This is a genomic window from Amycolatopsis sp. NPDC004747 (assembly GCF_053601335.1).
In genome coordinates, this window is the sequence record NZ_JBSGBQ010000015.1 from 1 (window position 1) to 40656 (window position 40656).

Genomic DNA, 40656 nt, shown 5'->3' on the forward strand with positions numbered 1-40656 from the left:
CGCGCCGCCGATGAGTTCTTGGAGCTTGTGGGCGTAGACGGGGTCGGGCCTCTCGGGCTTGGCCTCGAACTGCAGCAGCTTCGTGTGACGGAACACGACATTCCCTCCGTCGTCCGGATGGCGGTCGGAGGGGGCTTTCCCGGCAAGCGGACGGTTAACCGCGGCGATCCCGAAGCATCCGCCGGGACACGGCGAGGATCGACAACGCGACCGTCGCTGTGGTAGTTGAACGCGGAACGTTCGAACGCGAGTGGAGCGAATACGTGAGCGATCACCAGGAGCGGGTACCGACCTGCCGGCGGTACCAGTGCGACGAGCCGGCCCTCTGGCGGAGGATGTGCGCGGCTCACTGGGCTCGCTGGCAGAACGGGACCGACCCGCTCGACCAGCCCGGCGACGACGGCCAGGCCCCCGAGGCCAGGGTGTGGCAGCCGCCGTTGCGGGAGACCAGCGTGTCGCGGCGGAAGCCGCCCGGCCGGCCGCTGTAGGACGGCCGGGCGGCCCGGGGCGGGCTCAGAGCGAGCCGACGACCTCGGCCACGGTCACGCCGATCGGCGTGCTGGGGCGGCCGATGAGGGTGCGCAGGTCGTCGGTGGTCTCGGCGAGCAAGCCGGCCTTGATGTCGGCGTCGACCGCCACGAGGAAGCCGGCCAGCGGCTCCGGGAGCCCGGCGCCGGTCAGGGCCTTGACGTGCTCGTCGGCCGGGAGGTCGACGTAGGTGACTTCGCGGCCGGCGGCCTTGCCGATCTCGGCGGCGAGCTCCGCGTTCGACCAGGTGACGTCGCCGGCGAGCTCGTAGATCTTGCCTTCGTGGCCTTCGCCGGTCAGCACCGCGACCGCGGCGGCGGCGTAGTCGGCCCGCGTGGCGCTGGCGACGCGGCCGTCACCGGCGCTGCCCACGAAGCTGCCGGTCCGGGCGGCCTGCTTGATCGTGTCGGCGTAGTTCTCGTTGTACCAGTTGTTGCGCAGGATGGTGGCGGTCAGGCCGGAAGCCTCGATCAGCTCCTCGGTCGCCTTGTGCTCCGGGGCCACGGCGAGCTTCGACGTCGTCGCCTTCGAGGCACTGGTGTAGACGAGGTGCCGGACACCGGCCTGCTTCGCCGCTTCGATGACCGCCTGGTGCTGCGCGACGCGCCGGCCGACCTCGCTGCCGGAGACCAGCAGCACCTTGTCGGCGCCCTTGAACGCGGTGGCCAGGCTGCCGGGGTCGGTGTAGTCCGCGTGGCGGACGTCGACGCCGCGTTCGGCCAGGGCGGCCGCCTTCTCCGGGGTGCGGACCGCGGCGACGACCTGGTCGGCGGGCAGCTTCTCGAGCAGGCCTTCGACGACGAGCTTGCCGAGGTGGCCGGTGGCGCCGGTGACGACGATCATGAGGACTCCTTGAAGGTTCAAGTACCTGACGTCCGCGAGCATGTACTAACTTTTAGAAAGTACCAACTCATTGTTAGTGCCGTCACATCCATTGTGCAAACTCTTGGGTAGTATCGAGGTGTGGACGGACAACGAGACGAGGGCGTGACCGACGCCGAGCACGAGGCGCTGATCGCCGACGTGTTCAGTGCGGCGTGCGCTTCCCGGGCCGTGCTCGAGCACGTCACCGGCCGGTGGGGCGTGCTCGCCCTCGTGGCGCTCAACGACGGCGTGTTCCGGTTCAACGCGCTGCGCCGCCGGGTGCAGGGGGTCAGCGAAAAGATGCTCGCCCAGACGCTGCAGGCGCTCGAGCGCGACGGCTTCGTGCACCGTGAGGCGCGTCCGACGATCCCGCCGCACGTGGAGTACAGCCTGACGCCGTCCGGGCGCGAGGTCGCGCAGCGGCTGCTGGGGTTGATCGAGGTCCTCGAGGCCGGCGTGCCCGAGGTGCTGGCCGCGCGGGCCCGGTACGACGCGGCGAAGGCGGCAAGCGCCTGACGTCGGTCCGTCCTTTTGGCGGAACCCCTTGCGCGGCAAGGCGATCTCGAAAGCGTCGAAACCCCGGCCGGGGTGAACCGGCCGTTGCGCCCGGGTTTCCCGGGAGTTATGTTAGCGCTCACAATCACTCCGCTTGTGCCGTTCCCGCGTGTCGGTGATCGAGGAGGAGGTTGGCACCGTCGCCGGCCCGCGCCCCTGTCGATTCGACGATTTCCGTACCCCAGCGGGAGATCACCCATGGCACGACAGCCGAGATACGCCCGTTCACGCGCCATCGCGCCGGCCCTGTTCGTCGCCGGCACGCTCGTCACCGGCCTCCTCACCGGCGCCGGCACGTCCCAGGCGGCCGCCCAAGGGCCGTGCGACATCTACGCGGCCGGCGGCACGCCGTGCGTGGCCGCGCATTCCACGACCCGCGCCCTCTACGGCGCCTACACCGGTCCGCTGTACCAGGTCCGGCGCGCGTCCGACAGCGCCACGCGCGACATCGCCCCCTTGGCCGCGGGCGGCGTGGCCAACGCCGCGGCGCAGGATTCGTTCTGCGCGGGGACGACCTGCCTGATCACGGTCATCTACGACCAGTCCGGCCGGAACAACCGGCTCACCCAGGCCCCGCCGGGCGGGTTCCAGGGCCCGGCCGCGGGTGGGTACGACAACCTCGCCAACGCCACCTCGGCGCCGATCACCGTCGGCGGCCACAAGGCGTATGGCGTCTACGTGGCCCCCGGAACCGGTTACCGCAACAACAACACCAACGGCGTCGCGACCGGCGACCAGCCCGAAGGCATGTACGCGATCTTCGACGGCACGCACTACAACGGCGGCTGCTGCTTCGACTACGGCAACGCCGAGCGCAACAGCCGCGACAACGGCAACGGCACGATGGAGGCCATCTACTTCGGCAACATCAAGGTCTGGGGCTACGGCTCCGGCAACGGGCCGTGGATCATGGCCGACCTGGAGAACGGCCTGTTCTCCGGGGTCAACCAGCACTACAACGCCAACGACCCGAGCATCAGCCACCGCTTCCTGACCGCCATCGTCAAGGGCGGGCCCAACCGGTGGGCCATCCGCGGCGGCAACGCCCAGTCCGGTGGCGTGTCGACCTTCTACGACGGGGTGCGCCCGAACGTCGCGGGCTACAACCCGATGAAGAAGGAAGGGGCCATCATCCTGGGCATCGGCGGCGACAACAGCATCGGCGCCCGCGGCACCTTCTACGAAGGCGTGATGACGTCCGGTTATCCGTCGGACGCCACGGAGAACGCGGTGCAGGCCAACATCACCGCGGCCGGTTACGCCACCGGTTCCGCGGGGACCGGCCTCACGCCGGGTTCGGCCGTGTCGCTGCGCGCCACCACCGCCTGCTGCACCGACCGCTACGTCCACCACACCGGCTCCACTGTGGACACCGCGGTGATCGGCTCGGGCAGCTCGGCCACGGAGAAGGGCAACGCCTCCTGGACCGTCCGGACCGGGCTCGGCAGCGGGTCCTGCGTGTCCTTCGAGTCGAAGAACGTGCCCGGGCAGTACCTGCGGCACTACAACTACCAGCTGTACCTGCAGGCCAACGACGGCAGCTCGCTGTTCGCCCAGGACGCGACCTTCTGCCCGGAGGCAGGCCGCAGCGGCCAGGGTGCCTCGCTCAGATCGCTCAACTACGCCGACCGGTACGTCCGCCACTACGGCAACATCGTCTACATCGCCGCCAACGGCGGTCCGAACACCTTCGACAACGCCAACGCCTACAGCGACGACATCAGCTGGCTCGTCAGCCCGTCTTGGGCGTCCTGAGCCGAACGGCTGTCACGCGCCCGGCCCGGGCGCGTGACAGCGTCTTCTCCCGTCCCGGCCCCTCGACGAAAGGACGTCTCGGATGCGTTTCCGCCGAACCGCGGTGGTCCTGGCCGTGGCCGCGTCGCTGCTCACCCCCGCGGCGGCGGATGCCTCGCCGCCGGGTCCGGTGACCCTGACGGAGTCCGCTCTGCAGGGCGTGCACGGCACCGCCCCCGACGTCACCGTCCGCAACGTGCTCACCGTGACCGCCGGCGGGACGGCGCTGCGGGTGCGGCTGGGCAACCCGTTCGGCAGCACCGCGATGACCGTGCGCTCGGTGTGGGTCGGGCGGCAGCCGTCGACGGATTCGCCCGCGCTGGTGCCGGGGTCCAACCACCGGGCCACCTTCGGCTTCCGGCACGCGGTGACGATCCCGCCCGGCGCGAGCGTGTGGACCGACCCGCTGCCGCTGCCGGTCCGGCGCGGCGACCACGTCGCGGTGAGCGTCTACGCGCCGGGCGCGCCGATCAACGACCACACCTTCCCGCCGCCGCAGACCTTCACCCCGGGGTCGTTCACCTCGGCCGGGCCAGGAGACGCCAGCGCCGACGAATCGGGCCGCGCGTACGGGCCGTTCGCGCCCGGCGTCCTGTGGTGGGCCGACGCGATCAGCGCCGCCTCGACGGCCCGCGGCACGATCGTCGCCCTCGGCGACTCGATCACCGACGGCTACAACGCCTTCGGCGGCGGCCTGCGCTGGACCGACGTGCTCGCCGAGCGCATCGGGACGCTCCCGCCGGCCCGCCGCCTGTCGGTGGCGAACGCGGGCATCAGCGGCAACACCGTCAGCGTCCAGCCGAACCCGTACGACCCGACCGGCCAGTGCTGCGGCCCGCCGGCGCCGGTCCGGCTCGACCGGGACGTGCTCTCGCTGCCCGGCGTGCGCTACGTCCTGCTCCTGGAGGGCACGAACGACCTCGGCGGGGGCGACAACGCGCCACCGGCCCCGGCGGCGCAGGTCGTCGACGCCATGCGCGGCATCGCCGGGCGGGTGCACGCGGCCGGCCGCCGGATCGTCGGCGCGACGGTCCTGCCGATGTGCAACGCGGCCGGGAGCCCCAAGGAACAGGCCCGGCTCGCGGTGAACGCGTGGATCCGCACGTCGGGGGTGTTCGACGCGGTGCTCGACTTCGACGCCGTGCTGCGCGACCCGGCGGACCCGACGGTGATCCGCGCGGACCGGCGCACCGACTGCTACCACCCCAACGCGGCGGGCGACCGGCTCCTCGGCGATTCGATCGACCTGAAGGTGTTCACCCGCTGAACCCCTGGAGCCCCTGGAACCCCGGGATGCCCGCTACGTGTCGCCCGATGCCGCGGGGCGGCGGCCGGACGCGGGCTTCGGGTCCGGTCTGCCGGACCAGGCGGGACCGGGTTCCGGGGCCGGGCGCTGCTCCCGGGCCCGGGCCCGGCGGCGGCCGAGGACGGTGACGATCAGGTGGTCGATGGGGGACATCGCGGCCTCCCGGCGAGTTCGGCGGGCCCCCTCGGGTTTTTAGCTTCCCGCGTCGCGCAAGCCCGAAACCCGGGGGGCCGGTCAGCGCCTCCGGGCGCCCGTGCTCGACCGCAGCGAGATCGGCGGCTCCAGCAGCGCGTGCCGCGGTTGCGCCTCCGCGTCCGCGATCTGTGCCAGCAGCAGGTCCACCGCCAGCCGCCCGAGTTCCACCGCGGGCACGTCCGCCGCGGTGAGCGGGGGGTGGAAGTCCTCCGCCAGGCGTTCGGCGATCACGCCCGTCAGCGAAAAGTCGCGGGGCACTTCGAGGCCGGCCCGGTGCAACGCGCGCTGGACGCCCGGCAGGGCCGCTTCGTTGATCGTCACCGCCGCCGTCACCGAAGGCCACTGCGTCCGGATCTGCTCGAAGCAGGCCAGGCCCGCCGCCGCTTCGTCCGCGCAGCACACCGTCCGCGCCGTGAGGCCCCGCGCCGCCGTCGCGTCCAGGAACCCCGTTGCCGACCGCAGGGCCGGCCCGTAGCCCGCCGCGACGAGCTCGGCCGAACGGTTGATCAGCACCACTTCCTCGTGGCCGAGGTCCGCCAGGTGGTGCACGCAGCGCGTGATCAGGGCGCCGTAGTCGACGTCCACCCACCAGGACGCCCCGGGGTGCTCGACGTGGCCGATCGTCACGAACGGCAGGCTCGCCTGGCTCAGCCGCTCGACCCGCGGGTCTTCGAGGAGGATCTCCATCAGGATCACGCCGTCGACGCGCCGTCCGGTCACGATGCGCTCGAACGACCGGTCGTGGTCGCCGCCGCTGGGGGAGAGCAGCACGTCGAGGTCGTGGGCGGCGGCCGCGTCGACGACGCTGCCGACGAACCCCAGCTGGACGTCGGTCAGCCGGCGGCTGGCCGGGGGCACGACCAGGCCCAGGGTGCGCGTGCGGCCTTCGGCGAGGGCGCGGGCGCTGGCGTTGGGCCGGTAGCCGAGTTCGGCGATGACGTCGTTGATGCGCTGCACGGTCGCCGCCGACACCGGCCGCTTGCCGCTGAGCGCGTACGACACGGTGCTGCGCGACACGCCGGCCCGCCGCGCGATCTCCCCGATGTTCATGCCACTCCCGACCGTTGTCCAGAACCGGTTCGATCGTAGTACACGCAGTATTGCGCAGGAGCGCTTGCGGGGTTTACGGTGGCGCGGCCTCGGTCATCGAACCGGTTCGATGCCGCGGAGACCGCCTCCAGGTCGTCGCAGGTGCCGACAGGAAGGACCTCCCATGAAGCGTCACCCCCTCATCCGGCTGCTGTCGGCGGCCGTCGCCGCGACGACGCTGGCCGCCTGCTCGTCCGGAGCCGCTCCCACCGGGGCCGGCGGCACCTTCACCGTCTGGGACCCGTACCCGCAGTTCGACGCGAGCTCCGCGTGGGCGAAGGTCGTCGACAAGTGCGGCGCCGACGCCGGGGTGAAGATCGCGCGCCAGGCGTTCGACACGACCGACCTCACCAACAAGGTGCTGCTCGCCGCCCAGCAGAACACCGCGCCGAACGTCCTCGTCGTCGACAACCCGGTCGTCTCCACGCTGGCCGAGGGCGGGGTGCTGAAGTCCAATGCGGACACCGGCCTCGACGCCACGCAGGCCGCCCCGAACCTGCTCGCCGCCGCCGACGTCAAGGGCCAGGTCTACGGCGTCCCGATCGGGGCGAACACGCTCGCCCTCTACTACAACAAGGCCGTGCTGACCGCGGCCGGCGTCGACCCGGCGTCGGTGAAGGACTGGGCGAGTCTCGACGCCGCGCTGGCCAAGGTGCACGCCGCGGGCAAGAAGGGCATCACGTTCTCCGCCATCGGCACCGAAGAGGGCAGTTTCCAGTTCCTGCCGTGGTTCTGGGGCTCGGGCGCGAACCTGACCGACCTGGCCTCCGCCGACGCCGTCTCCGCGCTCGCGCAGTGGAAGTCCTGGCTCGACAAGGGATACGCCCCGAACTCGGTGGTCGGCAACACGCAGACCACCAGCTGGCAGGAGTTCGCGACGGGGGAGTACGCCTTCGCCGAGAACGGCACCTGGCAGCTGCAGAACGCGAAGAAGGCCGGCTTCGACTACGGCGTCCTCCCGATCCCGGCCCGCGCCGGCGGGGCGGCCCCGGCACCGACCGGCGGCGAGTTCGTCACCGTGCCGGTCCAGAGCAGCCCTGAGGCCGAGAAGACCGCGGGCAAGATCGCGTCCTGCCTGACCAGCCCGGCCAACGTGCTCGACTCCGACACCGCGCTGACCTACGTCTCCGCCGTGCCCGCGGTGCAGGAGAAGCAGGTCGCCGCCCAGCCGGAGCTGAAGGTGTGGGTCGACGCGGTCAAGGTCGCGAAGGGCCGCACCGGCGACCACCTCGGCACCCGGTACCCGCGGATCTCCGAACCGCTCTGGGGTGCCGTGCAGGTCGCGCTCACCGGCGCCAAGACGCCCGAGGTCGCCCTCGCGGCCGCGCAGGCGACCGCCGCGTCGGCGAAGTAGGCGGCTCGTGCAGGACATCCGGGAACCGGTCGCCGTCCGTCCGGCCGCGCGAGCGCCCGGGCGGACGGGACGCCGCCGGCCGCAGCTGCTCGCCTGGGCGTTCCTCGCCCCGCTGGTGGCCTACCTCGTGCTGTGCTACGGCTATCCGCTGGTCACGAACATCGACCTCAGCCTGCGCAACTACACGGTCCGCACCTTCGTGCACGGCGGGGCGCCGCTGGTGTGGTTCGACAACTACGCGGGCGTGTTCACCGATCCGACCTTCCGCACGGCGCTGCTCAACACGCTCGTCTTCACCGCCGCGTCGCTGCTCTTCCAGTACGGCATCGGCCTCGCGATGGCGGTGTTCTTCGCCCGCCACTTCCGCCTGGGGCCGACCCTGCGCGCGCTGTTCCTCGTGCCGTGGCTGCTGCCGCTGATCGTCTCGGGGTCGACCTGGGCGTGGCTGCTCAACAGCGAGTCCGGAGTGGTCAACGCCGTGCTGGGCTGGTTCGGCGCCGGCCGGATCGACTGGCTGACGTCGCCGTCGTGGTCGCTGGTTTCGGTGATCATCGCCAACATCTGGATCGGCGTGCCGTTCAACCTCGTCGTGCTGCACAGCGGCCTGCAGAACATCCCGGCCGAGGTGTACGAGGCGGCGTCGCTCGACGGCGCCGGCGCGTGGCAGCGGTTCCGGCACGTCACCTTCCCGCTGCTGCGGGGAGTTTCGGCGATCACCCTGCTGCTCGGGCTGGTCTACACGCTGAAGGTGTTCGACGTCATCTGGATCATGACCAGGGGCGGCCCCGGCGGGTCGTCAACCACCCTGGCCACCTGGTCCTACCAGCTCGGGTTCGGCAGCATGCTGCCGCGGTTCGGGCCGAGCGCGGCGGTGGGCAACGTGCTCATCCTGCTGGCGCTGGTCGCGGGACTGCTCTACATCCGCGCGCAGCGCAGGCAGGAGGCCGCGTGATCCGCCGCTGGCGCACCGCGGTGGGGCTGGTGCTCACCGCCGTGATGCTGTTCCCGGTCTACTGGATGGTCAACGTGTCGCTGACCCCGGCCGGGCGGATGCGCAAGTCGCCGCCCGACTGGTTCCCGGCCGCGCCGACGTTCGAAGGCTACGAGCGGGTCCTGCGCGAGCAGCTCCCGTACTTCGCCACCAGCCTGTTCGTCGCGCTGGGCACCGTGGCGCTGACCCTGGCGCTGGCCGCGCCTTCGGCGTACGCGCTGGCCAAGCTCCGCCCGCGCGGGCACCGGGCGCTGGGTTTCGTGCTGCTGGTCGCCCAGATGATCCCCGGCATCATCATGGCGCTGGGGTTCTACGGGGTCTACGTCTCGCTCGGCATCACCAACACCGCCTGGGGGCTGGTCCTCGCCGATTCGACGATCGCGGTGCCGTTCGCCGTGCTCATCCTGACCTCGTTCATGGCTTCGGTGCCGGACGAGCTCGTCCAGGCGGCCACGATCGACGGCGCGGGCGCGGTACGCGCCTTCTGGTCGGTGGTGCTGCCCGCGAGCCGCAACGGGGTGGTGACCGCCGGGCTGTTCTCGTTCCTCTGGGCCTGGTCGGACTTCGTCTTCGCGGCGACGCTCGACGGCGGCGGCTCGATGCGGCCGCTGACCCTGGGTATCTACCGCTACATCGGCAACAACAACCAGGAGTGGAACTCCATCATGGCGACGGCGGTGGTGGCCTCCGTGCCCGCCGCCGTGCTCCTCGTGCTGGCGCAGCGGTTCGTCGCCGCCGGCGTCACCGCGGGCGCCGTCAAGGACTGAGCCCCTCTCGGAAAGGACGGCTTCTGTGCCCACGGGCGAATTTTCGCTGCGGGAAATCCCCTTCAGCCACCCGGGATCGTGGTTCGACGTCTCCCCGGTGGTGGCCCAGGCCACCTACGCCGACGACCTGCACCTGGTGTCCCACCGCCACGGCATGCACGCCGTACTGGCCCTCGTCCCGGAAAGCGGCGGGAACCGGGTGGCAGTCCCGGCCACCGCCACCCCGGCCGCGCTCACCTGGGGCGGCGACGACCGGCGGATCACGGCGGCCTTCGCGGCACCCGACGTGCTCCGGGTCGCCGGGCACGGACTGGCGCTGCGGATCCGGGCGGCGGAGCCCACGCTGACCCCGTTCACCGGTACCTACTTCTTCGCCGATCCGGTCGACGGCTCGGCCGTCTTCACCTCCTACGAAACCGGCTGCCGCTACCGGGTCACCGTCCTTTCCGGACACCTGGAGCACGAGGGTGCCGAAGCGCTCGGGACGGCCGAGCGGGCTGTCGTCGTGGACGGCGGTGCCTGGGAGGTGGCGATCGAGGAGCTCGCCGGCGTCCGCGAGCCGTACTCGGCGGCCACCGCGTTCGGCGACGTGGTCGCCGCCGCCGGGACCGCGTTCGCTTCGTTCGCCGATTCCGTGGCGCCGTGGCGCAGCGAACGCACCCCGGCGGCGGAGCTCGCCTGCTACGTGCTGTGGTCGGCCATCGTGGCGCCCGCCGGGTTCCTCGGCCGTCCGGCGGTGCTGATGTCGAAGCACTGGATGGACAAGGTGTGGAGCTGGGACCACTGCTTCAACGCGCTCGCGCTGGCCGGGGGCCGCCCCGAGCTGGCCTGGCACCAGTTCCAGGTCGTCTTCGACCACCAGGACGACCGGGGCGCACTGCCCGACTCGATCACCCACGCCGAGGTGCTGCGCAACTTCGTCAAACCGCCCATCCACGGCTGGGCGCTGAGCCGCCTGCGCGCCGCCCTGCCCGGTGGCCTGCCCGAACCCGGGCCCGCCTACCGGCAGCTGGCGGCGTGGACGACGTTCTGGCTCGAGCACCGCCGCGTGCCCGGCGCGCCGTTCGCCCACTACGAGCACGGCAACGACAGCGGCTGGGACAACGCGACGCCGTTCGCCCGGCGGCGGCTCGTGCAGACGCCCGACCTCGCCGCGTTCCTGGTGCTGCAGCTGAAGGAACTGGCCGTGCTGGCCGACGGGCAGGGTGATCCCGGCGCGGCCGCGCGGTGGGCAGCCGAAGCGGAGCGCATGCTGGCGGACCTGCTGGGCGAGCTGTGGGACGGCACGAAGTTCGTCAGCCGCTCGGCCGCGACCGGCGAGGTGCAGTCCGGGGCGAGCCTGCTGGAGCTGATGCCGATCGTGCTCGGCGAACACCTGCCACCGGAGGTCCGGGAGAAGCTCGTGGCCGGGCTGGAGGCGCACCTCACCGCCATCGGGCTGGCGACCGAGCGGCCTTCGTCGCCGTACTACGAGGCGGACGGCTACTGGCGCGGCCCGGTGTGGGCGCCGGTCACGGTGCTGATCGAAGACGGCCTCCGGCGCGCGGGCGCGACGGAGCTCGCCGACCGCGTCAGCGCCCGGTTCCGCGCGGTGTGCGAGAAGTCCGGGTTCGCCGAGAACTTCGACGCGCTGACCGGCGACGGCCTGCGCGACCGCGCCTACACGTGGACGGCCGCGGCCTACCTCGTGCTCGCCGCCGGCTCCGAAGCACGCTCGGAGCCTTAGCGGCGCTGCCCGTCAGGCGCGGTCGTGCAGCGTGACGTGGTAGCCGTCGGGGTCGGCGAAGGTGAACGTCCGCCCGAAGGGGCCGTCGATCGGGGCGGCGACGATGGTGTGCCCGTCGGCGGCCAGCGCGTCGTGGATGGCCTGGACATCGGTGGCGTGGAGCCAGATCGCGGCACCGATGCCGGGCCGGTCGGCGGAGTCGAGGTCGGTGCCGGCGACGAGGTCGCGCAGGGCGAAGGCGATCGGCTTCGTCTCGAAGACGACGGCGTGCGGCGGACCGGCCGGCGAGCGGACGAGGCCGAGGTACTGCTCGTAGAAGGCCTGCGAGGCGGCGAGGTCGCGTGCTTGGAGCGAGATGAAGTCGGGTCCGGTGACGGGCATGGCGGGTTGTGCTCCTTCGGTTGTGTCAGGTTCCTGACATGAGCACCGTATGTCAGGAACCTGACAAGAGTCAAGCCGGCGCCGGCCTGCGCGAGTTCCACCTGTCGAACCGCATCGACAATCCGCGGCTCACCGCGATTTCCTGGCGGGCGTGCGAAAACACATCCCGTTTCGATTGAATCGAAGAATTCGTGATCATCGAAATCATCGAAGTATTGCGCCCGGCGTGCCGATCGATGCTGGTCGAATGCGGGTGAATCACACACAGTATCTTGACCGGTACGCAAGCGGCCTGCGATAGTCGTCCCACTCCCGTTCACGCCAAACCGGCGCTGAACAATCCGTCGAAACGATTCGACGCCGAGTCAACCGGGAAAGGACGAACCATGCACAACGTTGTGCGTTCCCTGCTCGTCTCCTTGACCGCGGCCGCCGTGGTGGCGACCACCGCGGGGGTGGCCGAAGCGGCCGCGTGGTCGTCGTCGGACAAATGGGCAACCTGGTCCAACGGCGGCTACACGGTCCGCAACGACGTCTGGGGCAGCGGTGCCGGCCCCCAGACGATCTGGGCGAATTCGTACGGGAACTGGGGAGTGTGGGCGGACCACCCGAACACCGGCGGGATCAAGTCGTACCCGCACTCGGCGAAGAACGTCGGCCGAACGATCGGCTCGCTGCGGCAGGTGTCGAGCAGTTTCAGCGTGAGCCGCCCCGGCGGCGGAGCCTACGAAACCGCCTACGACATCTGGGCGAACAACAACGCGTACGAAATCATGTTGTGGATGAACAAGCAGGGCGCGGTCGGCCCCCTCGGCACCAAGCAGGCAACGGTGAGCGCCGGCGGCCACACCTGGGACGTCTACAAGGGATCGAACGGCTCGAACGCGGTGTTCTCGTTCCTCCGCACGTCGAACACGGACGCGGGCACGGTGGACATCCTCGCGGTGATGAACTGGATCAGGTCCAAGGGCTGGTTCGGCGACGTGACCCTGGGCGAAGTCCAGTTCGGCTTCGAAATCACCTCGTCGTCGGGCGGAATGAACTTCACGTCGAACAGCTATTCCGTAACGGCATCCTGACCCAGCCGCCCCGCCCCTCGTTCCAGTCGCAGTCGACGGGCGAGGGGCGGGGAACCCATTCAAACCCGCAACGAATCGACAACAAGATCGAGCATCCGCCCGATGCGTTCGGAATCACGCTCATCGGCGGTGGCCAAGAACGCCCCCAGCACCAGCAACGTCACATCCTCGGGATCAACCCTGCGCAACGTCCCCGCCTCGACGCCGGCCTCGAGAATCTCCCCGATGGCACCGGCAATCCGCCGCCGGGTGACCGGCGTGGCAATACGCCCCGACGCCACGCTGGCCCGGAAAACATCCCCCATCCCCAGCTTGGTCGCCACAAAAGCGGCATACCGATCCATCCAGGCCCGGAGAGCTCGCTCCGGCCCGAGCTCGGAGAGCAAACCCGGCGCACTCCCCGTGACGTCATCGAGTTCCGCGGCATAAACGGCCTCGACCAGCGCCTCGCGGGTGGGGAAGTGCCGGTAGAGCGTCCCGATCCCGACCCCCGCCTCCCGGGCGACAGCTTCCAGCGCGACCCCGCCGCCGGCGGCGAACGCGGCCCGGGCGGCGGCGACGAGCTTGTCCCGGTTCCGGCGCGCGTCGGAGCGTACCGCGCGGGCAGGTTCAGGCGAGGGCGAAGGCGAAGACAAAACGGAGGCACCTCCGGTTGTGCTACGGTCGGCTTAGCGGAGGTTCCTCCGCTTAGTCATCATCGCACGAGAACGGGGACACCCATGCCTTCCACCCCTCGCGGCGCGCTCGCCGGCCGGATCGTGACCCGGGTCGGCTACGGAGCCATGCAGCTCGAGCGCCTGCACGACGACCGCCCCGCCGCCGTCGCCCTCCTGCGCCGGGCGGCCGAGCTCGGCGTCGACCACGTCGACACGGCCGAGTTCTACGGCAACGGCTTCGTCAACGACGTCGTCCGCGAGGCCGTCGGAGCCGACGTCCTGGTCGCCACCAAGGTCGGCGCCGACCCGGCCCCCGGCGACCCGATCCCGCTCCGCCTGGCCCAGCGCCCGGAGCAGCTGCGCGCGAGCGTCGAGGACAACCTGCGTTCGCTCGGGCTGGACCGGATCCCGCTGGTCAACCTGCGCCGCGCCGACCGGCGCCCCGGCCTGGTGGCCGAGGGCGACCAGCTCGTCGACCTCGACGACCAGCTCGCCGTGCTGACGGCCCTGCGCGACGCGGGCAAGATCGGCGCGATCGGGCTCAGCGCGGTCACCCTCGACGTCCTGCGCCGGGCGCTGCCGGCGGGGATCGCCTGCGTGCAGAACGCCTACAGCCTCGTCGGCCGCGACGACGAGGAGATGCTCGAGCTGTGCATCGCGGAGGACATCGCCTGGGTCCCGTTCTTCCCGCTGGGCGGCGCGTTCCCCGGCGTGCCGAAGGTCACCGACGAGCCGGCGGTCCAGGCGGCGGCCCGGGCCACCGGGCACACGCCGGCGCAGATCGGCCTGGCGTGGCTGCTGCACCGCGCCCCGAACATCCACCTCATCCCGGGCACGGCGAGCGCGACGCACCTGGAAGCCAACCTCGCTGCGGCGGACATCACCCTCGACGGCGAGACCCTGGCGGAGCTGGCCGCGATCCCGGTCCGGTCGATGGAAGCCGAGCTGCGCTGAGGGCTGGTTTCGGCAGGGGCCGCGTGGTCCCGCGGGGGCGGGCAAGTCCGGCGGTGTGCGCGCGGCTGGTGGTGGCGTGGGCTTGGGCGCGAGCCGGGCGATTCCGGCGGGAATCGGCACCCTTCGTGCGGCCGTCTCCCGAGGGTGCTCAATCCTGCGCCGGGTCGCCGGTCAACGCCGCGGCGGTTGTGGTGAGGTGGCGGGTCAGCGCCTCGGCCGCCGCGTCGGCGTCGCGGGCCAATGCCGTCCGCTCCAGCAGGGCGTGCTCCGCGAGGTGGTTCCGGCCCGGGGTGCGCTGGGCCGACCAGCGGCGGGCCAGCTCGCTCGCCGTCCACAGGCGGTCGAACGTCTCCAGCAGCACCGGGTTGCCGCAGCCCTCCAGCAGCGTGCGGTGGAAGATCCGGTGGGCTTCGGCCCACTCGCCGCTGTAGTGGCGGCCCTCGCCGGGCGGGGTGCGGGCCAGGCGGTGGTGCGTGGCCCGCACCCGGGCCTCCCACTCGAGGTCGCCGCGCTCCAGGGACAGGCGCAGCACCAGCGGTTCGACCGTCCGGCGGGCCTCGGCGACCTCCTGCCAGCGGCGGTCGGAAAACGCCGGGACCGCGAAGCCGCGGTTGGGCAGGCGGTCGGCGAGACCGTCGCCGACCAGTCGCACCAGTGCCTCGCGCACCACGGCGAGGCTCACTCCCTGCTCCTTGGCCAGGTCCTGCGGTTTGAGGGCCTGGCCGGGCGCGTACCGCCCGCGCATGATCGCGTCCCGCAGGCGCTCGTAGGCCTGCTCGGACAGCATGGGCCGGCCGGGTGCAGCAGTCACCCCCTCAGCATAGACGATCCGGCAGATAATCGATTATCAGTGCTATGGTCGATGACGGATGCTCCCCAGCCCGGAAGAAAGTGACCCGATGAACGACCCCTTCGCCCGCTTGCCCGAGGTGCCCTCCTTCACCGTCACCAGCACCACGATCGCCGACGGCGCCACCCTGCCGCCCGAGCACCGTTCGGGAACGGACCGCTCGCCGCAGCTGTCCTGGAGCGGGGCCCCGGCGGGCACGAAGAGCTACGCCGTCACCGTCTACGACCCCGATGCCCCGACCGGCTCCGGCTTCTGGCACTGGGCCGTCGCCGACATCCCGGCCACCGTCACCGAACTGCCCGAAGGCGCGGGCGACGCCGGCGGCGCCGGCCTCCCGGAAGGCGCGTTCCAGCTGCCGGGCGACACCCGCGAAGCCCGCTTCGTCGGCGCGGCCCCGCCGGCCGGGCACGGCCCGCACCGCTACTTCTTCGTGGTGCACGCCCTCGACACCGCGTCGATCGGCGTCCCCGCCGACGCCACCCCGGCCGTGCTCGGCTTCACGATGGCCGGTCACGTCCTCGGCCGCGCGGTGCTGAGCGCGACGGCGGAAACCCCGGGCGAGGACACCGAACGCCTCGAGGTTTCCCGGGTCGTCCCGGCACCCGCCGACGCCGTCTTCGCGGTCTTGACCGACCCGGAGGGACACGTGGACATCGACGCGTCGGGCATGCTCATGGCCGCCGAGGGCCGTCCGGTCGAGCGGGCGGGCGACCGGTTCGTGGTGCACATGGACCGGGAAGCCCTCGGTGACGTGCCCCTCGGCCGGTACGACGTCGAGGTCGTCATCACCAAGTTCGTCCCGGGCGAGGAGATCGCCTGGACCGTCGAGGGCCGGACCGGGACGCACGTCCGCCACATCTACGGCTACCGGCTGGAGCCGGCCGAGGGCGGCACCCGCGTCACGTCCTACTACGACTGGTCGGAGATCGGCGAGGAGTGGAAGCGGCGCCTCACCTTCCCGGTCGTTCCCGAGTCCGCCCTCAAGGCCACCCTCGGCATCCTGGAACGCACCGTCCGCCGTCGCCTGGCCAAAAGCTAGCCGGTCGCCTGGATCCGGCCAGCCGGCGTACCGTGGCCGCATGTACACGGTTGCGGTGCTGGCTCTGGACGACGTGATCGCCTTCGACCTGGCCACGCCGATCGAAGTGCTCGGCCGGGTCCGGCTGCCGGACGGCCGCGGGGGCTACCGGGTGGTCGTCGCCGGCCCGGAGCCGGTGGTCGGGGCCGGCCAGGTGCGGCTCGCCGTCGAGACCGGGCTCGACGAGGTCGAACGCGCCGATCTCGTAGTCGTCCCCGGGCGGAACGACCCGCACCGGCCGGCCCCGGACGGCGTGGCCGACTTCCTGCGGGCCGCGGTGGCGCGGGGAACGCGGGTCGCGTCGATCTGCGTCGGGGCCTTCACCCTGGCCGAGGCCGGCCTGCTCGACGGGCAGCGGGCCACCACGCACTGGCTCGCCACCGACGAGCTGGCCCGCCGGTACCCGGCCGTGCAGGTCGACCCGGACGCCCTCTACGTCGACAACGGCCAGATCCTGACGTCGGCGGGCGCGTCGGCCGGCTTGGACATGTGCCTGCACCTGGTGGAGCGCGACTACGGCGCGGCGGTCGCCGCCGACGCCGCGCGGCTCGCCGTCGCACCGCTGCAGCGCACCGGCGGGCAGGGCCAGTACATCCTGCGCAACCGCCCGACCTACCAGACCGCGACGCTGGAGAAGGCCCTCGGGTGGATCGAGGAGAACGCCCACCGCCCGCTCACGCTGGCCGACATCGCCGACGCGGCGGGCATGAGCACCCGGACGCTGACCCGGCACTTCCACGCCGAGACCGGGCAGAGCCCGATCCAGTGGCTGGCCGGGGTGCGGATCCGGCACGCCCAGGAGCTGCTGGAGCTGACCGACCACACCGTCGACCGGATCGCCGGGCAGGTGGGGTTCCCGTCGCCGAGCAACTTCCGGGTCCAGTTCGCCCAGACCGTGCGGGTCAGCCCGAGCGCGTACCGGAAGACGTTCCGGTCGCGGTAGGGCCGGCCGGCATCGGCGTCGCCGAAGTACCCGCCGGGCGCGGCTCGTTCCCTTCTCCCCGGCGGCGTCCGGGGCGTCAGCCCGGCTCGTGGTTGAGCGCGCCCGAGCGGAAGGGCGCCACCGCGGCCTCGGTGAACCCGAGCGCCCGCACGGCGCCGAGCAGCCGCGGGTCGTCGCGGACTTCGGCGGCCACCGCGGTGTCGAGCTCGATCCGGGCGGTGCCGCCGAGGTCGCGGACCCGCAGGTCGCGAGCGGGCAGGCCGCGCTCGGCCAGGGCCGCGCGCACCGCCGATTCCGCCTGTTCCACCCGCGCCAGGGTGGCCGTGGTGATCGGGATGCCGTACCGGACGCGGCTGGCCAGGCAGGGTGCCGCCGGCTTGTCGGCCCAGGTCAGCCCCCAGCCGCGGGCGATGGCCCGGACGTCCTCTTTGGACAGCCCGAGGGTGCGCAGCGGGGTGTGCACGCCTAGTTCGTCGCCCGCGCGGATGCCCGGCCGGAACGGGTCGACGGCGTCGTCGGCGTTCGTGCCGGTGGCCAGCGCCGCGAACCCGTGGGCGGCGGCCACTTCCGCGATCGTGGCCAGCACGGTGCTCTTGCAGAAGTAGCACCGCCGGCGCCCGTTGGCCGCGTACCCGGGCTCGGCCAGCTCGGCGGTCGGCGGGGTGAGGTGCCGGACCCCGAGGTCCGCGGCGATCCGCCGCGCGTCGGCCAGTTCGACCGCGGCCAGGCTCGCGGAGTTCGCCGTCACCGCGAGCACGTCCGCCGGACCGAGCGCGCGGACCGCGGCCGCGAGCACCAGCGCCGAATCGGCGCCGCCGGAGAACGCGACCGCGAGCCGCCCGAGACCCGCGAGGTGGGTGACCAGCCGGGTGTCGTCCATCAGCGGCCCGCCGCGATCGTCGCGACGACCCGCGCCGGCAGCCCGAGTTCCCGCGCGGCCGCCACGACGTCGTCGTGCTCGGGTTTCGCCCCGTGCGGCCCGCGCTTGCGCCGCACCGGCATCCCGAGGACGTCGACCGTTTCGGTCTCCCGGGCCAGCGCGGTGCGGCGCACCGGGTACTCGCGGAAGCCGAGGCTGCCGGTTTCGGCGAGGACCAGGTCCCCGAGCCGGGCGGCGTGCGCCGGCTCGGCGAGCACGTGCAGGACGTGGGCCGGGCGGCCCTTCTTCATCGTCACCGGGCTGATCCACGCGTCGAGCGCGCCGGCGGCGAGGAGTTCGCCGACGACGTGCCCGAGCACTTCGCCGGTGACGTCGTCGAGGTTCGTTTCCAGCACCACGAGCGTGCGGTGGCCGGCGTCGACCGGCTCGCCGAGGTGGACGACGGCGACGTTCGGCCGGTCCGGCAGCGACCGGGTGCCCGCGCCGTAACCGGTGGCGAGCAGGCGGAATTCCGGCGGCGGCGCGAACCGGGCGCCGGCGGCCTTCAGCACCGCGGCCGCGGTGGGGGTGACCGTCTCGCCGGTGAGGTCGCTCCCGGCCGTGTGCGCGCCCCGCAGCAGTGCCGCGGTCGCCGGGGCGGGGCAGGGGAGGAGGCCGTGCGCGGTGCGGACCGTGCCGGTGCCGAGCGGCAGCGCGCCGCAGTACACAGTGGACACTTCGAGGGCGTCCAGCGCGGCGAAGACCCCGACGACGTCGACGAGCGTGTCGTGGCCGCCGAGCTCGTGGAGGTGGACGCGTTCGGGTGCTTCCCCGTGCAGCCTGCCCTCCGCTTCGGCGATCGCGCGGAGGGCGGCGACGGACCGTTCGGCGACCGGCGCGGCTCGGCCCGCCCGGCCATGGCGATCAGCTCGGCCGCGGGACGGCTGGTCGCTTCGTCGGTGACGTCCACGAGCGCCCGGGCCGCCATCAGCCCGTGGGTGAGCAGGGACTGCACCCGCAGCTCCCACCCGGTCAGCCCGGTGCGGGCGACGGCCGAGCGGATCCGGTCCAGTGGCGCGCCGGCGTCGACCAGGGCGGCCAGCAGCATGTCCCCGGCCAAGCCGGTGAACGGTGAGATGACGCAGAGGGTCATCGCGGCCTCCGCAGCACTTGGGCGAGCCGGAACGCGGCCATCGCCGCGCCGAACCCGGAGTCGATGTTGACCACCGTGATGCCCGCCGCGCAGGAGGCGTGCATCGCCAGCAACGCCGTGACGCCTTCGAGGCCCGCGCCGTAGCCGGTCGAGGTCGGGACGGCGATCACCGGGCAGGCGACCAGCCCGCCCACGGCCGAAGCGAGCGCGCCCTCCATGCCCGCGACGACGATGACGACGTCGGCCTCGCGCAGCCGGTCCGCTTCGGCGAGCAGGCGGTGGATGCCCGCGACCCCGACGTCGGTGACCGCCCGCACGGCAAGCCCGATGGCCGCGGCGACCTCCGCGGCTTCCCCGGCGACCGGGCCGTCGGACGTCCCGGCCGCGGCCACGGCGACCGTGAAGGCGGTCGCCGGTGCCGGGCGCCAGACCAGCAGCCGCGCGCCGGGGGAGTAGCGGCCGCCGGGCACGTCGGCCAGCACCGCACGGGCGGGCTCGGCGTCGACGCGGGTGACCAGCACCGGACCGGTGTTGTGCGCGAGCAGCGTCCGCACGATCGCCGCGATCTGCGAAGGCGTTTTCCCTGGCCCGTAAACGACTTCCGGGAGTCCCTGCCGATCTTCGCGGTCCAGGTCGACACGGGCGAAGCCGAGATCGGCGGTGTTCATGCCGCCTCCGCGGGAAAAAGTACGTCGGCGGTGCTCATGCCGCCTCCGCGGGAAAGAGTACGTCGGCGGTGTTCATGCCGGCACATAGGGAATCGTCAGCGGACCTTCCGGGAGCACGCAGGCTCGCGCGCCGGGTCCGGCCCGGCCGAGGGCTTCGGCGACGGTGGCCGCGATGTCGGTGGTCCGGCTCAGGTGGGCCGTCGCGAGGTCGGCCTCGCTCAGGAACCCGGTGTGCACGACGACCCGGCACTCGTCCTGGATCTTCGCCTGGATCTGGACCTGCCACTGGTCGGGCACGGTGACCGTGCGGGCCGAGATTTCGGCGAGCAGCGCCGCCGGGGAACCGGCCGAAGCGAGGACCTCGCGGTAGGAGCCGTGGTCGGGGAAGCCGTCTCGGCATTCCGCGGCGCAGACGATCGTCCCACCCGGCTTGGTGATCCGGTGCGCCGCCGACATCCCTTTGACGGCCTGGTACAGGTTCTGGTCGAGGGGATACCCGGAGTTGGTGGTCACGACGACGTCGAAGGGCGCAGGCACCGGCCGCATGGCGACGTCGCGGGCGGCGCGGGTCGCGGCCGCGTGCATGGCGAGCAGGTCGCCGCCGAAGGCACCGATGACCGCCTTGTCGCGGTTGAGGATGACGTCGAGGGCGAAGGTGACGCCGGTGGCCGCGGCGATCGCGCGGACGTCGTCGTGCACCGGATTGCCTTCGGTGATGCCCCAGGTGGCGTTGCGGTGCCCGATCCGGCGGGCGTCGTGCAGCACCAGCACGGTCTCCAGCGCCGCCAGCCCGGGCGCGACGAGCTTGGGCCCGCCCGAAAAACCCGCGAAGAAGTGCGGTTCGACGAACCCGGTGGTGATCCGGACGTCGGCGTGCACCCACTCGCTGTTCAGCCACACCGGGACGTCGTCGCCGTGGCGGCCCAGCCAGGTCAGGCTCGCGCGGTCGCGGGCGTCGTGGTTGACGATCCGGACCGTGCCGGCCACCTCGTCGCCGAACATCGCGCGCAGCTCGGCTTCGGTGTTGCCGCGGTGGGTGCCGGTGGCGACCAGGATGACGACGTCCTCCAGGCGGACGACCCCGTCGAGTTCGGCGAGGATCGCCGGGATCATCAGTTCCCGAGGCTGCGGCCGGGTTCCGTCGCACGCCGAGATCGCGACGGTCTGCCCGGGCCGCACCCGCTCGCGCAGCGGCGGCCCGGCGACCGGTTCCCGCAACGCCCGGCGCAGCAGCACTTCCGCGGGCTCGGTGACCGGGTGGTGCACCGGGGTCACCACGGTGGTGACGTCCGGGTCGATGGCGAGGTCGAGGCCGGTCTCGCCGTACGCGAGCCGGACCGTGGCGGCCGTCATGGCGCCAGCCCGTAGACGCGGGACGCGGTGCCGCCGCGGACGGCGTCGCGTTCGGCGGGTGTCAGGTCGTCCAGGAGGCTGTCGGCCGCGCCCATGACTTCCGCGTACGTCCCGGCGAGCAGGCACACCGGCCAGTCCGACCCGAGCATCAGCCGGTCCGGGCCGAAGGCGGCGAGCGCGGTTTCCGCGTACGGCCGCAGATCCTCGGCCCGCCAAGGCCGGCCGGCTTCCGTCACCAGGCCGGACAGCTTCGCGACGACGTTGGGTTCCCGGGCGAGGGTGGCCAGGCCGGTCGCCCATGGCTCGAGCTCCCCGCTCGCGATCGGCGGTTTCGCGAGGTGGTCCAGGACGAAGGTGAGGTCCGGCAGCGCCCGGACCGCCGCGGTGGCGGCCGGGAGCTGGTGGGGGACCACGAGCAGGTCGTACACCAGCCCCGCGTCGCGCACCGCCGCGAGCCCGGCGAGGACGTCTTCGCGTTCCAGCCAGCGCGGGTCGGGCTCGGCCTGGACGAGGTGCCGGATGCCGGTCAGCAGCTCGCCGCCCGGGGCCGACCGCAGCCGCTGGAGGTCCCGTGCGGGCGAGCCGGTCAGGTCGACCCAGCCGACCACGCCGGCGATGAGCGGCTCCTTGGCGGCGGTGGCGAGGAACTCGACCGACTCGTCGAAGTCCGGCAGGACCTGGACGAGCACCGTCGCGTCGATCCCCTCGGCGGCCGCGCGCAGGTCCGCCGGGGTGAAGTCGCGGCGGATGGCCGCGGTGTCGTCGCCGTCCAGCCACGCGTGGCGGCGGACGGAGGTCTGCCACAGGTGGTGGTGCGCGTCAACGCGCCGGCCGGTCACGCCCGGCCGATCCGGTGGTGCTGGCGGCCGAGGCCGTCGATCTCCACGGTCACTTCGTCCCCTTCGGACAGATAGGGGAAGTCGTTGGCGCCGAAGGCGACCCCGGCCGGCGTGCCGGTGTTCACGACGTCGCCCGGCTCGAGCACCATGAACTGGCTGAGGTACCAGACGACGTGCCGGACGTCGAAGAGCATGTTCTTCGTGGTGCCGTCCTGGCGCGCCTGTCCGTTGACGGCCAGGCGCAGGCCGAGGTCCTGCGGGTCGCCGGCCTCGTCCGGGGTGACCAGCCACGGGCCGAGCGGGTTGAACGTCTCGCAGGACTTGCCCTTGGTCCACTGGCCGCCGCGTTCGTGCTGGAAGTCGCGCTCGCTGACGTCGTTCGACACGGCGTACCCGGCGATGACCGCGTCGGCGTCCTCCGGCGTCGCGAGGTACCGCGCCCGCCCGCCGAGCACCACCGCGAGTTCGACCTCGTAGTCGGTCTTGGTGCTGGTGCGCGGGATGAGCACGGTGTCGTCCGGACCGACGACCGTGTTGGTGGCCTTGAGGAACACGACCGGCTCGGCGGGCGGCCGCGCGCCGGTTTCCGCGGCGTGGTCGGAGTAGTTCAGCCCGATGCAGACCAGCAGGCCGGGCCGCGCCACCGGCGCTCCGACGCGCAGGCCCGCGGTCTCCAGCACCGGCAGCGTGCCTTCGCGCAGCGCCGTCCGGGCCCGCGCGACGCCGTCGGCGGCGAAGAAGGCGCCGTCGACGTCCGGGGTGAGCGAACGCAGGTCCCGCGCCGCACCGGTTTCGTCGAGGACGACGGGGATCTCGTGGCCGGGGTCGCCGAGGCGTTGGAAGCGCATGGCCGGGGACGGTAGCAGACATATGATGTCTTGTTCAAAGCTCTGACCAGTCATCATACGTAAAACCGCGGAAAGTAGTCGACAGTCACGTTGAGTCCAAGTTATTGCCGTGTTACGGATCGACTCTGGACATTCCGCGTGCCGACGCGTAGCCATACATATGTTGTCTGCCCCGAAGGAGAGGTGGCCCCGTTGGCCGAAGTGATCAGCGCCATCGACGCCGTGGACGTGCGCTTCCCGACGTCGCTGAGCCTGGACGGGTCGGACGCGATGAACCCGGAACCGGACTACTCGGCGGCGTACGTCACCATTCGCACGAGTGACGGCGAGGAGGGCTACGGGCTCGCCTTCACCGTGGGCCGCGGCAACGACGTCGAGGTCGCCGCGGTCCGGGCGCTCGTCCCCCTGGTCGCCGGGATGCCGGTCGACGAGGCACTCGCCGACCTCGGCGCGTTCTCCCGGCGGCTGACCGGGGACAGCCAGCTGCGGTGGCTGGGCCCGGACAAGGGCGCGATCCACATGGCCGCGGCCGCGATCGTCAACGCCGCCTGGGACCTGCGGGCCCGCCGCGAAGGCAAGCCGGTCTGGCGGCTGCTGGCCGAAATGCCGCCCGAGGAACTGGTCGACCTCGTCGACTTCCGGTACCTGCAGGACGCGTTGACCCGCGACGAAGCCCTCGACATCCTCCGCCGCGCCGAACCGGGCCGCGCGGCCCGTCAGGCCGAGCTCCTGGAGTCCGGTTTTCCCGCCTACACCACCACTCCCGGCTGGCTCGGGTACTCGCCGGAGAAGCTGGCGACGCTCTCGGCGGAGGCGGTCGCCGACGGCTTCACCCAGATCAAGCTCAAGGTCGGCGCCGACCTCGACGAGGACATCCGCCGGCTGCGGCTCGCGCGGGACGTCGTCGGGCCGGACGTGCGGATCGCCATCGACGCCAACCAGGCCTGGGGCGTCGGGCAGGCCATCGAATGGCTGCGCCCGCTGGCCGAGTTCGACCCGTACTGGATCGAGGAGCCGACGTCGCCGGACGACGTGCTCGGCCACGCGGCGATCCGCCGCGCGGTGGCGCCGATCAAGGTGGCCACCGGCGAGCACACGCACAACGCGGTGATGTTCAAGCAGCTGCTGCAGGCGCAGGCGATCGACGTGCTGCAGCTCGACGCCAGCCGGGTCGCCGGGGTCACCGAGAACATCGCGATCCTGTTGCTGGCCGCGAAGTTCGGCGTCCCGGTGTGCCCGCACGCGGGCGGGGTCGGGCTGTGCGAGATGGTGCAGCACCTGTCGATGTTCGACTTCGTCGCGGTGAGCGGCACCCAGACCGACCGCGTCATCGAGTACGTGGACCACCTGCACGAGCACTTCGTCGACCCGGTGCGGATCGAGCGGGGCCGCTACCTGGCCCCGGTCGAACCGGGCCTCGGGGCGCGGCTGCACGCGGAATCCGTGGCCCAGTACCGGTTCCCGGACGGCCCGGTCTGGCAGCGGGACGCGGTGGTGGTCGCGTGAGCGGGGAATTCGACGGCGTCCGGGCGATCGTGACGGGTGGGGCGTCCGGCATCGGGCTCGCCACCGCGCTGCGGCTGTCCGCGCGGGGTGCGCGCGTGGTCTGCCTCGACCTGAACGACAAGGTCGAGGACCCGTTGACCGGCGTGTGGGCCGACGTCTCGGACGACGGCTCGGTGCGGGCCGCGGTCGCCGCCGCCGTCGAGCACCTCGGCGGACTGGACGTCCTGGTCAACAACGCGGGCATCGGGGCACAGGGAACGGTCGAGGACAACGAAGACGCGGAGTGGCACCGCGTGTTCGACGTCAACGTCGTCGGCATGGTGCGGGTGACCCGCGCCGCCCTGCCGCACCTGCGCGAGTCGGCCTCGGCGGCGATCGTGAACACCTGCTCGATCGCGGCCACCGCCGGGCTGCCGCAGCGGGCGCTCTACAGCGCCACGAAGGGCGCGGTCCTCGCGCTCACCCGTGCGATGGCCGCCGACCACCTGGCCGACGGGATCCGCGTCTGCTGCGTGAACCCCGGCACCGCGCACACGCCGTGGATCGACCGGCTGCTCTCGAAAGCCGACGATCCCGAGGCCGAGCTGGCCGCGCTCGCCGCGCGCCAGCCCACCGGCCGGCTCGTCACCGCCGACGAGGTCGCCGCGGCGATCTGCTACCTGGCCGGCCCGAACTCCGGTGCCACCACCGGCACCGATCTCGCCGTGGACGGCGGGATGTCCGGCCTCCGTCTCCGCCCGAAACCTGTCAACGAGGAGAGGTCATGAAGTTCCAGCACCTGCGCGCCGCGACTGTCGTCACCGCCGGCGTCCTGACCGCGGCCGCACTGGCCGGCTGCAGCGGCGGCGGCGCCACCGGCGCTTCGGGCGGCAAGACCGTCGTCGGCGTCGACTACCCGCGCTCGGACACCGACTTCTGGAACGCCTACATCAAGTACGTGCCGCAGTTCGCCGGCCAGTTCGGCCTCGACCTCAAGACCACCAACTCGCAGAACGACGTCGCCAACCTGACGGCCAACGTGCAGACGATGATCAGCCAGGGCGTCAAGGGCGTGGTGATGGCGCCGCAGGACACCGCGGCGATCATCCCGACCCTGCAGCAGCTGGCGACCAAGAAGATCCCGGTCGTCTCCGTCGACACGCGCCCCGACCAGGGCAACGTCTACATGGTCGTCCGCGCGGACAACCGCGCCTACGGCGAGAAGGCCTGCCAGTTCCTCGGCAGCAAGCTCGGCGGCAAGGGCAAGGTCGTGATGCTGCAGGGCGATCTCGCCTCGATCAACGGCCGCGACCGCACCGAAGCCTTCAACGACTGCATGAAGAAGAACTTCCCGGACGTCACGGTGTTCGGCGAGGCCACCAACTGGGACGCCAACACCGCCGCCCAGAAGCTGCAGACCCGGCTGACCGCGAACCCGGACATCAAGGGCGTCTACATGCAGTCCAGCTTCGCCCTGTCCGGCACGCTGCAGCTGCTGAAGCAGCGCGGCCTGCAGGTGCCGGCGAGCGACCCGAAGCACGTGTTCATCGTGTCGAACGACGGCATCCCCGAGGAGCTCGCCAAGATCCGGTCGGGCGAGATGGACGCGACCGTGTCCCAGCCCGCGGACCTGTTCGCCAAGTGGGCCCTGCAGTACGTCAAGGACGCCATCGCCGGCAAGACGGCCGCGCCGGGCAAGACCGACCACGACAGCACCATCATCCAGGTCCGCGACGGCCTGATGGAGGACCAGCTGGCCGCGCCGCTGGTCACCGCGGACGGCGCCACGTTCGGGCCGGTGAGCAGCGTCAAGGTCGACGACCAGTCCCTCTGGGGCAACAGCAAGAGCTGACCGCTTCAGAGAGGAAGCGAACGATGAGCACCGTGCCGGTCGTCGAGGCACACGGCGTGGTCAAGCGCTACGGGGCCACGGTGGCGCTGGACCACGCCGACCTGACCGTCCTACCCGGACAGACGCACGCCCTGGTCGGCCGCAACGGGGCAGGCAAGTCGACACTGGTGTCCGTCCTCACCGGGCTGACCGAGCCGGACGCCGGAACCGTGCGGCTGGCCGGGGAGCCGGTTCCGGCACTGGCCGACCGGGACGCCTGGCGCTCCCGGGTGGCCTGCGTGTACCAGCGGTCGACGATCATCCCCGACCTGTCGGTGGCGGAGAACCTGTTCCTCAACCGGCAGGAGACCCGCGGCGGGTTCGTCCGCTGGCCCGCGCTGCGCCGCTCGGCCACCGAGCTGCTCGAACGCTGGTCGGTGGCCGTCGACGTGCACCGACCGGCCCGGGAGTTGAGCGTCGAGCAGCGGCAGTTCGTCGAAATCGCCCGTGCGCTGTCGTTCGGCGCCCGGTTCGTCATCCTCGACGAGCCGACCGCGCAGCTCGACGGGGCCGCCATCACCCGGCTGTTCGGGCACATCGCCGAGCTGCAGCGCCAGGGCGTCACCTTCCTGTTCATCAGCCACCACCTGCAGGAGGTGTACGAAATCTGCGACACGGTGACGGTGTACCGGGACGCCCGGCACGTCCTCACCGCCCCGGTCGCCGAGCTGCCGAAGGCCGACCTCGTCGCGGCGATGACCGGGGAGAACGCCGTCGTCACGCAGGAACGGGTGTCCTCGGTCCGCCGCGACGCCGAACCCGTGCTCCGGGTGGACGACCTGACCCTCGCCCCGTTCTTCGAGGACGTGTCCTTCGCCATCGCGCCCGGCGAGGTCGTCGGGCTGGCCGGATCCGGCAGCAGCGGCAAGACCGAGCTCGCCGAGGCCCTCGTCGGGCTGCGCAAGCCCACGTCCGGCACGGTCGTCGTCGGCGACCGGCGGCCCCGGCCGGGCGACGTCCCGTCGGCACTGGCCGCGGGCGTCGGGTTCGTCCCGGAAGACCGGCACCACCAGGGTTTCGTGCCGGAGATGTCCATTGCGGACAACTCCACGATGAGCGTGATGGACCGGCTCGGGCCCGGCATCTTCGTCCGGTCCGGCCTGCGCGACCGGCTCGCCGGGAAGCTGATCACGCGGCTGGCGGTGAAGACCCCCGGCCCCGAGCTGCCGGTGTCCGCGCTGTCCGGCGGCAACCAGCAGAAGGTCGTGATGGCCAGGGCCCTGGCCGGCGACCCCCGCCTGCTCGTGCTGATCACCCCGACCGCCGGGGTCGACGTGCGGTCGAAGGAGTTCCTCCTGGGCAAGGTCGCGGAGGCCGCCGCGGCGGGCACCGCGGTGCTGATCGCCTCGGACGAGCTCGATGACCTGCGCCTGTGCGACCGGCTGCTGGTCGTGGTCCACGGCAGGCTCACCACCGAAGTGCCCGCAGGCTGGCAGGACCGCGAGGTCGTGGCCGCCATGGAAGGAGTCGACCTCGATGCCTGAAAGCCCCGCCGCGGTGGGCGCCCCGCCGCGGCCCGGAACCGCCACCGCGCCCCGGCGCATCGCACTGGCCCGCCTGCGCGACTTCGCGCTGGTGCCGGGGATCATCGCGATCGCCGTCGTCGGCCAGCTGGTGAACCCGGTGTTCCTCCAGTACGACAACGTGATCAACATCCTGCAGACGATGTCCGAGATCGCGCTGCTGGTGCTCGCCCAGACGATGGTGCTGGTGGTCGGCAAGATGGACCTCTCGCTGGAGTCGACGTTCGGGCTCGCCCCCGGCGTGGCGGCCTGGCTGACGATCACCGGCGGCCATTCCCTCGGGCTGCTGCCGTCCTGGACCGGCGTCCCGGTCGTCCTTCTCGTCGGGGTCGTCGTCGGGGCGCTCAACGCCCTGCTGATCGTCCGGTTCGGGCTGAGCGGGTTCGTCGTCACCCTCGGCATGCTCATCGTGCTGCGCGGCCTGCTGACCGGCATCTCCGGCGGCCAGACGTTCTTCGGCATGTCCGATTCGATGCTCTACCTCGGCACCACGCTGTGGGCCGGCGTCCCGGCGTCGATCTGGATCTGCGTGCTGCTGTTCGCCGGCGGGATCGTCCTGCTCGGCTACACGCGGTTCGGCCGCAGCCTCTACGCGATCGGCGGCAACGAGGACGCGGCGAAGGCGGCGGGCATCCGGACCGACCGGATCGTGTGGATCGTGCTGATCGGCGCCAGTGTGCTGGCCGCCCTCGGCGGGCTGCTGCTTTCGGGACGGCTCGCCTCGGTGGCCGCGGCGCAGGGCAACGGCTACATCTTCACGGTGTTCGCCGCCGCCGTGATCGGCGGGGTCAGCCTCAACGGCGGGCGTGGCACGCTCTTCGGCGCGTTCACCGGGATCCTGCTGCTCTACATGATCCAGAACGTGCTGACCCTGGCCGGTGTGCCCGCGCAGTGGATCGGCGCGCTCAACGGCGCGATCATCCTCATCGCGCTGGTGATGTCCCGCATCACCAGCGGCAAGCGGCAGACCTGATGGCGGACCTCGGGGTGGGCACCGCGGGCCTGGGCAACGTCTTCGGGGAGGTCGACGACGAGGCCGCCGCGGAGGTCGTCGCCGCGGCGGCCGCCGCCGGGGTCCGGTACTTCGACACCGCGCCCTACTACGGTTTCGGGCTCGCCGAGCGCCGGCTCGGCCGGGCGCTGGCCGGGTTGCCCGCGGGCTCGTTCACGGTGTCGACGAAGGTCGGCCGGACGCTCACCGGCGGAGGCTGCTTCTTCGACTTCTCCGCGGACGCCGTCCGCCGGGGGATCGAAGGCAGCCTCGACCGGCTGGGGCTCGACCGCGTCGACGTCGCCTTCCTGCACGACCCCGACGACCACGAAGAGCAAGCCGCTTCCGAGGCGTGGCCGGAACTGCGCCGGCTGCGCGACGAGGGCGTGGTCTCCGCGATCGGCGTCGGGATGAACCAGTGGGAGATGCCCGCCCGGTTCGTCGAACGGCTCGACGTCGACGTGGTCCTGCTCGCCGGCCGCTACACGCTGCTCGACCGCAGCGGCGAGCGCCTGCTCGACCTCTGCGGCGAGCGCGGGGTGGACGTGGTGCTGGGCGGGGTGTTCAACTCCGGCCTGCTCATCGATCCCCGGCCCGGCGCCTGGTTCGACTACGCCCCGGCGGCGGCGGACCTGGTGACCCGCGCCCAGCGCATGCGGGAGACCGCCACCGCGGCGGGGTACGACCTGGCCGCGTGCGCGCTCGCCTTCGCCGCCGCGCATCCCGCCGTCACCTCCGTCCTGGTCGGCGTCACGAGCGCCGCCCAGGTACGGGAGAACCTCGATGCCTTCCACCGCGAGGTGCCGCACGACCTGCTGCACCAGTTGATTTCCTGCTAGGTCCCCTCACCCAGGAGCGTGCAACGATGCCCCCTGCCCAGAACCCGTTCTCCCGACGGCAGTTCGGTGCCCTCGCCGCCGCCGGGCTCGCCGCGGCGGCCGTGCCGCCGGCGCTGGCCGGTCCGGCGGCGGCCGCCGCGCAGTCCTACGAACCGACCTGGCCGTCGGTCGACCGGCACCCGCCCGCGCCGGAGTGGTTCCAGGACGCCAAGTTCGGCATCTACTGGCACTGGGGTGCCTTCACCACCCCGGAGTTCGGCAGCGAGTGGTACGGCCGGAACATGTACATCCCGGACAGCGGGGAGAACAAGCACCACAAGGCCACCTACGGCGACCCGGCGGTGTGGGGCTACGACCGGTTCATCGACGGCGGCACCGACCTCGCAGGAAACCCCGTGCAGTTCGCGCCGAAGCTCGTCTCCCGCGGCGGGCAGTTCGACCCGGAGGAGTGGGCGCGGGTGGTCAAGGCGTCGGGGGCGAAGTTCGCCGGCCCGGTCGCCGAACACCACGACGGCTTTTCGATGTGGGACAGCAAGGTCAACGAGTGGAACTCGGTGGCTCGCGGGCCGCGGCTCAACCTGCTGAAGCTGTTCTCCGACGCCATCCGCGGGCAGGGCCTGAAGCTGCTGGTCGCGATGCACCACGCGTTCAACTACAACGGCTTCTACGACTTCGCCCCGCCGCAGAGCACCCCGAGCCTGCGGAAGCTGTACGGCCAGCTGCCGCGCGCCGAAGAAGACCAGCTGTGGCTGGCGAAGCTCAAGGAAGTCATCGACCGCGCGAAGCCCGACGTCCTCTGGCAGGACTTCTCGCTGAACTCGCCCGGTTACTGCATCAACAGCGGCCCGTGCGCGGTGGGGGAGCAGCAGCGGCTGGAATTCCTGGCCTACTACTACAACCAGGCCGAAAAGTGGGGCAAGGACGTCGTCTCGACGTTCAAGCACTTCGACCACGGGTTCACCACCAACGGCGAAGTCGCGGACTACGAGCGCGGCGGCCCGGCCGACATCGTCACGCCGTACTGGCTCACCGACGACGCGATTTCCAGCAGCAGCTGGAGCTACACCCAGGGCATCGGCTACTACTCCAGTACGCAGATGCTCCACGCGCTGATCGACCGGGTCAGCAAGGGCGGCAACATGCTGCTCAACATCTCCCCGACGCTGGAGGGCACCATCCCGGCCGAGCAGCGCGCGGTGCTCGCCGACTTCGGCACCTACCTCGGGCGCGTCGGCGAGTCGATCTACGCGACGCGCGTCTGGGACGTCTACGGCGAGGGCCCGACCAAGATGGGCGGCGGCTCGTTCGTCTCGCCGAAGGTCGGCACGGCCAAGGACTTCCGGTTCACCCGCGACAAGGCGGGCCGCGTGCTCTACGCGACCGTGCTGGCCTGGCCCGGGGCGACCGCGGACCTCACCACGTTGTCCGCCAAGCGGATCGACCTCAGCAGCCTCAAGCGCGTCGAACTGCTCGGGGCCCCCGGTGCGCTGAAGTGCACCCAGGACGCCGGCGCCCTGCACGTCACCCTGCCGGCCAAGCCGTACGACTCGCCCGCGTACGTGCTGAAGCTGACCTTCGCGGGCAAGATCCCGGTGGTGGGGCCCGCGTCCGGCGCGAAGGTGTTCGCCGAGCGCGGCTTCCGCGGCGCGAGCGCGGCACTGGGGATCGGCGGCTACACCGCGGCACAGCTGAAGGCCGCCCTGCCGAAGCCCGTTGCCGCGATCTGGCCCGCGGACGGCTACCAGGCCCTCGGCTACCCGGCCGACGACTTCACCGGGACGCCGAGCCGGTTCCTCGTGGCCGCTCCGGACGTGCGGGCGTCCGCCGTCGTTTCGCTGCGGGTGACCTTCGACCCCGGCCGGTGGTTCCGCATCGTCAACGTCACCAGCGGGCTGGCCGTCGACGGCGGGGGAGCGGTCCCGGCGGGCAGCAAGCTGAAGATCTGGACCCCGGACGACAGCACGAACCTCCAGTTCGGCGTCGAGGACACCGGCGACGGGTTCGTCAAGCTGACCAACCGCACCAACGGCCTGGTGATCGACGGGGCCGGGGCCACGACCGCGGGCGGCAACCCGGTGCAGTCGGCCGACACCGGCGCGGCGACCCAGCAGTGGTCGGTCACCGACACCGGCGGCGGGGTCTGCACGATCGCGAACCGGGCGAGCGGGCTGGTGCTCGACGGCGGCGGGAACGTGCCGTCGGGTTCGCCGCTCAAGGTGTGGAACGACGACGGCAGTCCCAACCTGCGGTGGCTGTTCGCGGTGGGCTGACCGCGATCACGCGCCTGGCCGGCCGTCGAGGTCCTTCAGGTCGGCCAGGTGCGCCCGCAGCCAGCGTTCGGAGGTGTCGACGTGCATCAGCGCGGCGGCGGTGGCCACCGCCGGGTCGCGGTCGGCCAGCGCGTCGTAGATCGCCTTGTGCTGCGACAGCGTCACGTGCGTCGCACCCCGCTCGACGGTGCCCCGCCAGACTCGCGCCCGCAGGGTCCGTGACGAGATCCCGTCCAGCAGCGCGGTGAGGGTTTCGTTGCCGGCGGCGCTGACGACCGCGCGGTGGAAGGCCGCGTCGAGCACGGTGAGGCGCTCGACGTCCTCGATCGCCTCGTGCATGGCGTCGAGCAGCTCACCCACGGCCCGCAGCTGCGCGTCGGTGATCCGCGTGGCGGCCAGGCCGGTCGCGGCGGGCTCGAGGAGCCGGCGCACTTCGGTGAGTTCGAGGATGCTCCCGTCCTGCATGAGCGCCACCGCGTTGCCGAGGCCCTCCAGGAGCAGGCTCGGCGCGAGGCTGGTGACGTACGTGCCGTCGCCGCGGCGGACTTCGAGCACCCTGGCCAGCGCGAGCGCCTTCACGGCTTCGCGCGTGGGGCTGCGGGAGATCCCGAGCTCGGTGGCCAGCTCGTGTTCGGGGGGCAGCTTGGCGCCCGCCGGGAACCGGCCGGACCGGACGAACTCCCGGATCCGGTCGATCGCTTCGTCGGTCAACGATCTCGCCATGACGCTCCTCGCGCAGCTTGCCTCACTCGCCATCCTAGCATTCGTATGATGTATATCCGCGAGGGAGGCCTTGTTGTTGCGTGAGAGTCGCTGATTCACCTGTTTCGATGAGCTGAACGTATCGAGACATGTGATGTCTCGATGTGCTTGCCGAAACTCCTTACTTACTTGTAAGTTAGCTCCCATGACTCTCACCGCCGACGAGGCCGAGGCGTTCAGCGCCCAGTGGGCGAAAGTGTGGAACGGCCACGACGCCGACGCGGTCGCCGCGATGTGCGCGGACGACCTCGTCTACGACGAACCCGCGCTGGCGCGGACCGAACACGGGCCCGACGCCATCCGGCAGTTCGTCGGCCGCATGGCTCGCGCTTATCCGGACTACTCGTTCACGCGCATCGGGCTGTACGCCGAGGTGACCCGCCCCGCCGTGCTCGTCGCGTGGCGCTTCACCGGCACGTTCGCCAAAACCGGCCACCGCGTGGAGTTCCACGGCGACGACCGGCTGGAACTGGGCGAGGACGGCCTGATCCACGCGTACCGCTGCCTGTACGACAACAGGTTCGTGCTGAGCCAGCTCGGCTGTGGCGGCGAGTGACGCGGGCCCGGCCCGGCTCCCGGCGGCGGCCCGCCGTGCCGGGATCCTCGAAGCGGCCGGCGCCGAGTTCGCCGCGAACGGGCTGGCGGGTGCCCGGCTGGAGGCCATCGCCGCCCGGGCCGGCATCTCGCACCCGCGGATCGTGCAGGTGTTCGGCTCCAAGCGGAAGCTGTTCCTCGAGGTGGTGCACGCCGCCTACGACCGCATCGAGGCCGCGTTCGAGGACGCCGAGCCGAAGCTGGCCGCCCTTGGCGCCGCGTACGTCCGGTTGCTGCAGGGTGACCCGACCGTCGGCCTGGTCGTCCTGCACGGCTACGCGGCGGCTGCGGACGAGCCGGTCCGCGAGGCGGTCCGGCGGCGGCACCTCGCGCTGATGGAAACGATCGCCCGGTTGACGGGGGCCGACGCGTTCCGGGTGCGGACGTTCTTCGCGACGGGTCTCGTCCAGACGGTGTCGGTGGCGCTCGAGCTGCCGGGGCAACGTGCCGACACGGCGTGGAGCGCGTGGATCCTCGAACTCGCCGAATCGGCCGGGGATTCCTGAAATTCGACGGAATTCGACAGGTTGGGCCGGCGGCTTCGCGATCACTTTCGGTCAGCCGGTTGACACATCGGGGTGCGTGGTTCCAGCATCAATGTTGCCGAGCACGCGGTCAAAAGATCACCGGCCGCGGCTCGTCCCCGGACCCACTCTCGCCCAAGGATGTGCGAACGTGACCAAGAACCCTTACCCCGGCCATCGTCGCGCCGGTCCCCTCTAGCTCGCGGTGAACGCGCAGACCGTCCATGCCCGATCGGCGGTCCAGCTTTCCTTCCCCGGAAATGTTAGCGTTAACACCGGTCTTTCGCGCCTTTCCCGGCGGAACGTGCCCGGTGTTCGCCGTCCCCACGGAGGTGACCATGACCGTGCTCGACCTTTCCGATCCGCGGCCGACCCTGGCCGACGTGGCCCGGGCCGCCGGCGTCTCGTCGGCGACGGCGTCGCGGGTGCTCAACGGATTCCCGCAGGTGCGCGACCAGACCCGGCGCCAGGTCGAACAGGCCGTGCGCGCCCTCGGCTACGTCCGGCAGCGCGCGGCCCGCGCGGGCGAGGGGCAGCGGACGGGCACCGTCGCCGTCGTCCTGTGCGAAGACGGCCTGCGGCTGTTCTCCGACCCGTTCTTCGGCCGCATCATGGGCGGCATCGACCGCACGTTCACCGCGGCGGGCATGCAGGTCGTGCTGCTGATGATGCAGGCGGCGGCCCAGGACACCACCCTCCGGTACCTGGGCGGCGGCCACGTCGACGGGGCCCTGTTCGTGAGCACGCACGCGCGGTGCGCCGCGGCGTTGTCCCGGGCGGACTTCCCGGTCGTCAGCGCGGGTCGTCCGATGGTCCCCGACCCCACCCGGTACACCTACGTGGACGTGGACAACCGCGGGGGCGCCGAGGCGGCCGTGCGGCACCTCCAGGCGGCCGGGCGACGGCGGATCGTGACGGTCGCCGGCCCGAAGGACATGGCACCGGGCCGGGACCGGCTCGCCGGGTACGTCGCCGCGATCTCCGGGACCGGCGTCGTCGACCCGGGTTCGGTGGCGTACGGCGACTTCGGCCAGGCCTCGGGCGAGCACGCGATGCTGCGGCTGCTCGACCGGCGGCCGGACCTGGACGCGGTGTTCGTGGCCTCCGACGTGATGGCGGTGGGCGTGCTGCGCGCCCTGCGCCGCGCCGGGCGCCGGGTGCCCGGCGACGTCGCGGTCGTCGGGTTCGACAACTCGCCGATCTCCCGGACCACCGTCCCGCGGCTGACGACGGTCAGCCAGCCGGTCGAGGCGCTGGGCGCCCGGGCGGCCGGTGAGCTGCTCGCGGTGCTCGACGGGACGGCCGGGCAGCCGCGCCGCGTGGTGCTGGGGACGACGCTGGTGGTGCGGGAATCCGCCTGAGCGGCCACCACTTCGACGACCTGGCCGCGGCGGCCGGCTGTCCGGCCGCCGCCGGCCACGGTCCGGCAGTGTGAGAACCGGGTGAAGCTTTCGGCGGTTCCCCGGGGTTCGGGCTTGAATACATCGAATCGTCCGGCCGTCGGTTGACACGACGGCCGGCGCAAACGGATGCTCGGCGTAGCGGCCGAAAGGCCGAACCCCGTCACGGACAAGGGAGAGCCGAGCCATGACCACCCTGCCGGCCTCCCGTCGCGCTGCGCCCTGATGGAACCGGAACTCGTCGAAATCACCGCCACCGTGCCGCACGCACCCGCGGCGGTGTGGACGATCGTGGGCCACCCCCAGCTGTACCCGCGGTTCGTCCGGGGAATCACCTCCTGTGAGCCGGTTTCCGAGGTCGCCGGCCGGGGTGCCCGCTACCGGTACCGCGCCGGCGGCGAGGGCGAGGCGGAAATCTTCGTCCACCGCCGCAACGAGCAGCTGGCCTGGACCGGACGGCGGCACCGGATGTCGGTCGTGCTGCGTCCGGTGCCCGAAGGCTGCGCGATCACCATCCTGCTCACACTGCTCGACGGCCGTTCGCCGGCGGTCCCGCGGATCCGCAAGCGGATCGCGGACGCCGTCGCCGCGATCAGCGACCACCTCGGCGGGGTCCCCGCGGACGATCCGCCGCCACCGCGCCCGCCGAAGCGCGAACTCGCGCGGATCCTGGTCAAGGCCGGGGTCCTCACCCCGGCCCACCCCACCGGGACCCTGCGGCAGCTGAGGGCGGTGGGCCGCTGGGGGTCGACACTGGCCGGCGGCTACGAGGCGGTGGCGCGCCGCGCGCCGGAGTCCCTTGCGCTGTGCGACGAACGGTCCGAGCGGACCTTCGGCGAGGTCGACGACCGCACCACCCGGCTGGCCGGGGTGCTGAAGCGCTACGACATCACCGAAGGGTCGCGCGTGCTCCTGATGTGCCGCAACCACAACGCGATGGTCGAGGCGATGATCGCGTGCAGCAAGCTGGGTGCGGACGTGGCCCTGATGAACACCGGGCTGGCCTTGGGGCAGGCCGCCGGGTTCGCGCTGCGGCAGGGCTCCCGGCTCGTGCTCGCCGACGCCGAGTTCGCCGGCCTGCGCGGGCGGCTGCCGCCGGAGATCCCGCAGCTGTGGACCTGGCCACCGGGCGGCGGGTGGCACGGGCCGACCATCGAAGAACTGATCGAAGCCCAGCCGCCCGACCGGATCGCCCCGCCCGGCAAGCCCGGCCGGCTCGTCGTGCTCACCTCGGGGACGTCCGGGCCGCCGAAGGGCGCGCGCCGCCCGACGCCGAACAACGTGGCGGACGCCGCCGCGGTCCTGTCGGAGATCCCGCTGCGGGCCGGCGAACCGATCCTGGTGGCCGCGCCGCTGTTCCACACCTGGGGCCTGGCCGCGCTCCAGCTCGGCATGGCGCTGCGGGCCGGTCTGGTGCTGCCCCGGCGCTTCGACCCGGAAGCGACGTTGTCGATGATCGAGCGGCAGCGGTGCACGGCGTTGTTCGCGGTGCCGACGATGCTGCGGCGGCTGCTGGACCTGCCGGAGAAGACACGGGCCCGCTACGACCTGTCTTCGCTGCGCGTGGTCGCCAGTTCCGGCGCGGGCCTGCCGGGCCGGCTGGGCGAGGAGTTCATGGACGCGTTCGGCGACATCCTCTACAACCTCTACGGCTCGACGGAGGTGTCGTGGGCGGCGATCGCCGGGCCCCACGACCTCCGCGCGGCCCGGGGCACGGCGGGCCGCCCGCCGATCGGCACCGCGATCCGCGTCCTGGACCGCGCGGGCACCCCGGTGCCGCCTGGGGCGACCGGCCGCCTCTACGTCGGCAACCGGCTGCTGTTCGACGGGTACACCGACGGCGAGCAGCTGGACGTCCGCGACGGCTTGATGGACACCGGCGACCGCGGGTACGTCGACGCGAACGGCCTGTTGTTCGTGCAGGGCCGCGAGGACGAGATGATCGTGTCGGGCGGGGAAAACGTGGCGCCGGCCCCGGTGGAGGAGGTGCTGCTGACCCTGCCGGAGGTCCGCGAGGCGGCGGTGGTCGGCGTCAGCGACGCCAAGTACGGCCAGCGCCTGGCGGCCTACCTCGTGCTGGTCCCGGGCGCCCGGCTCGACGAGGACACGGTGCGGTCCCACGTGCGGGAGCGGCTGGCGCGGTTCGCGGTGCCGCGGGACGTCGTGTTCGTCGAGGACCTGCCGCGCAACGCCACGGGAAAGGTCGTGAAGCGGGCGCTGCGCCGCAGCTACCGCTGGTGACCGGCCCGCGGTGAACCTGGATGTCCAGAAAGGACATTGCGGTTGGTCAGGCCGGGCAGCTGATGTCGTGCGGTGGCGCGGCGAGTGTCAGCAGGTAGCGGTCTCCGGCCGACCGGGTGCAGGTGTTCCTCTCGTACACGCCGTGGCCGGAGCCCTCGTAGGTCAGCAGCGTCGTGTTCTCCGGCGCCTGCCGGTGGACCGCGAGCGCCCAGGCGTACGGGGTCGCCGGGTCGAAGAGGGAGTTCAGCACCAGGATCCGCGGCGCCCGCGGGATGCTCAGCCGGTGCGGCGGGTTCGCCGGCAGGCCCGGCACGCCCAGGCACGCCATCGCTTCGCCGTGGCCCAGGGTGCTGCCGCGCATGAGCGGCCCGCGGCGCAGCTCTTCGGCGTGCAGCGCCGAGTACTGCGCGAAACTGCGGATCCGCAGGTCGAAGTCCTGGCAGACGACGGCCAGGCGGATCGAGTCGTAGTTGTAGGAGAACTGGGCGGTCACCGGCGGGTTCCCGGCCGCGGTGTCGGCGATCACCTGGCCGATGTCGGCCCAGTCCGGGTGGTACAGGTCCTTGAGCACCCGGTCGCGCAGCTCGCTTTGCGCCTGCGGGATCGCTTCGGTCACCGCGAGGGCCTTCCGCCAGGCGGCGAAGACGTCCTGGCCGTGCAGGGCACAGGTCGCCGTGCGGTCACACCAGGCGGCGAACTGGCGGAACGCCCCGTCCGCGGCGGCGGCCCGGTCGCCGAGGAAGCGTTCGACGCCGGCGCTGTGGTCGATCACGCTGTCGAGCACCATCGCCCGCACCCGGTCCCCGTGCAGTTCGGCGTACTGCTGCCCGAGCAGCGTGCCGTAGGAGATGCCGAGGAAGCTGATCCGGGCCTCGCCGAGGGCCCGGCGGACGGCGTCCATGTCCCGGGCGTTGACCTCGGTGTTCGCGTGGTCGAAGACGGGCAGGTTGGCGGCGCGGCAGCCGGAGACCGCTTTCTCGCTGTAGGCCCGCAGCGCGGCGAACTCGGCGGGGCCGGCGGGCTCGTCACCCGGCGGACGGCCCGCGTCCGGGCATTCGACGAACTCGCTGCGGCCGGTGCCGCGCAGGTCGAAGCCCACGATGTCGAACCGGGCCCGGACCTCCGGGCTGAAGAAGGTGGGGGTCACGGCCAGTTCCGCGCTCGACGAGCCGGGGCCGCCGAAATCGGCCAGCAGCACCCCGAGCCGGTGCGCGGAATCCGTGGCGCGGTGCCGGCCCACCGCAAGCGAGATCGACGGCCCGCCGGGGGAGATCCAGTCCACCGGCACCCGCAGAGTGCCGCACTCACCATCCGGCGGCGTGGGACTGTCCGGGTCCTGGGGGCACGCGCTCCAGGCGATCGGGGCGGGCGCCCACCCGCCCTTCGCCACGGCGGGGGTGGCGCCGGTCAGCAGGAGTGCGCTCGCCAGAACCGTTCCCCACATCCGAGGCTCCTCCCCGCGACATCCCGGACCCCTGTCGACGGTAGGGGGTGCGGTGTGCGGGCCACAAGGGCGGATCGCTGGGTGGGAGCGCTCCCGGGTTGCGGCTGGGGGTGGTCACGGGGTGGGGTGATGGTGGCCGATGATCACGCTGGTCGCTGGTCCCTGGCCGCGCCCCGGCGGGCCGTCGGTGGCCGACCATCGGCCGCTGACCGTCCACATGCGTCGAGCAGGTGGCGCGGCCGGTCCTCAGCGCCGGCGAGCCGCGAGCCGGTCGAGATGGCGGCTCGTCGTTGCGGAACAGCCCCGCCGGCCGGGCGGGTTGTCCGCTTCGGCATACGGGCGTCCGGGTATTTCTGTTCGACGGCGAGTCCGCGATCGGTTTCGTTCCGGTAGGGCACGGCTGAGCGCCCCCTCGGTGACCTCGGGGGCGTACAGCGATTCGGCTGAGAAAGAGGCTTGCGTCTTTCCCGCGCCTTCGACCGCGCGGGGTGCTGCGCGCGGCAAAACCTGCCGTAATCGGGAGTCAGGCAGCGACTTTCCTGCGCGGAGCGCGCTTTCGAGGGGACGGCGCGGACGATTCCGTGTCTTCGCCGTGCGCCCGCTCGTAGGCGGCGACGACTTCGGAGGAGAGGCGGCCCCGCTCGGAGACTTCGAAGCCGTTCTCGTTCGCCCAGGCCCGGATGCGCTGGTTGCGCTCCCGGTCGGAGGCGGTGGTCGACTGGCCGGTGGCCACCCGTACCTTGCGCCCGCCGACGCGGCGGCCGGCGCCGATGTACCGGGCCAGTTCGTGGCGAAGGGCGGTTGCGTTCTGGTCCGAAAGGTCGATTTCGAAGGTGACGCCGTCGAGACTGAACTGGACGGTCTGGGCGGCGGTGCTGCCGTCGATGTCGTCGAGGATCTCGACGGAGACTTTCTGGGCCACTTGGGTGCTCCTCCGGTGGATGTGCGCTCGAGAACGCGAACAGCACAATGCGCGGCGTTCGCCGCGAAGTGTATCCACAACCGGCCCGAAAGGGAATTCAACTCGCGGGAAACAGGACGGGTCCGTTCGGCGTAATTGCCCGCATCGGGGCAGGAAGCAGGCGGTCCCGGCAAGGGTGACCGGGGTGCGGAAATGGCGGCGAGTCGCCTCAATGGGTGAAGAACGACTTCGGCCGGGTCACCGGCGGGCCGGGTAGCGCACGGTGACGGCGGAGCTGTTGCGGGCTCCCGGTCCGGGCCGCGCCGGGTCTATTGTGGACGTCCTATCGGGACGGCCGCGGGCGGGGAGCAATGGGTGGAGTGGTGGTTGTCCTGCCGTTTCCGGTTCGGGGGCGAACGTGTTCGGGGAAATGCTGCGCGCTGTGACGGCCGGTGCCGGGGGAGTTCGATACCCGGAGTGCCTGGGGCGGGGGTAGCGGGGTCGGCGGGGCCGCGCCCGCCGGTTGGGTGACTTTCTGTGGCCTTCGGGTGGGCCCGGCGGCCGGGATCGCCGGCGGGGGAGGCGCGGCTGGTCGGGCCTGCCGCCATGGGCTGGCGGGGCGGATGTGTGGCGCTGGGTACCCGTGCTCCGCCTCGGCCCTCGGCTCTGCCTCGGCGGGTTCGGCTCGGCTCGCCGCCTTCCGGCGCCGTCGGGCGCCGGTGATGGCGGGATCGGCATGGGTGGCTGGGTTCGGACCGGATCTGCCGACCGGGAGGGACGAGGCTGGCGGGGTTCGGGCCGGCTTTGCCACCCGGGGGCGGCTGGTGGGCGGGTTTTGGGTCGGGTCTGCCGACGGGGAGGGGCGGGGCTGGCGGGGTTCGGGCCGGCTTTGCCACCCGGGGGCGGCTGGTGGGCGGGTTTTGGGTCGGGTCTGGCGTTCGGGGGCGGTGGGGCTGGCGGG

Annotated in this window: 40 protein-coding genes and 1 pseudogene; 24 read left to right on the top strand and 17 right to left on the bottom strand. The window is 72.2% G+C overall.

Annotated features, from left to right (window positions below; genetic code table 11):
* The coding region (locus tag ACWEGE_RS24250) for a manganese catalase family protein (RefSeq protein ID WP_449662892.1) at positions 1-96 on the bottom strand (96 nt) is incomplete at its 3' end.
* Between the two features lie 167 nt (positions 97-263).
* Here ACWEGE_RS24250 and ACWEGE_RS24255 point away from each other — a divergent pair.
* Positions 264-488 (top strand): hypothetical protein, encoded by a 225-nt coding sequence (locus tag ACWEGE_RS24255; protein ID WP_449662730.1) that lies wholly within the window; start codon positions 264-266, stop codon positions 486-488.
* 25 nt (positions 489-513) lie between these two features.
* Here the strand turns inward: ACWEGE_RS24255 and ACWEGE_RS24260 are convergent, their stop codons facing one another.
* Positions 514-1371: an SDR family oxidoreductase gene (locus ACWEGE_RS24260; protein ID WP_449662731.1), complete on the bottom strand. Its 858-nt coding sequence runs from the start codon at positions 1369-1371 to the stop codon at positions 514-516.
* A 144-nt stretch (positions 1372-1515) separates the two neighbouring features.
* Between ACWEGE_RS24260 and ACWEGE_RS24265 the strand changes: the two genes are divergently transcribed.
* From ACWEGE_RS24265 to ACWEGE_RS24275, 3 genes are all read left to right on the top strand, one after another.
* The gene (locus tag ACWEGE_RS24265; protein ID WP_449662893.1) at positions 1516-1908 is read left to right on the top strand and encodes a winged helix-turn-helix transcriptional regulator; all 393 of its coding nucleotides are present in this window, start codon (positions 1516-1518) and stop codon (positions 1906-1908) included.
* Between the two features lie 237 nt (positions 1909-2145).
* Positions 2146-3702: an alpha-L-arabinofuranosidase B gene (locus tag ACWEGE_RS24270; RefSeq protein WP_449662732.1), complete on the top strand. Its 1557-nt coding sequence runs from the start codon at positions 2146-2148 to the stop codon at positions 3700-3702.
* A gap of 82 nt (positions 3703-3784) precedes the next feature.
* Positions 3785-5008 carry a GDSL-type esterase/lipase family protein gene (locus ACWEGE_RS24275; RefSeq protein ID WP_449662733.1) on the top strand — a complete coding sequence of 408 codons (1224 nt, stop codon included), beginning with the start codon at positions 3785-3787 and terminating at the stop codon, positions 5006-5008.
* Between the two features lie 33 nt (positions 5009-5041).
* Here the strand turns inward: ACWEGE_RS24275 and ACWEGE_RS24280 are convergent, their stop codons facing one another.
* Positions 5042-5200 (bottom strand): hypothetical protein, encoded by a 159-nt coding sequence (locus ACWEGE_RS24280; protein WP_449662734.1) that lies wholly within the window; start codon positions 5198-5200, stop codon positions 5042-5044.
* Positions 5201-5281: 81 nt separating this feature from the next.
* On the bottom strand, positions 5282-6343 hold the full coding sequence (locus tag ACWEGE_RS24285) for a LacI family DNA-binding transcriptional regulator (protein ID WP_449662894.1): 1062 nt from the start codon (positions 6341-6343) through the stop codon (positions 5282-5284).
* Between the two features lie 112 nt (positions 6344-6455).
* On the opposite strand from ACWEGE_RS24285, the gene ACWEGE_RS24290 reads away from it, so the two are divergent.
* Genes ACWEGE_RS24290 through ACWEGE_RS24305 form a run of 4 tightly spaced genes read left to right on the top strand, consistent with a single transcriptional unit; the run spans position 6456 to position 11169 of the window.
* Positions 6456-7685: a sugar ABC transporter substrate-binding protein gene (locus ACWEGE_RS24290; RefSeq protein ID WP_449662735.1), complete on the top strand. Its 1230-nt coding sequence runs from the start codon at positions 6456-6458 to the stop codon at positions 7683-7685.
* A gap of 7 nt (positions 7686-7692) precedes the next feature.
* Complete coding sequence (locus ACWEGE_RS24295) at positions 7693-8637, top strand: carbohydrate ABC transporter permease (RefSeq protein WP_449662736.1); 945 nt, start codon at positions 7693-7695, stop codon at positions 8635-8637.
* On the top strand, positions 8634-9443 hold the full coding sequence (locus tag ACWEGE_RS24300; RefSeq protein WP_449662737.1) for a carbohydrate ABC transporter permease: 810 nt from the start codon (positions 8634-8636) through the stop codon (positions 9441-9443). The genes ACWEGE_RS24295 and ACWEGE_RS24300 overlap by 4 nt, the downstream gene beginning before the upstream one ends.
* A gap of 25 nt (positions 9444-9468) precedes the next feature.
* Positions 9469-11169 carry an amylo-alpha-1,6-glucosidase gene (locus ACWEGE_RS24305; protein WP_449662738.1) on the top strand — a complete coding sequence of 567 codons (1701 nt, stop codon included), beginning with the start codon at positions 9469-9471 and terminating at the stop codon, positions 11167-11169.
* Between the two features lie 12 nt (positions 11170-11181).
* On the opposite strand, the gene ACWEGE_RS24310 is transcribed toward ACWEGE_RS24305, so the two are convergent.
* A complete protein-coding gene (locus ACWEGE_RS24310) occupies positions 11182-11550 on the bottom strand; it encodes a VOC family protein (protein ID WP_449662739.1) in 369 nt (122 codons plus the stop codon).
* A gap of 38 nt (positions 11551-11588) precedes the next feature.
* On the opposite strand from ACWEGE_RS24310, the gene ACWEGE_RS24315 reads away from it, so the two are divergent.
* Positions 11589-11729, top strand: a complete 141-nt coding sequence (locus ACWEGE_RS24315) for a hypothetical protein (protein WP_449662740.1) — start codon at positions 11589-11591, stop codon at positions 11727-11729.
* Between the two features lie 207 nt (positions 11730-11936).
* Positions 11937-12629 (top strand): glycoside hydrolase family 12 protein, encoded by a 693-nt coding sequence (locus tag ACWEGE_RS24320; protein WP_449662741.1) that lies wholly within the window; start codon positions 11937-11939, stop codon positions 12627-12629.
* Positions 12630-12688: 59 nt separating this feature from the next.
* Here ACWEGE_RS24320 and ACWEGE_RS24325 read toward each other — a convergent pair whose 3' ends face one another.
* The gene (locus tag ACWEGE_RS24325) at positions 12689-13264 is read right to left on the bottom strand and encodes a TetR/AcrR family transcriptional regulator (RefSeq protein WP_449662742.1); all 576 of its coding nucleotides are present in this window, start codon (positions 13262-13264) and stop codon (positions 12689-12691) included.
* Between the two features lie 84 nt (positions 13265-13348).
* Between ACWEGE_RS24325 and ACWEGE_RS24330 the strand changes: the two genes are divergently transcribed.
* Positions 13349-14239 carry an aldo/keto reductase gene (locus ACWEGE_RS24330; protein WP_449662743.1) on the top strand — a complete coding sequence of 297 codons (891 nt, stop codon included), beginning with the start codon at positions 13349-13351 and terminating at the stop codon, positions 14237-14239.
* Positions 14240-14387: 148 nt separating this feature from the next.
* Here ACWEGE_RS24330 and ACWEGE_RS24335 read toward each other — a convergent pair whose 3' ends face one another.
* The gene (locus tag ACWEGE_RS24335) at positions 14388-15026 is read right to left on the bottom strand and encodes a GntR family transcriptional regulator (RefSeq protein ID WP_449662895.1); all 639 of its coding nucleotides are present in this window, start codon (positions 15024-15026) and stop codon (positions 14388-14390) included.
* 112 nt (positions 15027-15138) lie between these two features.
* On the opposite strand from ACWEGE_RS24335, the gene ACWEGE_RS24340 reads away from it, so the two are divergent.
* Positions 15139-16128, top strand: coding sequence for a YbhB/YbcL family Raf kinase inhibitor-like protein (locus ACWEGE_RS24340; protein WP_449662744.1), 990 nt, complete (start codon positions 15139-15141; stop codon positions 16126-16128).
* 40 nt (positions 16129-16168) lie between these two features.
* A complete protein-coding gene (locus ACWEGE_RS24345) occupies positions 16169-17110 on the top strand; it encodes a GlxA family transcriptional regulator (RefSeq protein WP_449662745.1) in 942 nt (313 codons plus the stop codon).
* 76 nt (positions 17111-17186) lie between these two features.
* Here the strand turns inward: ACWEGE_RS24345 and larE are convergent, their stop codons facing one another.
* The 7 genes and pseudogenes from larE to ACWEGE_RS24380 form a co-directional block, all read right to left on the bottom strand.
* Positions 17187-17990 (bottom strand): ATP-dependent sacrificial sulfur transferase LarE, encoded by an 804-nt coding sequence (larE, locus tag ACWEGE_RS24350; RefSeq protein WP_449662746.1) that lies wholly within the window; start codon positions 17988-17990, stop codon positions 17187-17189.
* The gene (locus tag ACWEGE_RS24355; RefSeq protein WP_449662747.1) at positions 17990-18997 is read right to left on the bottom strand and encodes a LarC family nickel insertion protein; all 1008 of its coding nucleotides are present in this window, start codon (positions 18995-18997) and stop codon (positions 17990-17992) included. The genes larE and ACWEGE_RS24355 overlap by 1 nt, the downstream gene beginning before the upstream one ends.
* Positions 18946-19122 (bottom strand): annotated as a pseudogene (gene larC, locus ACWEGE_RS24360) (nickel insertion protein); the annotation flags it as partial. The pseudogene larC and the gene ACWEGE_RS24355, both read right to left, overlap by 52 nt.
* Complete coding sequence (gene larB, locus ACWEGE_RS24365; protein WP_449662748.1) at positions 19119-19790, bottom strand: nickel pincer cofactor biosynthesis protein LarB; 672 nt, start codon at positions 19788-19790, stop codon at positions 19119-19121. The pseudogene larC and the gene larB, both read right to left, overlap by 4 nt.
* Before the next feature lie 72 nt (positions 19791-19862).
* A complete protein-coding gene (larA, locus tag ACWEGE_RS24370) occupies positions 19863-21143 on the bottom strand; it encodes a nickel-dependent lactate racemase (protein WP_449662749.1) in 1281 nt (426 codons plus the stop codon).
* The gene (locus ACWEGE_RS24375) at positions 21140-21982 is read right to left on the bottom strand and encodes an amidohydrolase family protein (RefSeq protein ID WP_449662750.1); all 843 of its coding nucleotides are present in this window, start codon (positions 21980-21982) and stop codon (positions 21140-21142) included. Before ACWEGE_RS24375 ends, larA begins: the two co-directional genes overlap by 4 nt.
* A complete protein-coding gene (locus ACWEGE_RS24380) occupies positions 21979-22830 on the bottom strand; it encodes a fumarylacetoacetate hydrolase family protein (protein ID WP_449662751.1) in 852 nt (283 codons plus the stop codon). The genes ACWEGE_RS24375 and ACWEGE_RS24380 overlap by 4 nt, the downstream gene beginning before the upstream one ends.
* Before the next feature lie 183 nt (positions 22831-23013).
* On the opposite strand from ACWEGE_RS24380, the gene ACWEGE_RS24385 reads away from it, so the two are divergent.
* Genes ACWEGE_RS24385 through ACWEGE_RS24415 form a run of 7 tightly spaced genes read left to right on the top strand, consistent with a single transcriptional unit; the run spans position 23014 to position 31829 of the window.
* Positions 23014-24336, top strand: coding sequence for an enolase C-terminal domain-like protein (locus ACWEGE_RS24385; RefSeq protein ID WP_449662752.1), 1323 nt, complete (start codon positions 23014-23016; stop codon positions 24334-24336).
* Positions 24333-25103 (top strand): SDR family NAD(P)-dependent oxidoreductase, encoded by a 771-nt coding sequence (locus ACWEGE_RS24390; protein WP_449662753.1) that lies wholly within the window; start codon positions 24333-24335, stop codon positions 25101-25103. The genes ACWEGE_RS24385 and ACWEGE_RS24390 overlap by 4 nt, the downstream gene beginning before the upstream one ends.
* A complete protein-coding gene (locus ACWEGE_RS24395; protein WP_449662754.1) occupies positions 25100-26167 on the top strand; it encodes a sugar ABC transporter substrate-binding protein in 1068 nt (355 codons plus the stop codon). Before ACWEGE_RS24390 ends, ACWEGE_RS24395 begins: the two co-directional genes overlap by 4 nt.
* A gap of 23 nt (positions 26168-26190) precedes the next feature.
* Positions 26191-27690 carry a sugar ABC transporter ATP-binding protein gene (locus tag ACWEGE_RS24400; protein ID WP_449662755.1) on the top strand — a complete coding sequence of 500 codons (1500 nt, stop codon included), beginning with the start codon at positions 26191-26193 and terminating at the stop codon, positions 27688-27690.
* Positions 27683-28702, top strand: coding sequence for an ABC transporter permease (locus ACWEGE_RS24405; protein WP_449662756.1), 1020 nt, complete (start codon positions 27683-27685; stop codon positions 28700-28702). Before ACWEGE_RS24400 ends, ACWEGE_RS24405 begins: the two co-directional genes overlap by 8 nt.
* Entirely contained in the window at positions 28702-29559 is an 858-nt protein-coding gene (locus ACWEGE_RS24410; RefSeq protein ID WP_449662757.1) for an aldo/keto reductase, read from the top strand. Before ACWEGE_RS24405 ends, ACWEGE_RS24410 begins: the two co-directional genes overlap by 1 nt.
* 26 nt (positions 29560-29585) lie before the next feature.
* Positions 29586-31829: an alpha-L-fucosidase gene (locus ACWEGE_RS24415; protein WP_449662758.1), complete on the top strand. Its 2244-nt coding sequence runs from the start codon at positions 29586-29588 to the stop codon at positions 31827-31829.
* 6 nt (positions 31830-31835) lie between these two features.
* Here the strand turns inward: ACWEGE_RS24415 and ACWEGE_RS24420 are convergent, their stop codons facing one another.
* Complete coding sequence (locus ACWEGE_RS24420) at positions 31836-32552, bottom strand: FadR/GntR family transcriptional regulator (RefSeq protein ID WP_449662759.1); 717 nt, start codon at positions 32550-32552, stop codon at positions 31836-31838.
* 184 nt (positions 32553-32736) lie between these two features.
* Between ACWEGE_RS24420 and ACWEGE_RS24425 the strand changes: the two genes are divergently transcribed.
* The 4 genes from ACWEGE_RS24425 (at position 32737) to ACWEGE_RS24440 (ending at position 37350) form a co-directional block, all read left to right on the top strand.
* A complete protein-coding gene (locus ACWEGE_RS24425) occupies positions 32737-33147 on the top strand; it encodes a nuclear transport factor 2 family protein (protein WP_449662760.1) in 411 nt (136 codons plus the stop codon).
* A complete protein-coding gene (locus ACWEGE_RS24430; RefSeq protein WP_449662761.1) occupies positions 33134-33691 on the top strand; it encodes a TetR/AcrR family transcriptional regulator in 558 nt (185 codons plus the stop codon). The genes ACWEGE_RS24425 and ACWEGE_RS24430 overlap by 14 nt, the downstream gene beginning before the upstream one ends.
* A gap of 356 nt (positions 33692-34047) precedes the next feature.
* Complete coding sequence (locus ACWEGE_RS24435) at positions 34048-35070, top strand: LacI family DNA-binding transcriptional regulator (protein WP_449662762.1); 1023 nt, start codon at positions 34048-34050, stop codon at positions 35068-35070.
* A gap of 264 nt (positions 35071-35334) precedes the next feature.
* Entirely contained in the window at positions 35335-37350 is a 2016-nt protein-coding gene (locus ACWEGE_RS24440; RefSeq protein WP_449662763.1) for an AMP-binding protein, read from the top strand.
* 46 nt (positions 37351-37396) lie between these two features.
* On the opposite strand, the gene ACWEGE_RS24445 is transcribed toward ACWEGE_RS24440, so the two are convergent.
* Entirely contained in the window at positions 37397-38794 is a 1398-nt protein-coding gene (locus ACWEGE_RS24445) for an alpha/beta hydrolase (protein WP_449662764.1), read from the bottom strand.
* 523 nt (positions 38795-39317) lie between these two features.
* Positions 39318-39716 carry a histone-like nucleoid-structuring protein Lsr2 gene (locus ACWEGE_RS24450; RefSeq protein WP_449662765.1) on the bottom strand — a complete coding sequence of 133 codons (399 nt, stop codon included), beginning with the start codon at positions 39714-39716 and terminating at the stop codon, positions 39318-39320.
* Positions 39717-40656: the final 940 nt, after the last annotated feature.

Bases quoted from the DNA above. Each gene is read 5' to 3' on its own strand.
- ACWEGE_RS24260 (WP_449662731.1), bottom strand. From the start codon at position 1,371: ATGATCGTCGTCACCGGCGCCACCGGCCACCTCGGCAAGCTCGTCGTC.
- ACWEGE_RS24270 (WP_449662732.1), top strand. From the start codon at position 2,146: ATGGCACGACAGCCGAGATACGCCCGTTCACGCGCCATCGCGCCGGCC.
- ACWEGE_RS24275 (WP_449662733.1), top strand. From the start codon at position 3,785: ATGCGTTTCCGCCGAACCGCGGTGGTCCTGGCCGTGGCCGCGTCGCTG.
- ACWEGE_RS24280 (WP_449662734.1), bottom strand. From the start codon at position 5,200: ATGTCCCCCATCGACCACCTGATCGTCACCGTCCTCGGCCGCCGCCGG.
- ACWEGE_RS24290 (WP_449662735.1), top strand. From the start codon at position 6,456: ATGAAGCGTCACCCCCTCATCCGGCTGCTGTCGGCGGCCGTCGCCGCG.
- ACWEGE_RS24310 (WP_449662739.1), bottom strand. From the start codon at position 11,550: ATGCCCGTCACCGGACCCGACTTCATCTCGCTCCAAGCACGCGACCTC.
- ACWEGE_RS24315 (WP_449662740.1), top strand. From the start codon at position 11,589: ATGAGCACCGTATGTCAGGAACCTGACAAGAGTCAAGCCGGCGCCGGC.
- ACWEGE_RS24320 (WP_449662741.1), top strand. From the start codon at position 11,937: ATGCACAACGTTGTGCGTTCCCTGCTCGTCTCCTTGACCGCGGCCGCC.
- ACWEGE_RS24330 (WP_449662743.1), top strand. From the start codon at position 13,349: ATGCCTTCCACCCCTCGCGGCGCGCTCGCCGGCCGGATCGTGACCCGG.
- ACWEGE_RS24335 (WP_449662895.1), bottom strand. From the start codon at position 15,026: ATGCTGTCCGAGCAGGCCTACGAGCGCCTGCGGGACGCGATCATGCGC.
- ACWEGE_RS24340 (WP_449662744.1), top strand. From the start codon at position 15,139: ATGAACGACCCCTTCGCCCGCTTGCCCGAGGTGCCCTCCTTCACCGTC.
- ACWEGE_RS24345 (WP_449662745.1), top strand. From the start codon at position 16,169: ATGTACACGGTTGCGGTGCTGGCTCTGGACGACGTGATCGCCTTCGAC.
- larE (WP_449662746.1), bottom strand. From the start codon at position 17,990: ATGGACGACACCCGGCTGGTCACCCACCTCGCGGGTCTCGGGCGGCTC.
- larB (WP_449662748.1), bottom strand. From the start codon at position 19,790: ATGAACACCGCCGATCTCGGCTTCGCCCGTGTCGACCTGGACCGCGAA.
- larA (WP_449662749.1), bottom strand. From the start codon at position 21,143: ATGACGGCCGCCACGGTCCGGCTCGCGTACGGCGAGACCGGCCTCGAC.
- ACWEGE_RS24380 (WP_449662751.1), bottom strand. From the start codon at position 22,830: ATGCGCTTCCAACGCCTCGGCGACCCCGGCCACGAGATCCCCGTCGTC.
- ACWEGE_RS24395 (WP_449662754.1), top strand. From the start codon at position 25,100: ATGAAGTTCCAGCACCTGCGCGCCGCGACTGTCGTCACCGCCGGCGTC.
- ACWEGE_RS24400 (WP_449662755.1), top strand. From the start codon at position 26,191: ATGAGCACCGTGCCGGTCGTCGAGGCACACGGCGTGGTCAAGCGCTAC.
- ACWEGE_RS24405 (WP_449662756.1), top strand. From the start codon at position 27,683: ATGCCTGAAAGCCCCGCCGCGGTGGGCGCCCCGCCGCGGCCCGGAACC.
- ACWEGE_RS24410 (WP_449662757.1), top strand. From the start codon at position 28,702: ATGGCGGACCTCGGGGTGGGCACCGCGGGCCTGGGCAACGTCTTCGGG.
- ACWEGE_RS24415 (WP_449662758.1), top strand. From the start codon at position 29,586: ATGCCCCCTGCCCAGAACCCGTTCTCCCGACGGCAGTTCGGTGCCCTC.
- ACWEGE_RS24420 (WP_449662759.1), bottom strand. From the start codon at position 32,552: ATGGCGAGATCGTTGACCGACGAAGCGATCGACCGGATCCGGGAGTTC.
- ACWEGE_RS24425 (WP_449662760.1), top strand. From the start codon at position 32,737: ATGACTCTCACCGCCGACGAGGCCGAGGCGTTCAGCGCCCAGTGGGCG.
- ACWEGE_RS24435 (WP_449662762.1), top strand. From the start codon at position 34,048: ATGACCGTGCTCGACCTTTCCGATCCGCGGCCGACCCTGGCCGACGTG.
- ACWEGE_RS24440 (WP_449662763.1), top strand. From the start codon at position 35,335: ATGGAACCGGAACTCGTCGAAATCACCGCCACCGTGCCGCACGCACCC.
- ACWEGE_RS24445 (WP_449662764.1), bottom strand. From the start codon at position 38,794: ATGTGGGGAACGGTTCTGGCGAGCGCACTCCTGCTGACCGGCGCCACC.